Raw genomic sequence first — 55,755 nt, 5'->3', positions numbered from 1 at the left:
CCATGCCGGAATCGGATGGGAAGGCCACGAACTTGCACAAGCAGCCAGACTGTTCAACATTCCGGTCATCCGCACCGAACATCTCCCTTATGTTCTCACCGATGCTGAGCAGCAGGAGCGGTATCGGCTGAAAACGCAATATGTCGCGCACCATATTGTCGTTTCAGAGGCCTCACGCGAAAGCTTCCGCGACCACATTTCACCGGAGCGAATGACCGTCGTCCGCAACGGCATATTTGAGCCGGACCCACCAATTATGGCAGCCGCTCTGCGTATGGAGCTTGGACTGCAAGATGAGATCGTGCTTGTGACAGTGGCACGGTTCACCGCGCAGAAGGGTCACGAGTGCCTCGTGCGGGCCATGCCCGAAATTCTGCGGGTACATCCGCGATTGCGGCTGTTGCTCGTCGGGTCGGGCGAGGAATACGTCAGAGTCGAGACCCTTGTTCGTGAACTCGAACTTTCCAGCAGTGTGCTCTTTACCGGCCAACGGCCCGATGTCGCAGATATATTAGCTCTCAGCGACCTCTTCGTTCTGCCATCGGTGTTCGAGGGCTTGCCCCTTGCCGTCCTGGAAGCGATGTCTTTAGGCTGTCCGGTTGTGGCGACCCGCATCGGCGGCACGGTGGAAGCGCTTGGCGAAGATCATCCATTCTTCGCAGAGCCGAAAAACCCCGCCTCGCTGGCCGCCACCATCATGCATGCTCTAGCCGATCGGGGAAAGCTGGCGAATGTCGCCATGGCTGCGCGCGACCGCTTTCAAAGGCAGTTTTCCGCTGATCGAATGGCTAATGCAACAATGGCGGTTTACGACCGTTTTCTGCCGAAGACTGCATCTATCATGCATAAGGAACGACCAATGCAAAAGACGCGGCTCGCATTCATCGGCGTGGGAGGTATCGCTCGCCGCCATCTAGATGTCATTGCCACTTTCGATGAGGTGGAGTTGGTGGGGTTTGCAGATCCAGACCTTGGGCGGGCCGACGAAGCGGCGGCGCGCTTCGGCGCAAAGTCTTTCGCCCATCACCGCGAGATGTTGGACGTTGTTCGGCCGGATGCAGTCTATGTCTGTGTGCCGCCATTCGCGCATGGTGAGCCGGAACAGGATCTAGTCGAGCGAGGAATTCCATTTTTTGTTGAAAAGCCTGTATCTCTCGACTTGGAGACGGCTAAGAAGATTGAAAAAGCCGTGACGGAGTCGGGGCTCGTCACTGGGGTCGGATACCATTGGCGCTACCTCGACATTGTCGATGTGGCGCGAGAGCTCCTCAAGGACAATCCGGCTCAACTGCTGTCCGGCTATTGGCTCGACTCAACGCCGCCCCCGCAATGGTGGTGGAAAAAAGACAAATCTGGCGGTCAAATAGTCGAGCAGACAACTCATCTTCTCGACCTGGTTCGGTTCATCGTCGGCGAGGTGACGGAAGTTTATGGACGTGCCGCCCACACTGATCGGCCCGATTTCCCCGGCCTAGACGTGCCGACCGTCACGACCGCAAGCCTAACCTTCGAGACCGGCGTTGTTGCAAATATTGCTTCCACCTGTCTGCTCGGGTGGAATCACCGTGTAGGCCTCCACATCTTCGCCGACAAGCTGGCGATCGAGCTAACCGATCGCGAGATCATGGTGGATGTTGGACGTGGCCGTCCGGTGCGCGGAGCAGACGGCGATCCCGTCTGGCGTGAGGATCGCGATTTCATAGACGCCGTACGGGGCGGAGAAAACCGTATCCGATGCCCTTACAGTGAGGCGCTGGCAACCCACCGGCTTGCGCTTGCCGTCACGGCTTCCGCACAAGTGGGGGAGCCGGTTCGCCTTGATCCGCCGCGGACCCGGCAGGTAGCACCGGCACCCTTGCAGTTTCAACCGCGATCAGAAGCGCCGCCTCCGGGAGTAGCGCCCGGCCACCGCATCATTCGTTCGCTTGGCGTCGAGGCGCCGGGCCGCCCCTATTTCCTAGAATACGAAGAAGGACCTCCCGGAGACGGTCAAGTTCGGCTCGATACGCTATACACTGGGCTGTCGGCTGGTACGGAACTGACATTTCTCAAAAACACCAATCCCTATTTTCGGTCGCGCTTCGACGGCGAACGCAGCGTCTTCATAGAGAACGAACCGGATCTCCATTATCCGGTGCCATTTCTCGGATACATGGAGGTTGCCCGGGTATCGGAAACGCGCGCCCGCGGGTTTGCGGAAGGCGACATTGTCGCTACCACGTATGCTCACAAATCCGGTCATACGGCCAACCCGCTCCACGATCTGCTCATTCCCCTTCCGTCCGGTATCGACCCGATCCTGGGCATTCTCGTTGCGCAGATGGGACCGATCGCCGCCAACGGCATTCTTCACGCAGACGCAGAAGCCTTTGGCGCTCACGTGCCTTTTCTCGGAGCCGGTGTGAAGAATCGTCCGATTGTCGTCATCGGTGCCGGCACTGTGGGTTTGATGACCGCCCTCTTCGCACAATCGCTTGGTGCATCCGAGGTCGTCATTACCGACCCATCGGAATTCCGGCGCGGCAAAGCCGAGGCAATGGGCCTGACCGCTATGTCCGAGGAAGACGCCTGGCAGTATGCCAAGGCGCGATGGCATGACGGCGCGATGGGCCGCGGCGCCGACTTCGTTTTTCAAACCCGTGCACATTCCGGAAGCCTGCATACAGCTCTCAAGGCGCTGCGGCAGCAGGGAACCGCCATTGATCTCGCTTTCTACCAAGGCGGAGCCGACAAGCTAAGGCTTGGCGAGGAGTTCCATCACAACGGACTCAATATTCGCTGCGCTCAGATCAATCGGGTACCGCGTGGTCTGGCACCCCTTTGGAACCGCCGCCGGCTCGCTCTCGCAACGGTCGACCTCCTTCGGTCTCACGGGGACATAATCCGCGAGCACGTGATCACCCATATTGTGCCAATGGACGATGCGCCGGCCTTCCTTACCGACCTAATCGAGAACCGACCGGAATTCTTGCAGGTCGTCTTTCAGGTGAACGCATGACAACTGAACAGGCTCCGGTCCGCATCTTGTTCGTGTTTGCCTGGTTGGTAGTGGGCGGCGAGGAGACCGAAGTGCGGCTCCTGACTACAAACCTTGATCCTAGCCTCTACCGAATTGATGTCGTCGCCTGTTTCCGGAAGCCCGGAATGCCGGAACAGACGCACGAGCAGCTTCGTGCCCTCGGTGTCGATGTCGATACGACCCCTTACAACCTCTCCTTCGCAGACACAGTCGGCTATCTGGCTGGCAAGATACCTTGCTATGACATCGTGGTTTCTTGCCAGAATGTCGCGGATATTTATCCCGCGCTTGAACGGCTTCATCTCCGCCCGCCGCTGATTGAGCATGGTGGGCTGGTTTCAGAGGCGTTGGCAGGCCCCAAGCACTTTACCACCCGCTATGTAGGCGTGTGTCGCTCGATCCGGGACGCTGCCGCGTCCCATATGCCAGGTCGCGAAAGCCACGCATTGGAAATCCCTTCCATGGTGGATCTTGCCGCTTTCGATCTATCTACACGCTCCGCAATGCGGACGCGCCTTGGAATAAAGGATGATCACGTCCTTATCGGCTGGGTCGGCCGGCTCGATCCGAAGAAGAATGTCGAGGACTTTATCGAGGCCGCCGCTCTCGTGGTGACAGACAATGAACACGCTCGTTTTATTGTCATTGGAGGCCCTGATGCTTTCATACCAGAATACGCTCTCCGCCTTCGGGACCTGACACATCGGCTGGGCCTGGAAACTAGATTACAGTTCCTGGGCGATCGCAAGGACATTCCCGATCTGCTGTCGGCCGTCGATATCTTCGTCTGGCTCTCGCACGGGGAAGGCATGCCGCACGTTATTGCAGAAGCCGGTGCCGCGTCCTTGCCTGTCATCGCGACGCCCGACAACGGCGCCATCGAACAGATTGACGACCAAGTATCGGGCCTTTTTGTGCCTTATAACGATCCGGCGTCTGTTGCTCGGAAAATCCGACTGCTAATCGGCGACGCTGGTCTGCGCCGCTCGCTCGGTGGTGAACTGCGCCGTAAGGTTGAAACCACCTACTCGATCGAAGCTGTTCTGCCGCAGTGGAAGCAGCTTTTTTCAGAGGTCCTCGCGGAACGGCAATCCGCCGGGCCAACCGGCATCTTCCGATCCTTCCTGATGGGCGGGTTCGAATGCTCTACCCATCGACTGCGGCCGCGCGATGGTGAAACTAGTGGCCGTCGCCTCGATATGATTGACGCGATCCAACACGATCGCTTTTCCGCGCGGGATTACCGTCAGCTCGCAGGATTTGGCATCCGTACCGTCCGCGACGGCTTTCGCTGGCACCTGATTGACAGAGCCGGAGGATATGATTGGTCGAGTATACGGCCCATGCTCCGCGCCGCGAACGAGACCGGAACGCAAGTTGTCTGGGACCTTCTGCACTATGGCTGGCCGGACGATCTCAACATCTGGTCGCCGCGCTTTGTTGATCGATTTGAACGCTACGCCGCGGCATCTGCACGCATCGTCCGTGAGGAGAGTGACGACATTCCTTTTTATTGCCCGATCAATGAAATATCCTTTTTCTCGTGGGGCGGCGGGGATGCCGGCTATCTCAATCCCTTCGCACACGGCCGGGGTTTCGAACTCAAGGTACAGCTCGCCCGGGCAGCTATTGCAGCCATGGATGCGATCATTTCGGTCGATGCTCGTGCCCGCTTCGTCCATTGCGACCCCATCATCAACGTGGTCGCCGATCCATCCCGGCCATGGGAAGCTGGTGTTGCGGAGGGTCACCGTCAATCACAGTTTCAGGGATGGGACCTGATCGCTGGCCGCATGTGGCCGCAGATCGGTGGACAGGAGCGCTACCTCGATATCATCGGCATCAACTATTATTTCACCAATCAATGGATCCACGGGGGTCCGCCCATCGATATCTCCCACCCGCTCTACAAGCCGCTCAGCAAGATCCTGACCGAAACCTATTCTCGCTATGGCAAACCGATGCTGATCGCCGAGACGGGCATCGAAGACGAGCGACGGGGGCCATGGTTTCGCTACGTGTCTGAGCAGGCGCGCATGGCAATGCAAATAGGCGTGCCATTAGAGGGAATATGCCTTTACCCCATCGTCAATCATCCTGGCTGGGACGATAATCGCCATTGCCAGAACGGATTATTGTCCACCGACGTATCGGTCGCTGGCCGCTTGGTTGACTCCGGTTTGTCTTCCGCGATTTTAATTTAGGTTTTTTGAATGAGGCTTATTCTAATTCCCCAGCGCAGATCCTTCTCGACATGACGGGGGTCGGAGTCAAAAGCCGCCTCGTCAATTTCCGGTGGGCGCAGCAACGTTGAACATCACCTCCGCGCCCTCGCCGTTCGGCACGATGCGCAATGCGCTCAGCGACTAAGCCATCTTCCATCGTCACAGTATGGTCGATCACACCGAGCTCATTGGCCGGCGCGAAGCACACGCGCACCCGGCGGATCGGTCCGCCATCAGCGATCCAATCCTCGCCATCCCGCGTCAGCCCCGAGGTGAGACCCGAAGCCCATGCGGCATTTTCTGCGGCCTCGAGGCTATAGCATAGACGTCCTTCCAGCTTCGTTCGATGCTGATGTGGACAATACGCGCGGGTAAAGTGGTCATGGTCGCCTTTGCTTCCCCAATTATTGCAGCGCTACGCGGAGGCTCTTGAACAAAACGGACAATCGCGCGTTTCGCAGGAAGATCTGAAAACGCAGAATGCGTTCCAAAGTCTTGGGACCATAGCCGAAATGCTCCCGAATACGTCGCCTCAATGTCCGCTCCCCAACCGCGATAACATCAGCAACGCCGCGCACATTAGCTCTGCGCCAGTCAGCGCGGCTCAACCAACCGAGGAGAGCTTGAATATCCTCGGGCGGGTCATCGGCGTCATGCATTTCGAGCATCTGCAGCAGGCGCGCGAAGCGCTCCCGCATGAGGACTTCCAATAGTCTTGCCTGGATTGCCTCCCCCAGAAATGCGATAGTGGCATCGTCCCGCCGACCAACTCGGACGGGGCGTACCGAGCCATGCCAGGGCGGCGCCCGGGCGGAAGCGCAGGCCCAGGATGTGGGCGCCGGATTTGAGCTCGGGGAAGGCCGAGGTCCGGTCCGACAACCACGGAAATATCGCGCCAGAGGTCTCGTTGTGGCCTAAATGCCGGCCGTCGCGAGGTCGTCGACGCTTCGATACCCTTCGTTGTAGAGATTGATCGCCGCGTTGCAGAGAACCTGCGAGGACAGCTCGTGCCGCGGGACTTCATAGAAGCGGTACCAGTTCTGCGCGGCTTCGCACATCGCTCGGAAATCAGGCTGTTTGCTCATCGCTCCTCCATTCATCGGAAGCTAGGAGACCGCCGTCGTTCTTCAACGGCGGCGACGGAGTGTCGCAACTAACGACGCCTGAGAAGCCCCTCTGTCGTAAGCACTTCTACCTTCACGGAGAACCGGTCTGGGAGGAGGTGAAGGATCGCGTCGTAGGCGCTGCAGACGCCGTCGCTGAGAAGCTTTCACCGCGTAGCCGAGATCAATGGCTCCGAGCACAGCGGCCAGAACGCAGACGTTCCGTCTCGCCACCAGTGATGGCGACTGAGCCTACCTAACCCTTCAGCCTGAAGAATTACATCCAGGGATGAATCACGAAAGTTACGGAACGACGCCGACAAGCCGGCGATCCATCTAATCAAGCACAATGGAATCTCATTTCAGATAGTACTCCTTCCACATGCCTGTCGCTTCGTCTGCTGGGCGGCGGCAGGGAGCGAGTGAAAAGTCAGGGTGGCAAGCGGCAACCTCGACAAGGGCGGACGATATGCTTGGACATTCATGGCACGTGCCAAGGCGTGTCCTCGGCAAACATGGCCTGCATGTCGATGCAGAGACGGACACAATTACGCGTCATCGGTTTCAGGGGGCTGAGAGGGCGCGTCGTCGTAGGACGAGACGACCGGACGCTCGGGCTTCGCTCCGGAAGATCCCGAACCAGATTTTTCGCCGTCGTCACTAGACTTGCTCAATGCGCCTTGCGAGGCATCGCGATCCTCCGCAAAGGCGGTGAGCTGGACCATCATCGCCTTGGCGCGATTGATGGCTGCATCGCCTCGGAGATCGTCGCCCGCGGTCATCGTCACCGAAACGAGCTCTCCTCCCTCCCCCAGAAATTCGACCTTGACCATGCCCTCGTCCGCGCCGCCGATCCGTGTGTCTATGAGCTGCATTGAAGCCTCCTTTTCCATACCTTTCAAAGCTTCCCGGAGCATTTAAGTTCCAGCTCGCCAGCCGACCGGAACAAAAGCCCTTTGGCCGCATTGCTTGAGTGGTCTCTGCAACCGGCGATGACGTCACTTTCGGGGCAGAGAAACGAAGGCCAGCAGGCCAGCCACACCACAGGAGGACATGATGGCAACCAATTCACTGAAGACGCTCGACGACCTGTTCCTTGATACCCTCAAGGACATTTATTTTGCTGAGAAACAGATTCTGAAGGCGCTGCCGAAGTTGGCGCGCGCCGCTCAATCGGAAGAAGGCAAAGCAGGGTTCCTTCAGCACCGTGACGAGACCCAGGGCCAGATCGAACGCCTTGAGCAGGTGTTCGAGATCCTCGACAAGCCGGCTCGGGGCAAGACCTGCGAAGCCATCCAAGGAATCCTTTCCGAAGGCGAGGAAATCATGGAAGAATTCAAGGGATCTCCCGCTCTCGACGCCGGCCTCATCTCTTCGGCGCAGGCCGTCGAGCACTATGAGATCGCCCGCTACGGCACTTTGATCGCCTGGGCCAACCAGCTCGGCCTGACCGATGCCGTTCCGCTGCTACAGGCGACCCTCGAAGAGGAAAAGGCGACCGACGCCAAGCTAACCCAGCTTGCGGATGCTCAGGCGAACGCCAAGGGCAAGGGCGCGAAGGCGGCCTGACCGCTCGGCAAAGAGCTTGACCGACCGCGGCACGGCCGTCAAAGGCGCGCGTGCCGCTTGTGCATTTGAGAGGAGATTTCAGACATGATGAGCGGACCATTGAAAGCCCTGCTGGGCGTGCTCGCCGTCGCTGGCTATCAGAATCGGGACAAGATCGGCGAACTTCTTCGCGGACTCCAGAATCCGCAGCGGGACGGTGCCCCAGCCCCTCAGGGCAATTCCAGCGGCCAGCAGCCCGGTGGGCTCGGCGGCATCTTCGGCGGCCCTGGCGGGTTCGGCGATTTGCTGGGTGGCCTCTCGACTGGCGGCATCCTCAGCGGCGGCCTCGGCGACCTGCTGAAGACCTTCCAGCAGAACGGACATGCGGAGAAGGCCGAGTCCTGGGTGAAGACCGGACCGAATACCGAGATCGGCGGCGGCGAGCTCTCAGAGGCCCTCGGCCCCGACGTCCTCAACGAATTGGCGGCGAAGACCGGATTGTCCCATCAGGAGATCGTTGACCGTTTGAGCCGCGATCTGCCGAAAGCAGTGGATGACCTCACGCCGGAGGGCAGGATCCCAAACCCCGAAGAAGAGGTCCTGAACTCCGCGGGCAGCGCGATGGGCGCAGGTCCGACCTCAACGATCGTCTAACCGGAGGCCGGCAGAGAAGCGTGCGGCAAAGCCGGCCCGGAAACCGGCACTTCCGGAAGGCGTCGAAGATCATGGCGCCTTCCAGAGGAAGTTCTGGGATGTACAACGCGCGGCATGGGTCGGGTTCTCGCTGATCTTGCTCGCGTGTCTGCTAGGGCTGCTCGGCGGCGGGCGGAATGTAATCGACGAAGATTGTCGAATCCTCAGGTGGATCGAGTGAGATGCCTGCAATTTCGCGCTGGAACGCCCCGGACGAAATGCGTGTGAGTCTTCCTCCGAAAGACGGGGATCAGAGGTATTCGTTGATCCCCGTTTTCTTGAGGCCTTCTCGATCGTGGCGTTGATCCGTCTCAGAATGCCACGGTCCGACGCGATGGTCGCAAAGGATACATTTTCGGTTCGGATCCCACTGCTCCAGCGAAAATCGTCTTCCGTCTTCAGATGCAGCGGCCCGGTCTTTGCTCATTCCTCCTTCGCATCGAGGATGACGTCGCCGAGCATTCGACCTTCATCCTGCTCTAGTAGACATCATGGACGCCGTCGTTCGCGGGCTCGCAATCTATTTCGTGCTCCTGATCATCATCCGACTATCCCGTCGACGGACACTCGCTCAGATGACCCCGTTCGATCTGGTCATAAGAGCGACCAGGGTCCTGACCGCGCTGGCGGCTGAGGTCCGTTTTGCGGATGCGGTTAGAGACCGGCTGCTCGCCAAGCCCGCAATGGCGGCGATGCCCCGAAATGCGAGTGGCTGCTTGCGTCTGAACTCTTCGGCCATGCCTGCAATTTCACCAAGGTCGCGACCTTCGATATTCTTCGCGATAGCCTGGACGCTTTCACCGATCTGCTTTGCAAAGCGGCCAACGGGCTGCTGATCTCCATTTTGCATTGCGGCGCCAACTTTCTGGAACACCGTGGCAATGCCGCCAACCTGGTGCGCCATGAAGTTTGTCTGTTCCGCGACAGTTTCGTTGACCTTTTCGAGAGCAGTGTTTGCCGGTCTTTTGACCGCATCGGTGGCCGCGCTGAGATCTTCCTGGACCTTGTCCTTGAGATCGCTGAGATCTGCTATGTCGCGACTGTTGCTGGCTCTGATCGTTGTCGGCATCGGGCTTGTGATTTGGCTCGAACTTTCCGTCCGTTCTTCCCGCCTTGGTACTTCCTCCTGGTCGAATTCGCGGGAGCGATATTCCTGTCCGTTCAACCGAGCGACGGCATTGATTGTTCCGCTTCGCCGGAGTGAAGGTGATTGACGCAAGTGAATTCCAGGAGCTGGAAGCAGTTTTAAGACCAATCCGTCGAGCCAATCTATGCGCCGGTCGCGGGTGAGCACCGCGATCGTCCCATGAAAAGCGCCACGTAGGCACTGGCCTCGGTCGAGAGCATCCGCTACCGAGAAACTGAAAACCGTGAGCGGCGGCGGCCGGATCTGGGTCAGAGACGTCCGCCGCCGAAGAGAAGGACGTTCACCGCACGACAACTGCCGTCGAGCTGGCAACGCCCGATAGAAGCTCAACAATCTCCACACTGCCTGCGTGGCCGTCTTATATTTCGGCCGAGCGTCTATCTCGCGTGCCTTACGACAACAATCAATACGGGGAATGTGAATGCATCCAATCCGCAAGCCTTGGTTTTCTAACATCTAATCGGTCAGTGGATGCGTTGGATTTTTTTGTCGATAGCCATCGTCTCTCCACGAAAATGACGGGCGTAGTTCGCCTGCCCATCTCGCCAAACACAACGATTCACTGGCCAATCTGGCGGAAGTCACATTGAGACGGACTTTTGTCCGGCCGCCACCGCAAGAGCTTGGTGCCATGACGGAAACGATGTCCCGTCACCTGGTCAAAGCGCACTTCGACGACAAGCTCCGGTTTCAGCGGCTGCCAGTCGGAAGAACGCTCGGTGCTCCATCGACTGGGTCCGCCGGGTGCCTTACCCGTAAATCCGGGCTGTTCGCGCATCGCCTCTAGCCGTCTTGTCAGGTCTAGCTTCTCTGCGTCGGAAATGGCTGATGTGAAGCCCACGTGGTCAAGCTTGCCATTATCATTGTAAAGTCCGAGCAGAAGCGAACCCACCAGATTACTATCGCTTCCGTAGCGAAATCCACCGACCACGCAGTCGGCGGTACGCATTCGCTTGACCTTTATCATTGCCCGTTCACCAGGGCGATAGGGCTCATCCAGCCGTTTGCAAACAACGCCATCGGTGTCGCCGCCGGACCCTGAAAGCCAGGCCGCAGCTTCCTCACGATGACGCGTGAACGGTGACACCACGAACTGTCGGGGATCAGCGCAGACTATTTTGCCAAACTCTTCCAGCTGAGCTCGGCGATCGGCGAGGTGCTGATCGAGAAGCAGTGTGCCGTCTTCACCCATGAGTATATCGAAGGCAACAAGCCGCGCCGGCGTCTCGCTGGACAGCTTGCGAATTCTGCTCTCGGCTGGATGAAGTCGCGCCTGGAGAGCGTCAAAGGCCAGCATCCCGTCGATTTCCACCACTACCTCGCCGTCTATGACGAACCGGTCAACCGGAAGACTGGCCAGGAAGGCGATCAGTTCCGGAAAATAGCGACCCAACGGTTTGCCGGACTTTGCTCGTAGGTCGACATTGCCGCCACTCTTGAACGCGATGCACCTGAAACCGTCCCACTTCGGCTCGTACTGCCAGCCCGTGCCAGTTGGCAAGGCCTCCGCAGACTTGGCCTCCATCGGTTCGACCTCGACCGACATGCCGAAATTGGCCTGGTTTTCCATCGCCTGTCGGGCCATCACGCTACGACTTTCATTGCATCACCGTTTGTTTCATCAGAATGTCAAGCATACTGGGCAAGACTGAGCAGCTCTGCCAGTCTCCTGGCGTTCTTGATGGAATGACCGTCACGGTCGTTGTTAAAATACGCCCATACCGTTTTCGCCCCGCTGCGGCTTATCCGCTCGGTCCAAACCATAAGCTCATCGTCGGAATAGTCGTGGCGATACCATTGTTCGATCCCGTGGAACCGAAGGTAGATGTCATCGGCAGTGCGCACAAGTTCGTCGGGCAACCGGGGACCGCTGCAAGAACAAAAGATTGCCCCCGCAGCTTTGAAGGCGTCGAAAACCTCCTCGTTCCACCAGCTCTTGTGACGAAACTCGACGACGTTCCTGTGGCGTGGATCGAGCTGCGCTAGAATGGACTGCAGCATGTCCGGATTGTAGTGGACGCTCGGTGGCAGCTGAAACAGAAAGCATCCCATCTGTGGGCCGAGAAGATCGGCGATATAGCCGAAATCCTCAATCAGAATCCTGGTGTCCTCAAACCGCTTGATATGGGTGATCAGTTCACAGACCTTGATGGTGTAAACAAAGCCCGGTTCGGCTTGGCGGATCCAGGTCTTGACGGCACCGATCGTCGGCCAGGAGTAGAACGGCGCATTGAGTTCGACCGTCTCGAAGTGATCCTGATAAATCGAGAAATATTGGCCCGACGGAACATCCGTGGGATAGAATTTCCCTCTCCAATGCCAGTAGTACCAACCGGAGCAGCCGATATGGATGCGACCCGCCAGACGATCCTCGAGCATTGTTTTGCTGGTCTGCGGGGTGGCTAGTCGCGCCTGATGCATCTTGGCGGCACGATCGACATTTGCCTCTCGCTGCTTCTGCCGCCGTTCGGCGCGTCGCACGCGTCGTGCCTCGATTTCTTCGGCAGTTCGATCCGCCACTCTAGGCGTCCCCGCGGTTGGGTCTCAGGCAGGCGTCACGCCGCTGGTTTGCTTAATCGCGGCACACCGTCCTGTACTTGGTTATCTCATGGTTGTTGCTGCGAACCTGATACGGCTGTTTCCAGCAACGTTGCCTCTGATCTCGGGAGCCATAGTAGCGATCGCGATCACGCTCTCGATAGTATCGAGGCGGTGTACGATATAGGCGGGGGGACTCGTCGTAATAGCGAGGGCTGTCGCCGCCAAAGTCCAAATACACTTGTGCAGAAGCTTGCTCCGCAGTGAGAAGAGTTGTCACCGCTATTGCGGCTGCCAATAGAATTTTCATCGGTGTTCTCCGGTTCATCATGCAAAGCAAACGTCGGGGGAGCTTCATTGTTCAATGGCCGCCGGAGCAAAGACTTTGGCAAGAAGCACAAGCAGTGACGTTCCTTGCGGAAAGACAACGATCATGCCGACGACAAAACCGCCCAACGACAATCGGCGTGACGACGACCTCGAATGCCAGCAGGCCCTGGAGGCTTTGTTCCTGGCAATCATCGATGAAGCTGTCGCTGCGGGCTGGCCTCGTCGTCTCGGGTCCCTCGGTGATCTCGCCGACAACCTCTGGGATCGATCAAGATCAACTGCCATTTCGATCCTTAGGCGCTGCGCCCTCTTACTTTTTGGGGCGTCAGATGCTGGCGACGTTCTCGCGGTCGTTGCGGAGCGGTTTCGTGGTTAAGGAAATATTCTCCCGGCAGCCCGCTCGTCAGGGAACTTTCGCAGCCAACAGCGGTTTGCGCGCTGCCAACCGAGGAGATTGTGATGAAACACCTAACAGTCCTGACACTTGCCGTATTGATCGCAGGGCCTGCCTGCGCGCAATCCGCCGCCGAAAAGACTGGCGTCAATTCGCTAGTCGGCGTTGCTCCGAAAACCGAAGACTTTGTTCAAGAAGCCGCGACCAGCGATATGTTCGAGATCGCCTCCAGCAAGCTTGCGTTGGAGCGTGGGGACGGTGCGACGAAAGCCTTCGCGCAGCAAATGGTTACCGATCACCAGAAGACCACGGACGAACTGAAGACATTGGTCGCGAGCAGCAAGGTCAAGGCGGCTCTTCCGACGGCCATGACCTCAAGTCAGCGAAGCATGCTCGACACGCTGAACGGTCTACAGGGTGCAGATTTCGGCAAGCAATACCACTCGGACCAGCAGTCTGTTCACGAAGACGCCGTCGACCTGTTCAAGCGTTACGGCGACGAAGGCGACAATGCCGATCTGAAGACATGGGCCGCAACTACGCTCCCTGCCCTGGAACACCACCTCCGGATGGCCGAAGACCTCAACAAATAACGCCGCGATACGCCGGGAGGCGAATTATGAATGACGAAGATGCAAGAAGGCTACGAGCCTATCTGATTTGGGAAAGCGAAGGACGGCGCGAAGGCGAGGATCTCGCGCACTGGTACCGGGCGGGCGGTGATAAATTGAGCGGGGACGCGACTGGCCTGCGCTACATGGAATATGTCTCGGGTGGGGCGCCGGCTGGATCGTTGGTCATCAAGTTTTATCAATCCGGCGAACAGATACGAGGATTTGTGCGCAAGATTGCTGACCCAGGCGAAGACGACACGATATTTCCGGGAGAGGAAATCGCGCCCGAAGCCGCTTTTAAGCGGGCCAAGTCGCACGGCGGCGATAACGGCAAGCCTGTGTTTATCGAACTTGTCGGGGGCGTTGAGTGGGATCCCTCGTGGGGCGATCTCGGTAATTACAACGGGGAAACCAGTCCGGCCGAGACAGACGACGCTCGCTCCCCGGATGGCCCTGCCGCATCGCGCCGTCGCAACCATCTTGCTCGGGAGGCTAAAAAAGGCATGGATCGGGCCGTGGCCGAGATCGAAAATGATGAAACGACCGAAACCGTAACCGCTCCAACCCGGGAGGGCAAACGTGGCAAAAGATGAAAAGCCATCCAAGACGCAGATTGAGCGGGACGCCAGAGGGCAGTCCGAAAGCAATCATGCTGGTGGATCCAATAACGGGGTCAGCAGCGCGAAGCCGCGTGTCATTACCCATTCCGACGATGCGACCGTGAATAAGAAGACGCCCGGGAAGGACAAAGACGCAAAGGACTGGGACATCAATTACGACGAGCGCGATATGAACGACGGCGAGTTTCGCTCGCTGCAGCCGTGAGAAATCCATGCGACGCGCTCTCCGAAAATCAAACGTTACGCTGGACCCGCCGGCGGATGGGGCTCTGCAAAATCCGTCGACGAGATCACCCTGAAAGAGCACGTGCGCTGCGTGGACCCCAGCTCTGTCGACGCAAAAGAAGCCGGCTATATGTGCGTGAGTTACGCCTGGGCAAAATCTGCGAAAACCCATCCGCTCAAATTTTGCGAGAACGACGCGAAGGCCGCCTGGGAAGTGACGTCTCGCCGCGCCGACCGCGCCTTCTTCGACAAACATCCTCTTCGCGAGGTGGAGCTTTGGGCATGGACCTCGAGGAGCAGGGTCGCTTGACGCATCCGATGCGCTGGGGCCCCGCCACGGACAAATATGTTCCGGTTTCCTGGGCGGCGGCTTTCGAAGACATCGGCCGGGAATTGTGCCCCTCGATCCGCACGGGGTCGATTTCTATACGTCTGGCCGTGCATCGCTTGAAACCAGCTATATGTATCAGCTGCTCGCGCGCGTGTACGGCAGCAACAATATGCCCGATAGCTCGAACATGTGCCACTAAAGCTCCTTGGTGGCGCTGCCCGAAAACATCCGCGCTTCGGTCGGCACCGCCGTTCTGTCGGATTTTCAAAATACCGACTGCATCTTCTACATCGCTAAGAATGTCGGAACCTCGTCGCCGCGCCCGCTCCACGATCTGCAGGACGCCGTCAATCGCGGCGTCAAGATCGTCACCTTCAATCTGTTGCCGGAAAGGGGCTAGAACGCTTCGTCAATCCGCAATCGCCATCGCAGATCCTCACCGGCAAGGAAACCAAGATCTCGTCCCAGACGGCGTCTTTTAGGACAATGACACGATAGCCCAGATCAATGGCGCCTAGCGCCGTCGCAAGGAGGCAGACCTCTGTTTCGCCGCCTGTAATTACCAGGGAAGTCACCTACTCCCACCGGAGAGCGACATGAAGGCGGCCATCAATCCAAGGCGAATAGGGTCCGGTTATCGAACGTTTTTGCCGGGGGGATCAGCGATTCCAACGGCTGGACAAGATCGATCAATTCGCGCGGAAGGTGTTTTCCGGTCATCATCCACCATTTTTGATAGTAGTCCCGCCATTTTCCCCGGCATCTGGTCTTCATGTTCGGGAGGCATAAAACGGATGAAGATCGCGCGGGAGCGGTATCTGCCGGCCAGTTCTTCCATCTGCGTAGAAACCCGTCGCATCCATGGGACCTGTCACATCCTCGGCAAAAATTCGCTGCATATCAACGCAGAGGTGCCGCCATTCGCCGAACGCAGTCATCCGTTCCTCCCATACCCGATTGCATAACCATCCGCTCATCGTAAATCCCGACGTTAAGATGTGGTTCGGTCCCTACCACTGACGAGAGGCGCCGCCATGAGACCGAGACCTCTCTTGAAATGATGCTATGCTACCTCGGCAAATCGTCTCATGAGCGCCGAGTCCTCGACAATCGCTAACTCCATAGTATCCCATGTATGACAAGGGCGAAGTAGCCTGCCAACGAGCAGGCAAAGACCGTTGCAAGAGCGATTACGACGCTGCGGCCGGACCATGAACAGCCACCCCCGGCGGCTTTCGAAGGATAGGGCGGCGGGATGTAGACCTCGCTCTCACGGTACAACAGCGCTCTCCTGCTGGCTTGCGTTACCGACTTTTGCTAGGCTTCAGTGCAGACACACCGCAAATCGGTATCGCCCTTTTTGAACCAAGAACACCATCATTTGTTCCGCGGTTCTGGCTCGAAAAGCCCTTGGTGAGCGGGTAGCCAAGACAAGCCGGAAAGGCACACACTTGCCTTCGAGCGAGACGTCATCTCATGTTCCCGCCATCCATTCCGGCCGTTGTTGGTCAACAGCGGACTTGCAGTAGTCGTGCGGAGCAACCGGAAGTGGCGCTTGGACTTGACAGATGAGCAAACCCTCTCGATCGCGGACGGGAACCACGTCACCCCCAGGTTCGTTGCGTCCTCTTCGTTTCCGCAGCGTAATGTTTGCATCGATGTTGTTTAATTTCAGCCGGGCAGACAGCGTGGATCAAAATCGCGATGCTCTCGTACGAGGCTGGACCGAACGGCCGATGCGGCTGGCGGCGTTCCGGCGCCGCCCCGCTGGTTAATCGACTATGCGATGAGCTGTAAAAGCTCCAGCTTTGACGCCGGTTTTGGAATAAAGGAAACGCCCGTTTCGAGATCATGATGTGACAGGCCAATCAGGCCCGACGTAATGATCACTCTGGTCGACGGCCAATTTCTTCGGACAGTCCTTACCAACTCCATGCCGTCCATGGACCCAGGCATGTTTATGTCGGTGAAAACCGTGCCGACATCGTTTCGCTTCAGGTAGATCAACGCCTCGTCGGCGTTTGCCGCTTCCAGAACTCGGTGGCCGGCCTGCTCGAGGAAATCAACAGTTTCGTATCGGAGTTGATGCTCGTCCTCCACGACAAGGATACTGGAAGCGATACTGGCCACCTGCCTCTCGCCCGTCTTGCGATTCGTAACTTCCTGACCATCGATTGAGGCTTTTGTGTTTTCCAAAAGCATGCGCTCGATGCTTGCCTGTTGCCAGTGGACTTGGTCCTCCCCAAATGGTCGGCCGGCCATTTCCCACAGGGCGTAAGCGCGAACTGATATCCATTCATTAGCATTGTCTGTCATCTTCCTGTCTCCGATCACGTTTGGCTGTCGAATCGGCTAGAAAACACTAGGACCGCGACGCTCTTTGACGCCTAGTTTGCGCGACGTCCCCTAACGCCGTCAGCGTTCAAGGGTTCCTCGCAACCGGCTGAAATTGTGGGGAATGGCAAGGTGACGGACCAAACAGGGCGTACCACTTGCCTCGGCTGCGCGGCGGGTCGGCGCCTCGTATTGCCTGTTTCCTGAGAGCAAAGGGCGAGACTCCTTCGGAAGAAACGCGGGGTCGACTTTGCACCATGGTTGAAACGAGCGTTTGGGCACCGGCGAGGCGATCAGTGTGGTTGTCACAACCCCCTGGGCGCAGGCGAACGCATGGCATAACGGCGCCATCTCGACCAACCAGCAGCAGGGGTCGCAGATCGTCACTTGATTCGATTTCAATTGTGGTTTTGGAAAACTCTCAAGGGGTCGGAATTGCTTCTCGTCGAAATCTGCGCACCCGAGGTAGACGATGCGACAACGATCGCGCTTGTAACACGTCTGCCTCCTGGGCCAGGCCGCAAACTGGCTTTCCCATCTTTGTGCGATCCAGTCCATCCTGTGGTGCGGGAGGACATCTGATTGCGACACACTCGCGGGATGGCCCTCCGCCGTCAGCCAGGTTTACGACCCGCGCACCCATATACATTTCTTTGGAACAACACGCCATGGTCAAAGTTCGCTGCTTTCCACCAACCAAAGGAACTGAACCATGTTCATGCGCGTCGATCAGTTACAAGCCGAATTGCCATCACCGAAGGCGGCGGATCCGAATGCTGCAGCAGCGCTCCAGGAGTTGCTTGGCGGCAAGTATGGAGAGATGTCCACGCTCGGAAACTACATGTTCCAGAGCTTCAATTTTCGCTCAAAGTCCAAGCTCCGACCATTCTACAGCCTAGTTGCCAGCATCACGGCGGAAGAATTGGGCCATGTTGAACTCGTCAGTGCAGGCGTCGGGATGCTCAATAACGGTCCGGACATGCCAGATGGTGATACAGGGTCGGGGGGAGATATCTCAACTGCACCTTTTGAGGCAATGAAGGAAATCCGCCTTGCCGCAAGCTTCCTGTCCGGCGGCGGGGGCGCAATGCCCGTCAACAGCAATGGACACTCCTGGAACAACGACTTCATCACCACTACGGGCAACGTCGTACTCGACCTCCTTCACAATTTCCATCTGGAATGCGGCGCCCGTCTTCACAAATTGCGCGTCTACGAAACGGTGACCGATCCAACAGGGCGGGAAGTGTGCGGATACCTTCTAGTTAGAGGCTCGGTACACGCCCATGCTTACGCGCTGGCGCTCGAAAAAATTACCGGTGTAGAAGTCAAGAGGTTCCTACCCACGCCGAACATTCCACTCGCCAATATCCCGGAATGCCAGAAATACCTGGACGAAGGCTCGCATCGTCGGCTCTACACATGGAGTCCTAACGACTACAAGGAGATAGCAGGCATTTGGAGCAACGACGAAGTAGCGTTGCCCGGCGACCCCCCCGGCGAACTCGAGGTTGTCGATGGTATCCCTGAAGGCGGCAAGATCCAGCAGTTCGTCGGCGTCCCTTCCGCCTTCACACCCGACTATGCGCCGGAAGAAATGTTCGAGATCGCCGAGAAGCTCTATCAGAAGTCTCGCTGACAGCTTTAACAGATCCTGAGCTACCTTCGTCTCTCCTGGTAGCTCAGGGCCTTTTGCTCGAGAACACCTCGGGAACCGGAAAGCGACCAGAACGGATAAAAAGCAGATACAGTGGCGGTTTCCCATTGGACCTGTCCAAGTCGCCAGCCAGCGCCGACTAGGATCATTCCGTCGACGACGATGTCGGCCTCCGCGGTATTCCGACCGACAAGGCTTGCCCGCCGTTCAAAACCGGGGCTGCAGGAAAGCGCTCGGCAGCAGCAGTACCGTATCTCGCTACCGAATATACACGTCCGACTTCAACCTACGACTTTGTTCGGTCTTACGGTAAGCGAGTTCGTACGTCGGGGAACGTCATCTCTGTGACGGAGTTTCCCCGATCTATGGGAGAGATTGACATGAGAGATGACTGCAGGACCGGCTTCACCGAAAGGGAGCTGTTGGAGATTTTGCCAGCGCTGAGATGCTTTGCTCGGCGGTTTTATATGTCCCCGAACGACGTCGACGACCTCGTTCAGGAGACAGTGGCTAAGGCGATCGCTCATTCCGATAATTTCCGTCGGGGCACGAAGCTTCGCTCTTGGCTCTTCACCATCATGCGCAACTCCTTCTGCACGAAGTTCAGCGCCTCCAAGCGGGAACAGGTGGGGGGAGTCGACGATACCGCAAACTGGGCATCGTCGCCGCCGTCGCAAGACTGGGAAGTGCGAGGGCACGAGCTTGAGAGGGCTATCAGCGCGCTTCCGAAGAATTATCGTATCGTCGTGGACCTTGTGTTAATTCAGGGCCTGAGCTACGAGGCGGCCGCGGAGCGATGCAACGTGGCTGTCGGCACGATCAAAAGCCGGGTCAACCGTGCCCGACACTGTCTGGCCGAGGTTCTAGATTGAGAACAGTCAGTGTAAGCCGTTGGGCCCCTTGCCAAACAAGGCTTCGGCAATCTCTGCGAGTTCTGCCGGCTTCTCGCACAATGCAAAACCGGCGAATTTCGCAGGTAGGACCGACGTACCCTGTGGCGAACACGAATGGGATGTCGCGGGGCCCCTATCAAGTCTCTAGTGAACTGCGGTCAATGTGGATCCGTGGATCCAACGATACGGTCGGCCAGCAGCGTCCCCCCTGAACCAAACGAGATGCAGTTGGCGACCATGGCGCTTCTGGCGGTCCAGGACCAGCCCCTGCAAATCGCCCTGCGATACCGCTGCGCCAATTTTGAATGCCCACGTCACATAAAAAATCCGGCGGGTTCGCACGGCCGTAATCTGGTGCGCCTGCACCTTCAGCGGCGGTGCATCAGCGCCGATTGATTCGATGATTTATTCGTCGTGGCATCCTGCGACCTGCGTGCGGCTCGCAATTACTGCGCGCTCGCTGTTGGGATCTGTCTGGGTGCTTTATCGGGCGTGGGTGGTCATCTGCGCGCTCCTAGTTGCTTTTGTGTCGCTGTATTTGTACAGTGTCCTATATGGATTCGGCTTCGTGTCAACACGTATTTGTACAGGGTACACAAATGAGGGGCATTCAAGTGAAGATGGCGCGAGCTGCGCTTGGTTGGGGAGTTCGTGATCTTGCCGCAAAGTCGGGGGTTACCGCGAATACCGTCAACCGAATTGAGAACGGATCCGACGCTAAGCAGTCGACTATGGATGCTCTACAGCGCGCCCTACGAGCAGCCGGCATCACCTTCGTAGACGGAAACTATTCCGGCTCTGGTGGTCCTGGCGTGCGCCTCACGTCGCCTTCTCAGGCATCGATCGACGTAAATGAAAACGAGACAGTCCAGTACAAAGAGTTTCTCGAGAACGATGCCCCTCCCGGTGCTGGCGGTTGACGGATCGCCGCATCGATACCACCGTCATCAATTCGGTCCTCAAAGCCTTGAGCCGAGAGAATGGGATCGAAAGAGAGCGAAAATCGGTGATGCAGGTCGCCACGCTCCTACTGGCGCTTTGGAATCAGGGCATACACGATCGGGCGGAACTCGAAACAGCGGCTCGCGAAAAGTGGGCGGAGGCGAAGGATCTGGGCATTACATCCAACTGAAGGAGCGGATGCCGCGATCGGACGTGGAAATGTCGGTAATTGGCAATCATGTGGTAAAGCGAAAGCTAATGTGCGCCCAACGAAATAAAACGCAAGCAAAACGCGCTGGGAACCAATCAAATGACCCCGTCCGAATACCGGGCGACGCTGGCTGTCATCGGGTTGACGGCAAGCGTCGTTGAAGACCTTTTTGCTGTAGATCAACTGACTAGCCGCAGATGGGCGACTGGTGACTTACCAGTGCCCCCGTCTGTCGCGTTAAGTCTATGGCTTATGGCAGCCCACCGCGTTTCGGTCGGCCAGGCGCAGATTCTCGCGGGGACTTCGCGGCTGAAGTCCGCGTAAGGCCAAGCACAGCGCTGAGTGGCTAGTTAGTCTTCTTCATCTCAGATGTGTCATCGGGAAGCACATGCATACCCGCCGCGTGAGATGCGTCGACGAAGGCGGTACGCGCTGCGCTCGCATCGACATACTGCTCCATGGCTTTCAGTGACGCGATCAGAGCTTTATGAAACGCCACCGACGACTTATCAGATCGAGGCCAATACTCGCCAAGAAGAAACGCTGCGAGATCTTCGACAGACCGAGCGCTCCGGTATCGGCCAACGCCTCCGATTTCAACACGAAGCGGAAGGATTGGAACTTGGGTACTAGCGGTTTCCATTGAGATTATTCTCCAGGCTGGATCCATCTCAACTGACGATTAGGCGATTCGTTCCCGCGAGTTCGTATGTTCGGCCAGGATCGCTTGACCACCCTCACCCGCAAGCATACCGCTTCGTCCGCGGACTACCAAACCGCAAGCCGCCGTTACAGCGGACGTCACCACCACGGAGAGGAGACCTCATCAAGCTTTCGGCATTTCGTGCCGGCGGCATTTGTTGTTTCTTTGAGAGGTGGTCGTTGTGCCCCTAAAGCTAGTCAGGCGTCGCGGATCACCCAACTGGATCCTTCAAGGAACCGTGCGGGGCTTGAAGGTCAGGGAAAGCACCAAGACCTCGGACAAAGACACCACCGACGCCATCCGCATTATCAGGGAGCGGGATCTCCTCGAGGAAAGTATCTTCGGCAAGAAGGTGACCGTGACATTTCAAGAGGCCGCCGATGCGTATCTGCAAAGCGGTGGATCCGCGCGCTATCTTTCGCGGTGTCGGCCGCGCTTGGAGAGATCAACCAGCGTGACGTCGATGCGCTTGCGTTCAAAATCTACCAGGACGCACCGCCAGAAACCCGCGACCAACACTGCTACACGCCTTTCATAGCTGTTGGAACTACGCCGTAGAAAATGGGTGGGCGGACCTTCGGAAGTGGCAACGACCGCGCAAGCCAAAAGGAACCGCGAGGCGGCGAGCGAGACCAAGGAGCGGCGATCATCCGGTTGACTACGATCACGCATCAAGGTTCGTCAGCAACCTGTCGCCAGCGCCAGCCATGGTCATGACAGCGTTGTTCTACACGGGAATGCGGCCGATAGAGCTCTTCACGCTCGAGGTAACCGATGTGGACGTTGCCAACCGCTGGATCGTTGTCGGCAGTTCGAAGACCGGCGAACCCCGCGGCGTGCCCATGCACGATTTCCTCGTGCTCCTGTTTGAGTCACTGCTAAAACGCAAAGACAAGAAGCGTCAGGTATTCAGGACATTTAAGAGGCACCCCTACACCATATTCGAAGCGGGAGGCGGCCAGTTGAAAGGGGCGATTGATGGCGCACGGAAGCGCCTAGCGAAGGCCAAGCAGCCCATCGACGACGTAAGCCCGTATACAGCCCGGCACCGCGTTTCGACGCAACTGGTTACTAACGGCGTCCACCCGCATATCAAAGACCAGATCCTTGGTCACGCCGCCGACGATATGAGCCGGCACTACACCAACGTGCCGCGCGACCCATTGCTGGAGGCAATCAATACCTTGCCGGTATACGCTGGGCATCACCCATCTAGCGGCGCTTCACCAAGCCATTGAGCACGCGGCCACCGCTTTGTTGAATGCGGTCTGCGCTCGCAGGCTTCCCGGTACTTCTTGGTTCGAGCCAACTTGGCAGCCGTCGAATTGAACATCGCGCCAACACCGAAGTTGTAAGCGCCCGACGTCATCGACGCCTGAAGGTTCACGGGCTTCTTGTCGAAGTCCGCAATGCATTCGGTCAGCGGCTCGTAGTAATCGCGCTGGACGCGCTCCGCGAGCGTGGCGTCGCACCGTGCTTTGGTGAAAGACATGCCAGACGTTACAGGCTTGCCGTTGATGCGCGTCTCGCCGTGGCAGATGTCCCAGATCTTCGCGAAAGGATCCCAGTGCGATTTCAGCACCAGACCTTCCCCACGGCTTGATGAGGGAGTCGGTCGCGAGGATGACCGCAGGCGGCGTGCTCCCTGTGAACAAAGCAGAAGTGCCAGACAGCACCGCGGCTAGCATGGCAGCAGAGATCGCCGCCTTGCCTCGCTTGCTGGACGTGATTTTATTGATTGGCATCTTTGTCTCTAGTCTGTTCGGCGGAGGGCTGCGCCGTCAACCGTGCCGCCCACGCGCCGCCAGGTAGCGCCAGCGTCAGCCACCCACGGGAGGTAATCGGACACGACAGGGACGGCGTTCAGGATGATGTCTGCTAGCGCCGCGAGCTCGATAAGTCGCAGCGACCAGGCACGGTCAGCACCCGGCGAAAGTCGGGAAGGAGTTTCATGGGGGTGTCCAAATTTGGTAGATGGTTTAACGAAAGGCGAACGTGCGATCCGGGACGGGATGGGTAGACTCAGGCAGTCCCGAATGATCGGGGCGACCCTGTAGAAGGCCCGCTTTCAACCTAACCCTAGCGGGCCTTCATTCTGGAGGGCGCGGAAAACGGCTCTGCCGATCGGTAGTGTACGTTCGCTGGTTTCCAGATTTTCGCTTAATGGTTGGCCTCTCTACGCCTTTCGGGTACGTGCCAACTATGACTGGTTGTGATTTTATGAGGCCGACCGAGATGCGGTCAGTTCCACCTGTATTGCGTTAGAAAGCTCGCCACCGGCGAGCTTTTTGCTGCCTCAATCCAGAACGTAGGCGTCGCGCCAGAGCTGATCGAGGCGACGGATGTGGTCCCACGCATCGCGCCAAAGAAGTCCACATACCCATGCGACCGGTTGAACGTCTGGGCACCGGCGAAAAGCGCGCCTGACGTGACCGCCGCCAAGCCTTCTGCCTTTGTGATCATGTCGCGGTTCGCGAGCACCTGAAAGAACTGACGACGGCTGATTTCAGGTGGCATGGGAGGCGGCGGATTGAGTATTGCCCAAAACTCTTCCAACTGGCTATCGATCGTTTCCCAATGATCGCCAAACTGCTCGACTTCCGACCACCGACCGAGAGTGCCAGCCTCATCGCGTTGAATCCAAACCGTCGTTACCAATTCTGACCTCGCATATCAGTCCAACCAAGGCATTCGAGCCCGTACGAGAACGCTGTCCCGCTGATTGCGCTGGAGAAATACAACTCACCGTTCGTGTTTGCCGTGAAGAAGTCGACGATAAAAACCAGCAGAGGAGAGTGGGATGGCGACGACAACACGAAGATGGGCCAAGAGGACCGCAGCAGGGTTTCCAGCAGCGGAGGGTACGAGGCTGATATTTTGCGAAGAAGCACGGTCCCTCAGCCGAAGAAGCGAGACGTATCGTTAAAACCCACGGGCCGGACCGAGACGCGTGCGACAGGGCGGCCAATCGTCTGAAGGCCTGATGCTATCTCTTCGCGCCAGCCGACAAAATCCTCCCGGTCGCGTCGTCCAGCGCGTGGCTAGTCGCCACCCCGTCACGTTTCAGTCCGTACGCAGTATTGGCGCACCCTGAAAGAGCGAGCAAAGCAATGCAGGCTGCGATGGTCACTTCATCCTTATCTCCAGTTTGGTACGGGAGATAGATGACGCAGTGAATTAGGAAATCAATTCGTGAACGGGATCAAGAAAGTCAAACGCCGAACAGCGGGAGATCAAGAACCCCGGACAGCACAATCAACAGGTAAAGCAGAAACGCCACGCCCCCAACTATCGCAATTAAAGCGATACCGACGCGACCTGCTTTCAGGCTGTTCTTCTTCCCTTCGGCCGTGTTGGCCTGGGCCTGGATTGGGTCTTCGCTCTGTTTCATGGTGATCTAACCGACAAACGAGCGGATAGTTCCCCTCGTAAGCGGCAGCAATTGTATCTCTGCGCATAGAGGAAGAGGGCTCAGGCGCGCCTTCGCGACGCCAACTTCATTGCCGCTATCCCATGTAGCAAATTATGTCTGAACACAAAGACGCTTCTGCGTCCGCACCCTACGATGCCCAGACTTTAGCGAAGAAGCACCGCATCTCAATCGAGGAAGCCCAGAAGATCATTGCCGAGCATGGTGCGGATCGCAAGGCATCTGATAAGGCTGCGCGTCGTATCGCAGCCTGAACAAGACAGCAAGGAGGCATCATGGGTGCCTCCCATCGCGCCGTGTTAGTTGCCGACGGTTCGATTGCGATCACGAGGTCCGAATCTCGGCACGCTCTCGATCTCGACAAGCAAACCGGCTCTTTTTGCGAATAGTTCGAAGTTCCTACGAATGGCCTCGAGCGGAAATGAACCATTGGCCGCTTTGCGGCATGCTGCGTGGAGCGTGTCGTATGCTAAGTCCCGGCGCTCTTCCGGCCATTCATCCAGAAAATCGAAAACCTCTTCAAGGCAGGCGATTTCTTCGATGGAGCTCGTTCGCCGCACATAGGCAGCGCGATCAAAAAATAAAGGAGCCATATCCACCTCCGTTATTCAGCCGTTGATAGGCAAAAATTACGAAAGAGGTCGCTAATGTTCAAGGCAAAAATACGATGCGCCGCAGCAATTCGGAGACGAAAGCGGCTGCTCACCTCGCATCGCAAGGGAGCAGCCGCATGACTACCACGCAGCGGAGGAGGCGCGCCAGGTAATTGCAAATCCAAAAAAGTTTTGGCGCATGTGTCTTATGTTATTTACAGCTAATTTAGACTTTAGTACTACCCCGCCCGGAGAAGCGAACAGGGAGGAATACACAAGGAATGACCAAGCACTTTGAAAATGCCACCGCCGAAACTGCAACGCGCGTTTGGGAGGTGACGACTTTCTGCAAAGATCATCGCATTGAGAAAGACGAAGAAGCCCAACTGCGGAGGCTTTTCGGCGCATTCGCTACTGAGTCCGAGTTATTTCACAATACACAGCGCAGTCCGCGTTGGCGGGACTAATTGGTACCCGGCGCGGAGCCGGGCTGAGGCTGGCATGGCGGTCTCGCGAGTTTAATCGTCCGCGTCCCTACATCGCCGCAAGCGGAAACGGCGCCCGAAGACGCCGTTGTGTTCTATTCCTTCAATAGAATACGGGGTAATGCGCGTTAGACCGGACATTAGACCGCTATTTTCTTTTCATCCCGCAAGAAAACTCCGCGTGCAGCTCGTCTGCATCGATAAGCGCGTCGATGGCTGCATCGATCAGCGATGGGCCGCGCTTTTCGCCGTATGCAGGGGCCAACCCCAGCGCAATGCCGATATCCTTTGCAGAGGTGTCTGTGGTTGCCAAGTCCAGCACCTTGGCATGCTTGCCAAGGATCCGACGCAGATGGTCGACGCGGCATAGTTTAAACCTGGCGAAACGATTTCAGGTTCTGGCAGGCGGTTCTGACGATGTTGGGTTAGGGTGGTGCACACCGCCGCACCACTGACGGCCAGGGCAAGACCGTCAGTGCAGAGCGAGGCTCTGAATGGCAACTTGTCAAAAGGCACGTAACCCGGCCACACCAAGGTCAGTTAGCAGCTGGCGAGCCTCCTTGACGCCGTAGCGCCCGTGTTTATCGTTCTCGCTTGGCTCTACCCCTGGCAAGGGGTCATAACACTCACCAATCGCTCGCTCTGTGGATAGCGGCTTCGCGTAGCCCTGCCTGCTACTCGACGCAATGCCTTCGCGGATTGAGGCCGTGCCTCGCCCTTCTCGCTAGCACGCGACCCACCGACAGACGCTATTGTTCCGCTGAATAGGCGGCGAGATAATTATCTAGCAGCCGTCGGCTCCTGGCGGATGACCGGATCGCCGCGCGGTCGGTCATTTCTCCCAGCCGAACACGCTTCGGCCACCAAACGCAGCACTATCGCGGAATTCGCCTGCGATGATCTCTTTGAGATCGGGTCCGGTGACGTATCGCTCAAGCTGCCGCGCCTGGATATCCAAACGTTGCAAAGCGGCAAGCTCTTCGTTCCGCCCGAGACGCCCTTTCGTAACCGCGGACTTCATGACGTTGATGGTTTCGTCGTAAACTTTCAGCGGCACCGGGAACGGGTGACGGTCCTTGCCACCATGAGCGATCGAAAACCTCGCCGGGTCTGAAAAGCGACACGGCGCGCCGTGAACCACTTCGGCGACCATTGCAAGCGCGCGAACCGTTCGTGCCCCTACGCCTGGGACCATCAACAAGTCCTGGAAATCGACGGGGCCGCGGTCAGCAGCCGCGGCCAAACTGCTGTGCAGGCGCTTCATGATCACGTCCGTCTGACGTACATCGTGATGCGCTGGCATGATGAGGTGCGGCAGAGATAGCTGCGCTTCTTCCGGAACCGACGCCAGGTCGACTTTGCGCGCGAGAGCGGAGGCCTCCCGGGCGATGCGATCCGGTCCAAGCGAAGCGAGTATATCCAGCTGGCTGCCTCGAGACCGCTCGGCGCGCTTGTCGGCGAGGTTTATGATATCGCCCTGCGATCGCCCCTCGATCGCGCTGTGCGGGGAATCGACGAAGCTTTCAAGCCCCTCCGACAGCCAGTGATAGCGCCTGGCTTGCCGCGTCGCATCATTCATCCCCTGCTGTACGACTACCCATTTGCCATCGTCGGCGACGATGAACCCGTGGAGGTATAGATCGAAACCATCCTGGACCGCGGCACTGTCGACCTTCGCCACAAGGCGGCTCACATTTGCAAGCCCCACGCCATCAATACCCACACGATCTCCGATATCCACGAGCTCAGCGGGCGTCTTACGTGATTGAGCACCCCGCCCACCGCAGACATGAAGCCCGAGTTCGCGCGCTCGTGGCTTCAAACCGCGTTTCAAAGATCCCAGCACGCTGGTGGTGATACCGGAGGAGTGCCAATCCATACCCATGACGGAGCCGAACGACTGGAACCAGAAAGGATGAGAGAGCCTCCGCAGGAACTCATCGCGGCCGTAGTTATGAATGATTGCTTCCGCGATGAGGACGCCGAGCTTTGTCATACGGTCGCCCAGCTAAGGCGGAACCCGTCCGCCGTGGACATATGGATGATATCTAGGCTTCGACGAGTGCGAGCGCAACTGGCCCGTCTGTTGTCCGACCGTCACCCAGTTGTCGACGGGAACTTGGGAATCACTTCGAAGGTCAGTCGTAGTTCCGTAATCGGCTGCTTGTGTTCGTTAAAGACCTCAACCGACATCATGTTGACCGGCTCTTTCGGAAGGCCGTCCCTAGCCATCTCCGCCAAGGCCACATGGGCTTGGCGAATTGCCTCCTCTTGGTCTGCAAAATCCAACGACATGTTCACTGGCCCGTCTCCCGAACCGTCCATGACCTGAAGAAAGTACCGCATCTAACTCTCCAATTGAGCTCTGCCCGTGGACTTAGTTCACGTTCCTCTTAGTGGCGAGTAAATGCTGGCAGCGACCGAACGTTCCATTCGCAGCAATCGCTGAAAGTTGGTTCCGCCTGTCGCATTGGCGTACGTAATAAACCGAAACCGTTCCGTTCCCTCTGCGTTGCCGGAGAGGAGATAATTAACACTTCTCACTCCCAACGAAATCGCCGAGTGCGTACGTGTGATGGTGTTGCGCTTCCCACCATGGGCGGGCTTCGGCAACGGCATCGACCGTCTCCTGCCTGGCCTACGATCGTCGCGCGCATCCCTGCCTCCTCATCTCTTGATCGACGTTTGAAAGCTCCTAGTTTCCCAAATAGGCTTCGCAATTATGACGATCGCAAAGGAACTGATCCGCAAAGGAGTTCGACCATCCATCTCGCTCCATTCAGCGCACTCAATTCAGTCATCAGCGAGCGCGTCGTTTCACCTCCCTCGCTCCATTGGACGTGCCAGAGAGGATATTCACCCATTGTGGCCACGGCGATTCATGAGGGCCATACGGTCCGAGAAAAACTTGCCGATCTGTATGCCTTAGCACCCGACGAACGGCTGCGCGAGGAAGATCCGTTTACGGCCTTTCTGATCGCCGACATAACCAATCAAGTGATCTTTCACCGATCACGCTTCGAGATTGATCTGAACAGAGCGCGTGCAGCCGCAGTCTATACGGGCCCGGATGAGGCGTGGGGACTAAACGTATGGAAAGCGCCCCTATCGTCAGCGGAGCTGGAAACCTCGCTGGCATCCCATGACGATTACTACGAGTTCATGCTATCGATGCTACAAGGCATTGAACGGCGGCATGGACGTTTCATTTTGCTGGATGTCCACAGTTACAACCATCGACGGGGCGGAGCCGATGAGGAGCCGACCGATCAGAAAGACGCCCCCGATATTAACATAGGCACATCGTCTATGAATCGCGATCGGTGGGCCGACGTAGTTGACGGGCTGATCCAACACTTTTCCGGTTTCGATATTAACGGCCAAGCCGTCGATGTCCGTGAGAACGTTGCCTTTCAGGGCAGGGGCGAACAGACCCGCTTTATCCACGAGCACTTTGCCGAGACGGGTTGCGCCATAGCGGTTGAATTCAAAAAGATATTTATGGACGAGTGGACTGGGGAACCCAACTTGGATGTTCTCACGCAGCTCCGCGCGATCGTGGCCACTGCCGAACCGGTGCTGGAACATCTGTTGAGAAACCGCCGATGACGAGTGTGGCGGCAGTTGCTCAGCAGACTGAGGCAGAATGGCTCGATGATGTTGTCAAAACTATCCGCGCGGGAAAGCCTGTGAGGCGGGAGTTGACGGCAGGTGGCACGCTGCACATGGATCGTCCTCTTCCCTTCCTCTGCCTCCATATCGGCAGCCCGGACAAAGAGCCCGTCGCATTGGCGATTGCACAAGCCAATGCATCTTATCTCATTGCAGATAGTGCCCAAGCGGCGGGGGTCGTGATCAACGCACTCGCACCTGTGATGCGTGAGCTGTTCGGCGGCTTTATAGTGGTAGATATTGGTGAACTAGAAGACGACCGGCCGCTTCCCGATGACGCGCCTTTCCTTAGATCCTTCGAGGTGTGCATCTGGGAAACGCCCGGTGCAGGCGCAAATGACGCTGCCAACAGCTTTTCCAAAGCCGTCCTTGAGAGCGAAGCCCGGTTTCGCCGTCCCCGTGTGCAGAAGCAGGCAGCGCCGATCTCGACCAACCTCGCGACAATTGCAGAGGAAACGGGTTGCTCCGCAATCGTTGTGCGCTTCGCCCCGGTATACCGCCAGGCCGATGGCGCAATCTATCCGGAACTCCGCGATCGACTCATCGCCATGATATTCGACGCCAGTCTTCGCGCCTGTGCCTCTTTCATCCAACAACTCCACGTTTTCACGGTACCGACGCATCGTTCCCTCGGCCGCAAGGCCTTTGTCGATGCCGTCTCGCGTGTCGATCGAGCAATCGACGACGTCGCCTCGTCCTTCGATTTTCTGCTGGCCATCACACCAATCAATGCCGACGCGGCTTTCGAGGTGTTCCGAGACGGCAACTGCAGAACTGAGCCGACCTTGCTGTACCGGCCGCTGACCATGCAGGTCGAAACGGCCAAGAAGAAGCTGTTCTCGATTTCGTTCGATCATATGGAAGACCCACTTCTCTACGACCTTTATCGGGAAAAGCAGAGAGAGCTCGATCTGCAATTATCGCTTATCGGTGCGCGGGAGACGGCTCGGTTCATCGAATTGGGACGCGCACTGTATGGCCCCGTAGAGCCTGCTTTGCTCAAAGAGGCAAACACCATTCTGCGGGCGCTCGTCGACGAGCACGCGCAAGGCACCGGCCGGCAAATGCCACTCGCTGACGGCCTGTCTGTTGCAAGAAGCGCCGCCACCATGATCGAGTCTTACCAGCAGCGCCATGTAGATTTCGAAGCAAGCGTGGAACTGCGCGATGACCTGCCCTCCGGGTTGATGGTGACCGGCCCCCGACTTCTTGTCTCGACCCATACGTTGATGGATCAGGCCCGCGTCGAACCCCTGCTCTCGCATGAGATCGGCGTGCATTTGCTGACCTATTTCAACGGATCTTCACAAGGCCTGCGACTTTTTCGGTCTGGCCTGTCGGGTTACGAAGGCATGCAGGAAGGTTTGGCGGTGTTTGCGGAATATCTGGCGGGGGGAATGACATCGGAGCGACTGAAACTGATCGCCGCTCGAGTCGTGGGCTGCGCCCATATGCTGGAGGGGGCGAGTTTTGCGGAAACCTTCTCCCTGCTTCAAAACGACCACGGCTTTACCACTGATGTGGCGTTCAATATCACCCTGCGCCTTTACAGGGGCGGCGGCCTTGCCAAGGACGCAATCTATCTGCGTGGCCTGCTAGAGCTTCTGGGCCACCTTTCGGCAGACGGGGCACTGGATCCGTTCTGGATGGGAAAAATCGCATCTCTTCATTTTGACGTCATGCAGGAATTGGCGTCTCGCGGGCTGCTCCGCCACCCGTCCGTTCGTCCGATATTCCTGGAGATGCCGAGCGGACAAATCGGGCTTGAGCGTGCACGGCTGGGTATGCGTCCACTCGACATGATTCAACAAAGGGAGCCATGAATGCGGATTGCATTTCTAGTAAATTCTATTGCAGGTGAAGCGTCATATTACACCACGACGTCGCTGGCATTGGCAGCAATCGCAAGGGGCCATGACATTTTCTATGTGACTCCCGGCGATTTTGTCCTGCGCCCGGACGATAGCCTCCATGTTCGTGCCGTTATGCCCCCAATTGCAAAACAGAAGAAGGCTGATGCTTTCATTGCCGGTCTCAATGATGCCGGTTTGCCGATAGAAACTATCAACGTCGGCGAGCTGGACGTCCTCTTTCTCCGAAACGATCCTTCGGAGGACGCGGACGACCGACCATGGGCAGCGCATGTCGGCGCCATGTTCGGCAGACTGGCCGTGGAGCGTGGCGTTATCACCGTCAACGATCCCCACGGACTAGCGCGGGCACAGAACAAACTCTATTTTCAGGACTTTCCCGAGGCTATCAGACCGGCGACGCTTATTTCCAGGAGCATTGACGAAATCAGGGCGTTTGTGGCGGATCATAAGCGAGGCGTGATCCTGAAGCCGCTCCAGGGCTCAGGCGGGCGACATGTCTTCAAGGTCGCCTCCAACAAGGAATCGAATCTTAATCAAATCTTCGAGGCAGTCAGCGGCGAAGGCTATTTGATCGCGCAGGGGTACCTTCCCGAGGCGGTCGAGGGCGATATCCGCCTGTTTCTGATGAATGGCCACCCGCTGGAACGTGACGGTGCCTATGCCGCATTCCGCCGGGTGCCGGCGAAAGGTGAGTTGCGATCGAACATGAACGCGGCAGGCACCGCTGCTGCGGTCAAGATCACACCCGAAATTCTTCGCGTTGCCGACATGGTCAGGCCGAAGCTGATTGCCGATGGTATGTTCCTAGTCGGCTTGGATATCGTCGGCGACAAGATCCTCGAAATCAACGTGTTTACGCCTGGAGGCCTGCCAAATATGCTGGAACTCTACGGTGTCGATTTTTCGGCAGACGTGATCGGTGATCTGGAGCGCAAGGTTGCGATCCGCAAGAACTATGGAAACCGGATGGCGAACAATGTGCTGGCAACGTTGTGAAGCCAGCGGATGGCGCGCGACATTGCAACGCCGCACAGTGCCTTCTGCCGCATTACTATTGCAATCGATCGCAGACATCGCGGCGCTGAGTGTGTGCGGCTTCCAACACAAGCCTCCAGGAACCGCGATATAATAGGGGCATTTTCGCGGATTCGGGTCTGCGCAACATCACCGTGAACATCGAGCAGCCCAGCATCCTTCCCTACCGTAGCGCGATGCTGAACATGCATCCATCCGGCGTGCACGACCCCGGACGAGGTGGCGGAACCACCGGCTTCTTCGCCGCCCGCACGAGGCTACATCAACGGCAAGGCGATCAACAGCGCGGAAACCATGATCCTATCCAACTAATTGCGATGATCCTTAATTGCAGGGCGGGTTAGATCATTCGTCTGCGAAAACAGGCGACGGTAGTAACCAGATACTGCGTCATTCCTCTGGTTTCGTCGCGCAGATGGCGAAGCGATCCTGCACCATCCGATCCAGCCCCCGCAGGAACGGCATTTTGCGGGCCTGCGCCCAATGAATGTAGGATAGCTTGCGATCCACGACGATGGTGTCGAAGCCGGCCTTCGTCAGCAGATCGACTACGGCTGCCGCCGGCATGTGGTCGGAGAAATAGACGCGCGGGCGGATATTCTTGACGGGCTGCCATGGCTGGGCTCATGTGGCTGACGGCTTGCTTGCCGGTCACCGTGGACCAGAGCTTCTGCAGGCCCTTGACCCAAGTCTCCTTCCCCATGTTGCCGTCGACGATCAGCACCTTGCCGCCAGGTTTCAGCACGGAAAACCATTCGCGGAAGCCGAGGCCGGGTCGACCCACGTCCAGACGAGGGGTCGGTTGGTAATGGCGTCGTAGCTGTCCTTAGGCTCCATTGTGTTTTCCGCGTCGCCCGAACGCAGCCGACAGTGTCCGTCGAAACCGCGGCAACGGAGGCTCCACAACCACTGCTCATCCTGTTGGTCGCGGATGAGGATCTTATCCTGATGAACACAACCGACATGTTCGAAACGATGGGTCACGTGGTCCTTGAAGCGACCAGCGCGGAGGAGGCACTCACGCTGTTCGACCGGGAACGGGTCGATGTGCTCCTGACGCACCATGGCTTGCCTGGGATGTCGGGCGCGATCTTGCGGTCGCATGTCGCCGCCAGCGGCCAGAATTGGGGATCGTGTTTTGCTCTGGCGCGACTGGTATTCCCGAGGTAGAGGGCGGCGATCTGATCGCTGACGCTGGGCTGCTCGGCAAGCCATATGACGAAGCTGGCTTGGGACGAGCTTTGGAGCAGTTCCGAAAGCTAGCTCGGCGCGAATGCCAGCGAAGGTGTCAAGCTCGATGCGGCTGAGTTCCCTCGGGCTTGGCGGGGCGCGTCCTCCAGCGGTTTGGCGTCGTCCTTCCGATCGATCTCCTCGACTTTCTGACTGGACTGCCAGAAAAACAGGTACGGACTGATCGTTGTTCGGAGGATCGCGACGATGACGGTGAAACTGTTGCCATCGAGCCGAGAACGTAGCCAGACGAACCCTTTCAATGCCGCGATCCAGTCGATCTTCGCCACGAACAGGACGGCCACGTAGGCGAAGAGCACCAGCGTCAGCCACTTCAGCAAGTTGGCGTAGCGCTCGCAGGGCACGAACATCTGCACGACCAGAGACAGCATCGCAACCGAAATGGCGATCGGCAGGCTCGGACTTCCGATGGCAAGCTCCCCAGATGCGCCCATCGCCGCGAGGTTGGCGCCGATATTGATGCGGTTGGCGATGAAGAGCAGGCAGACGAGAGACGTGACCAGCGCCTTTGGCCCGATCGCTCCCACGTTGACCGCAAGGTTTGAAGCCTGTGACCCGGCCGATCCTGGCGCTGACCAGCTGGATGGCAGACATCAGCGGATAGGTCAGGAGCATCGTCCAGAGCATATTGAAACCGACCTTGGCGCCCGCCTGCGAACGTCGCAATACCGCTTGGATCGTTATCGGCCGCATCCGTGATCAGGCCGGGGCCAAGCTTTTTCAGAACCGATCCTGACGTCGGCGTCGCCGATGACGGGAACCCCCGGACCAGGCGGTGGAGCGTCGACCGGTGTGCTCATTTCCGCTCCGTCCTTAGCGTGTGGCGCCAAGGATCCAGGCGATCGCGGCCGTCGCGGCCACTGCCGTCAAAGGGTTCGCCTTGATCCAGCCGCGAATGCTGTCGCCGGCACTCCCCGCAGGGCGGCTCTCGCCGGGAGCTGCTTTTACCCGCTCGGCTTCCTCCACGCTGGTGCGCCCCGTGGGAACGGAAGTGATGGTGTGCGAGACAGGATCGGAGGCGGGGAAGGTGTCCTCCAATCCCTTGTCAAGATCGCCTTTTTCTTCGCGGTCCCGCTGGCGAGCTTTATCCAATTCGTATGACTGCACTGCTGGCGATGATTTGGGGTCGATGGGCATGGAGCTCTCCAGGAAATCGAGCCGGAGAGGGATCCTCCCTCTCCGGGGCGAATTGGTTGAAGTCAGCCTTCGGCTTTCTGGTTTACCACCGATGTGGCGATGCCGGTCAGCGCGATGTCGGTCGCCTGTTCTTCGTCCAAGGTCGTCTGCAGCAACTTCGCTGCGTCCTTGAGGCCAAGCTCCAGCGCCCAGGTGCGCAAGGTACCATAGCGGGACATCTCGTAGTGCTCGACGGCCTGGGCCGCGGCAAGCAGACCAGCGTCGAGAGCCGGCGAGCCTTCGTACTCTTCCCGGATTTCGTCGCCTTCGTCAGTGATGCCGAGAATGGCGTCGCAGGTTTTGGCTTCGGGCTTCTTGCCGATGATCTTAAAAACCTGTTCGAGACGTTCGACATGGACCTTGGTCTGGCCAAGATGCTTTTCGAAGGCGGTCTTCAGCTCTTTGCTGTTGGCAGCCTTGTGCAGCTTGGGAAGGGTTTCGACAATCTTGTTCTCTGCGAAGTAGACGTCCTTCAGCGTGTCGTGAAACAGCTCGTCAAGAGTTTTGATAGCTTTGGCCATGGTGGCGCTCCGATGTTGCGAGGGAAAAAAGAAACCCGCCCTCTTGGGGCAGGCGGAGAGTCAATTGAGGTGGCGGACGGAAGTTTCCGTGGCACGGAGATTGTGCTTGGTGCCGAAGACCCCGCCGAACCATGCGGCGATCGCACCGATCACCAAAGCGATGAAGCCGAGTATGGCCCCGGCGGAGACGGCTTTCGTCGCGGTCTGGGCCGCTTCAAGCGCCTGAGCCTGGGCCGCTGCCACCTTGTCGTTATAGGACTTGATATATTGATCGACCTGCGTGCGCGCCTGATCGACCGGGATGTTCTGAGCTTTGGCGATCGCATCGGCAGCACGATTACGAGCATCGTCGGCTTTCGCCCTGTCCCCGGTGACCGCGGCCTTGACAGCGGAAACCGCAGCGTTGCGCAGTGCCTCCGGATCGTTGCCGCCCGAAGCGTCGCGGATCTGCTGTTCGATGCCGGCAAACGGATTGGTGGAATTGGCAACGGCAGGCGCCGCCGCTGTGACAGCCGTAGCTGCCGTGCTGCCGACGCCGCCAACGATGCTCGACAGACCACTGAATGCGCCGCCAACGAGAGCACCGACCGAGGTGGTCAGCAGGTAAAGAATGACGAGCGTCGTTACGGCCCATGTGGTAAGGCCCTGATAGCCGCCGGTGGAGTTGCTCGGACGGCCGGACAGGCGGCTGGCGATATAACCGCCGACGAAGGATGCGATCAAACCGGCGACGACGAACCACAAACCCCCAGCAATCGAAAAGGTGCTGGCATCGGGATTATCGTATTTGGCCGGATCGATGACCGCAGCACCGATGCCGACGCCGAGGAGATTCAGAAGAAACTGAGCGGCAAGTCCGACAAAGACGCCGGCGAAGATCGCTCCCCATGAGACTTTGTAAAGCGATGCGGTCGACCCCGCGTCGATGCCGTATGCGACATCGCGCGAGAAATGAGTGGAGACAGGTTCGGTCATGGTCGGCCCCTAGGTTCACGAGATGGCTGTTCACGGGTTCGTGAATGTGCCGATAACGCCAAATACGCCTCCGAGTTCCCTGCCCTACTCATCAGGCCGAAAATAGAAGCGCTCAGTCCATATCCTTTCCGGAAGGCGTTGCGGATCACGGCCCATTTCAACAAAGGTTCTGGTGTGCACAACGCTGCGCCTGGTTGTTCTTCGCTCTCATCCTGCTGGCAGGAATTTCGGACGCGACGTTTTTCACTGGCGCAAGAAATACGCCCGCCTGAGCTTCGGAGACGAGGCGTCTTCGCGCGCTCGAATCCTTTCGCCGGTCGCCAACTCGTCGTGCGTCGGCGTCGAGGTTAGCTCGGCCACCTCAGCGAGCTGTTCCTCACGGCACCGTTTGAACGGCAGCATGGTCTCAAAGGCTTACGAATGCCGGGCGACTCTTTCGCGCCCTCTTGCCGTGCGGCCACCTCCTGATAGTATGGGAGGAGGCTTGGAGGTGATGTCTAAGTTCACGAACGTGTGCGCAGTCGCGTCGAGGCCGTGACCCGCCAAAGGCACTCATCGCCCATTCAGGTCTGGAGGCAAATCCATGAAGCAGGGTGCGGGGATCGGGCGTCGGGCGCTGGTCGGGGCGATGGCCGGTGCACTTCTTGTCCTCCCATTCCAGGATGCGCTGCCGGCCGGCACCGCCAATCTGCCGGTGATCGCGTTCTTCAGAAGTTCGCCTGCTGGACCGTTCGCTTCCCTTGTAGAGGCCTTCCGGAAGGGGGTGGCCGAAGAGGGGCTGGCCGAGGGCGAGACTGTCGTGATCGAATATCGCTGGGCCAACAACAAGCCGGAACTGCTGCCGCAGATCGCTGCGGAACTGGTGTCTGCCCGAGTCTCCGTGATCGTGGGCAACAGCGTCGCAGTCGAAGCGGCGCGGGCGGCTACATCCGACATTCCCATCGTTTTCGTGTCGGCCGACGATCCGGTCAAAGCGGGCCTCGTCGATAATCTTGCCCGGCCGAGCGCCAATTTGACGGGTGTCACGTTCTTCGGCGGCGGCGAACTTGCGGGTAAGCGAACCGAAATTCTGATGGAACTGGCGCCTGCCGCCGTCGATGTCGCCTTGCTGATCGATACGAAATATCCCGGGTTCGAAGCAAATCGCGCCAAGGCCGAGTCGGCAATAACCTCGATTGGACGGCGGCTGATTGTTGCAGAAGTCAGTGGCGTCGAGGAACTTGAAGCCGCCTTCGACCGGATGTCCGCCGCCGGAGCCGATGCCGTCGTTGTCGGCGGTAGCCCCTTCCTGACGAGCCAGCGATCTACGATCGTCGAACTCGCGGCCAAGCACAAGCTTCCCACCATCTATGATCAGAAGGACTATGTGATCGACGGCGGTCTAGTCAGCTACGCCTCAAGTTTCTCAGAGGCCTATCGTCAGGCGGGGGTCTATGCCGCGCGCATGGTCAAAGGTGCGGCTGCGTCTGAATTACCGGTCATCCAGCCGACCGTCTTTGAACTTGCGGTCAACCTTTCCACAGCCAAAGCGCTCGGAATAGAAGTGCCCCGCTCCATTTTATTGCGGGCGGACGAAGTGATTGAATAAGTCGACCTATTGGCACACCCGTCCTTCTTTCATCTTAATGGCAAATACGCGGGTGTCTGCCTCGAACCCCTTCAACAGGCGCTTTCCAAGGTCATCCAGTGGAGTTGCAGGTCCGATCTGCCGTGCGGTGGCAGCGTCGATGAGGATTTGCCCGTCTTTCGCCGCGGAGCAAAGGCGTGACGCCAGATTGACCACGGGTCCGATAGCCGTGTATTCGAGCCGCCCTTCATAGCCGATCCGCCCTACCGTCGCGGCACCGGCTGCCATCCCCATCCCGAACCCAATGCTATAGCCCACAGAAGTCCAGCGGAAGACGAGTTCCTGAACCGCCTCCTGCATATCCATCGCCATGCGTGCTGCACGCCCCACCGGATCGTCGCACGGTACCGGCGCATTTAGCAGCAACATGAAACCATCGCCAGAAAAGCCGGTTTGCGTAGCTTCGTGCTTCTGCACCAGCCGACCGAGCACGGTGAAGAACTCTTCCAGCACCGCCATGATTTCGCCCGGCTCCGTTTTCTCCGAGAAGGCTGTAAAATTGCGCAGGTCCCCGAACACAACCACGACATCAGCCTGCTTGCTTTCCAGCAGTTTCTCGGATCCCTCGATCTCGATCAACTCCGCCACTTGCGGCGCAAGAAACTGCCTCAGCCGGGCGATACGCTCCGAACGCTCTTTCGAAAGCGCGATTTCGTCGGCCATTGTGTTAAATCGTTCCGCCAGTTCCTCAAGTTCATCGCCGCTGTCGATGCGAACGCGATGATCGAACTGTCCCGCACCGATCTTCGTGGCGCCCTGCTCCAAAAGGCGGATGGGACCGGTGATTCTGCCCGCAAGCACGTATGCGAGTCCCGCCGACACCCCGATCCCTGCGATCAGGAGGATGCCGGTCCGCCACAACGCGGCGTATATGGGAGCGAACGCCTCCGATAGGGGTTGCTCGACATACACGGTCCAATTCGGTCCGGGAACGATGGCGCTGCCGGCGATCACCCACGCCCCACTATCGCCGCGCCGTACAATTACCGGGTCCGATCGGACCGGCGCCTGTGCTAGATCGTCGGCCACAGCCTGCCGCGCGGGGGCTGCCATAAGGTCTCCCGGGTCCTCGCCACGAAGCACCCGAACAATTTCGGGGTGGGCGATCAGCCGCCCCATGCTGTCGCGGACATGGGCGTGGCCCTTCTGGCCGACCCTGATGTTGGCGATCACGCTCCAGATCAGCTTCAGGTTGACTTCCGCGAGCGCCACGCCGGTGTTATGCTTCTCGCCGCCAATCGCGATAGCCATATAGGGCTCCGATCCTCGCGAAAAATGGACCGGCCCGAACCGGCTGCCGTTCTCCATTAACGCCTGAAAGCTGGCTTCACTCGACAGATCGCGCCCGCTGTCAACGACATCCGGCACGACACGGGAGACGCGCAGAAGCTCTTTGCCCTGGCGGTCCGCCTGCGCGAACTCCGTGATGGCGGGCGCTTGGCGCAACAAGCGCAAGGCGTCGAACCGCCGTTCTTCAGGGCTCACAGAGGCGACGGGCAACTGGACGGCCCATCCCATCTGGTCAATGATTGAGTTCAGGAAGCTGCTTATGCGTTCCGACGATGCGCGCGCCTCCGACAAGAGCCTCGAATCAATGGAGGCGCGCTGGTCGCGATACCCAAGCCAGGCCTCGATCGTTCCACCGACAATGATGGGCAACAGGACTGCAGCAAAAATCGTCGTGAAGTATTTCGTGAATAAGCTACGCCTCAATGGTCCGGTAGCTGGTGTCACTGCGGATCGCCCATGCCTGGTGGCTTTCTGAAACGCGGTTCCCGGACGATCCGGATTGAATATGTGAGGCTTTCAGCCGCTGCAGGACGGGAGCAATTAATTGTGACCCTGTCCGTTCGACAGAAAGCATCGCTACCGCCTCCGCGCCACGGCCGCTGCGTATCTCTGCACTTTCAAGTTGATCCAGAATTGCGCGACGGTCAATGCGTACAATTCGACAGGCAGACGTATTGGAGCGGCAGCCCGCCATGACCTGGCGCGGTGGCTCCGCAGAGTTCGACTAGACGTCATGCTCGCAGCCGGGACTAGAAGCACCGCGCTCGCTGGAGGCTTGGCCGTTGTCACCGGCCGCAACTGCCGCATTGAGCGTCGATCCGCTTGGGCGGAGCACGGGCTTGTCTTTCGTTCGCTATCAGGCTGTGTCGAAAGCATCCCCAGTGACCGATGAGACGGCGCGAAGCTATTCTTGAACGGTGCCAAACCGCAGAACTGGGCAAGCCCCTACACCTTGAAGGGATATGAACCTAGCCTCGGCAATTATTTAGACGCCCGCTGGGGCGTATTCAGATTTATGGAACCATCCGCCATTCGTGTCGCGTCCAACCTTCTAATCCAACCCTTCTTCCTAAAATCGAAGATCAAACTAGAACAAAGTAAACGCGGTCCGGAAGGCCTGAAGTGCGGCATCGGGATCGCCCTTGGCGTAGGCCTCCATTCCGACTGGGCCGCGATATCCCATTTCATAAAGCGCGCTAGCAATTGCCGGGTAGTTGATTTCGCCCGTGCCCGGCTCGCAGCGCCCGGGCACGTCAGCCACCTGCACTTCGCCGATCCATGGTAAGCAGGCGCGGCAGGTTTCAATGAGGTTACCTTCGCCAATCTGCACATGATAAAGGTCCAGATTAAGCTTCAGGTGGGGAAGGTTGACGGATGAAACCAGCGCCAACGTGTCTGCCGCGCGGCCGAACGGCGTGCCCGGATGGTCGACCGGCAGGTTCAGGTTTTCCAGCGTGAAGACGACATCCTCCTCCTCTGCCATTTCCGCAATACGGGCAAGAGTGTCGCGAGCTTTCAACCACATGCTGCCGGTAACTACTTCAGCAGGCCGTGCCGGCAGGCCGCCCTCACCCAGCCCCGTACCGTGCAGATTCAACCGAGCAACCCCGAGGCGCTTTCCGACATGGGCGGTCTCGCGAGCGGAACGCAGAAGTTCTTCGGCGCCTTCGTCATCTGCCAGTCGCCCTGTGAGATAGCCGTTCATGATAGAGAAAGTCGCTCCCGACCGTTCAAGAGCGCCGAGGTCATGATCAGGCCAGTTCCAGAGACCTACCTGAAACCCCATTTCGGCAAGGCGGGCGGCGCGCCACTCGATCGGGCGATCCTGCCAGAGCATTTCCGCGCAGGCGGCAAGGATGAGGGGCTGTTCCATTTTAGTCCCTGTATGGATTAACGTTGGTGTTGATGAAGTCTGACCCGGGCGGGCCAGGTGATGCGGTAATTCAGAGTTCAATCCGCATGCCGTTCGACATCGCCATGGTGTGAATGATCCTCTCGATCTCTAGCCCTTGAGCAATCAGGTCCGGTGTTCGGCCCCCCCGCAATGGGCGATAAAAGATCGCGCGCCTCGATCGTTAGCCGAACGGCAGCACAACAGCCACTTGGGAACATGTCCACCTTGTTCGGACATCTGGATGCGAGGCCATCTACGGCAGCGTCAACAATCATTGGCGGCAATAGGCCTGCAGATTGCGTGTTGCTCTCGTATCGCGCGAGGCACTTCGCCTGCCATAGACTCCCGGACCGGAGCTTTAGCCTCCCCTTATCGATCCTCGCCAGACAAGATTGGCATGCAGTTGTATTCGAGTGGGCTGCTGCGGTCGGTTATCCTCTAGCCATCTGACAGCTTCGTTGGCGATAACGTCAACGGGTTGGGCAAAGGTCGTCAAATCATACGATGTCCAGGATGCCTGCTCAATATCGTCAAATCCGGCCACGCACAGTTGATCCGGAATTGAGATGGAGAACTGACGCCTTGCAGCGTCCATAAAACCACAGGCTAGGAGATCGGTGGCACAGAACACGGCATCAGGCCGGTCCTGGCGTGTCAAAAGGCGCTGTGCAAGGACCTGCCCGGCTCCATAGCCGGTCCATCCATACCGCTCGACGATCGCCTCAAGTCCCAAACGTTTCGCGGCATCGACAAACCCATGCTCACGGGCCATCAGACTTGGCGTTCCAGCCTGCGAGTTCGCAAATGCGAGTCTACGGCAGCCGGCACGTGCAAAGGCGGTCACGACCCGAGCTGCTGCCTCATAGTCGTCAAGATTGATCCGAAGCGGCCCTGCCTGATCGTCGTCGCGATTGATAAGCACCAGCCGTTGGCCGTTTTTCAGACATAGCTGCGTGATGGATTTGTCCGGTAGTCCTGACATGATGATCGAAGCATCCGCACGGTATCGAATGGCTTGCTTCAGCGCACGATCGACACTGCCATCGGAGCGATCCGTATTCACGAGCATCGCCACTTTGCCAACATTTTGAAGCTTCTGCGTGAGCATGCTCAAAAGCGCCGATCGGTACGGCGTCGCCACCTCGGATACGATCAGGCAGACAATTCCGCTCTCGTTGCGCATCAGGCCGCGAGCCAGGTGATTGACTTGATACCCAAGTGCTTCCGCGGCTTCCATCACGCGTCGCCTGGTTTCAGGTGCCACACTGGCGCCAGGCGTGAACGTTCGTGACACGGCCGAGCGAGACACCCCTGCCCTCTCGGCCACTTCCTGCGCACTGATATAAAGTTTGCTTGTCACAGCCCATCCTCCCGCACGGAATACTGCACACAATTGCAATCGCGTGCAACAGAGATTGTTTGGCTGACTAGAGAAGTCAGGTTGACAGCGCAAAGGTCTTGATGCAGCATTTGCACACGCTTGCAAAAGCGATCAGCGTGGAGGCGCTGCTACACATAGGAGGATGTCAATGCGTTTTGGAACAGTTACTGCGGCTGCGCTCGCGGCTGGCGTTTCGTTTGTCGCCTACTCGGCCCATGCGGCCGGCGACCTCAACATGATTTGTTCGGCAGACTCGCAGGTATGCGATCTGATGAAGGGCCTGTTCGAAAAGCAGTCCGACATCAAGGTCAACATGGTGCGCCTGTCTGCCGGCGAGACCTATGCGAAGATCAGAGCCGAGGCACGCAACCCGAAGACCGACATCTGGTGGGCGGGAACCGGTGACCCCCATCTACAGGCCGCTGCCGAGAACCTCACACAGGAGTACAAGTCTCCGCTGTTCGACCAGCTGCAGGACTGGGCCCAGAAACAGGCCGAGAGCTCCGGATACAAGACTGTTGGCGTCTACGCCGGGGCGCTTGGCTGGGGTTACAATACCGATCTCTTGAAGAGCAAGGGCCTGAAGGAGCCGAAATGCTGGGCCGACCTTCTGGACACGTCCTACAAGGGTGAGATCCAGATCGCCAATCCGAACTCGTCGGGCACCTCCTACAACACGCTCGCGACGCTGGTGCAGATCATGGGAGAGGACAAAGCTTTCGATTACCTCGGCAAGCTCAACGCTAATATCTCCCAGTACACCAAATCCGGCTCGGCACCGGTGAAGGCCGCCGCGCGCGGCGAGGCAACGATCGGTGTCGTCTTCATGCATGATGCCGTTGCCCAGACGGTCGAGGGCTTCCCGATCAAGGCTGTCGCACCGTGCGAGGGAACCGGCTACGAGATCGGCTCGATGTCGATCGTCAAGGGCGCCAAGAACCTCGACAATGCCAAGAAGTGGTACGACTGGGCACTCAGTGCCGACGCGCAATCGCACATGAAGGATGCCAAGTCCTTCCAGCTGCCATCGAACAAATCGGCCGCCATTCCCAAGGAAGCGCCGAAGTTCGAGGACATCAAGCTGATCGACTATGACTTCAAGAAGTTTGGTGACCCTGACGTGCGCAAGTCGCTGCTCAGCCACTGGGACAAGGAAATCGGCGCCAAGGCGAACTGATCGCCTGGCTTGCGACCTCATGCAGCCGGCTGGACACTGCCGGCTGCAGGATTCCACGCAGATATAACGGATGCTGATCGCCATGCCCAATCGCAACCGCCGACTGGACCTTGCTCTATTGGTAGGCTTGGTCGCCCTGCTCGTCCTGCCCTGGTACCGGATCGACGGCGGCTTTTATGGCTTCGGCTGGCTGTCAGGCTTTCCATCCGATCCGGCAAGCGCTCCCGCCATTCTGGAAATCCTGCAGCATGGCAAGTGGTGGCTGTCGCTAAGCTTCATCTTCGTGGCCCTTGCCGTGATCGCGCGCTTCATCTCAAGCCCGATGGCACGCGGCGGCCTGCTTGCCTTTGCCGGCGCGGTCGGTTTCCTGTTTCTGTGCCTTCAGGGATTGGCGATTACCTTCAGCGGCTGGAGCTGGACGATCAGCGAGACCATGTTCGGTGCGCTTCCGGACGGCCAGCCGTCGATGGGAGCCGGGGCCATCCTGCTCGGCATCGTCTTCGTGCTGATGTTCGCCTTCGGGCTGGCCGAGCGCGGGGCGATGAAGGGCGATGCATTCGTGGTTGCGTCGATCACCCTGCTTGTCGTTCTGGTCTCGATCTTCGTCTTCTATCCCGTCGCCAGCATGTTTGTCGGTGCCTTTCAGAGTTTTGATGGTTCGTTCAGTCCGGACGGTTTCCTGACCAACATTCAGGACCCATCCGTCTGGAGCCTGAGTTGCCTCGCCGGCGGTGAGCGCTGCGGCGTCGCCTGGCGCACCCTGTTTCTCGCGATTATGACGGCGGGTGGCTCAACATTGCTCGGCTTATGCTTTGCGCTTGTCGCAACCAGAACCCGCTTCCCGTTCAAGAAGGGTCTGCGCCTTCTGACCATCCTGCCGATCATTACCCCGCCTTTTGTCGTCGGACTGGCGCTGACCCTGCTGTTCGGGCGTGCTGGCGTTGTCACCCAGGGATTGTCGTCGCTGTTTGGCATCGAGCCTGGACGCTGGCTCTATGGCCTGACCGGTATCTGGATTGCGCAGGTGCTTTCGTTTACCCCGATCTCCTTTCTGGTGCTGATCGGTGTTGTCGAGGGCGTCAGCCCGTCGATGGAGGAAGCATCGCAGACCCTGCGCGCAGACCGCTGGCGGACGTTTTGGCGCGTGTCTCTGCCGCTGATGAAGCCCGGCCTCGCCAACGCCTTTCTGATCGGCTTCATCGAGAGCATGGCGGATTTCGGTAATCCAATGGTGTTGGGTGGAAGTCATGGCGTGCTCTCGACCGAGATCTTCTTTGCCGTCGTCGGCTCGCAGAACGACCCGTCACGCGCAGCAACACTCGCGATGATCTTGCTGGCCTTCACGCTCTCGGCCTTCATCGCACAACGCTTCTGGCTATCTGGCAAGAGCTTTGCCACAGTGACCGGAAAGGGCGACTCCGGCGCGCATATCGCCCTGCCACGCGGCCTATCGATCGCCGTCCATGCACTTGTCATTCCGTGGATGGTCTTCACCGTCGTTGTGTACGCGATGATCCTGTTCGGCGGCTTCGTTCGGACCTGGGGTCTCGACAACACTTTGACGCTCGAACACTACATCAGCGCGTTCTCGGTGGGTTGGCGCGATGACGGCGGTATCGCCTGGACGGGCGTCGCCTGGAACTCCTTCTGGACAACGATGGAAATCGCGCTGATCTCGGCACCCCTAACCGCAGCCGTTGGCCTTCTGACCGCCTACCTCATCGTCCGCCAGCGGTTTGCCGGCCGCAACCTGTTCGAATTCGCGCTGATGATGAGCTTTGCCATTCCTGGCACGGTAATCGGCATCAGCTACATCATGGCCTTCAATCTGCCGCCGCTGGAAATGACCGGCACGGCCCTCATTCTGGTTGCCTGCTTCGTCTTCCGCAACATGCCGGTTGGTGTCAGAGGGGGCGTGGCGGCGATGAGCCAGCTGGACAAGAGCCTTGACGAAGCCTCGCTGACACTGCGGGCCGACAGCTTCCGCACGCTGCGCAAGGTGATCCTGCCGCTCCTGCGACCGGCGATCACCGCGGCGCTGGTTTATTCCTTCGTGCGCGCCATCACCTCGATCAGCGCCGTGATCTTCCTGGTCAGCGCCCAGTATAACATGTCGACGGCCTATATCGTCGGCCTCGTCGAAAACGGCGAGTACGGCGTGGCCATTGCCTACTCCTCTGTCCTCATCGTGGTGATGATCGCGGTCATCGCCGGCTTCCAGCTGCTGGTCGGCGAGCGCCGTCTGCGCCGCGAAAACCGCGTCGCCATTCCCACCACGCTTAACGCAGCGCCTATCGCCCAGGAGAAAACCGCATGAGCAAGAAGCTTTCCGGCTCTGTCGTCTTTGAAAGCGTCTCCAAGACCTTTGGCGCCTTCACGGCCATTCCCGACCTGTCGCTGACGATCGAGCCCGGCACCTTGGTCACCCTGCTCGGCCCGTCCGGATGCGGTAAGACCACGACGCTGCGCATGCTGGCCGGGCTGGAGCATCCTACCTCCGGGCGCATCCTGATCGGCGGCAAGGACGTTACCATGCTGCCGGCCAACGAGCGTGATGTCTCGATGGTGTTTCAGTCCTATGCGCTGTTCCCGCATATGACCGCGCTGGACAATGTTGCCTACGGTTTGGAATCCTCAGGGCTGAAGAAGAGGGAAGCCCGCGAGCGAGCTGAAGAGGGCCTGACGCTGGTCGGCTTGTCCGGGATGGGAAAGCGGCTGCCGGCCGAAATGTCGGGCGGCCAGCAGCAGCGCGTCGCCGTGGCTCGCGCCTTGGTGCTCGAGCCGCAAGTTCTGTTGCTCGACGAGCCCCTGTCCAATCTGGATGCTCGCCTTCGCCGGCGTGTGCGCACCGAAATCCGCGAATTGCAGCAGCGGCTCGGCTTCACCGCCGTTTACGTCACCCATGACCAGGACGAGGCGCTCGCCGTCTCGGACCGCATCATCGTGATGAAGGACGGCGAGATCGCCCAGGCCGGCGCACCGCGCGACCTCTACGATCTGCCGGCGTCTGCCTTCATCGCCGACTTCATGGGCGAGGCCAATGTTGTCAACTGCGATGTGACCGAGGTTGCCGACGGCACGGCGCTGGTGAACGTTCAGGGGCTGGTGCACCGGGTGAAAGGGCTCGATCTTCGTCTCGGCTCCGCCCAACTGGCAGTCCGCCCCAACGCCATCACCCTGGATCCTCAAGGCCATGAAAGTGCCTTCACCGGTCAAATCACCCACTCGGCCTATCTCGGCGATCACGTCGAATATGAAGTCAAGACGAGCCAAGGGACGCTGTTTGTCATAGATCCTTCGGTGGATCATGCGCTGGCACCGGCAACTGAAGTCGGCATCGGCTTCAAGGAACGTGGCGTCGCCGTTATTCGCAGCTGACCGGCATCGACCTAGAACGACAATTGAAGGATATAATCTATGGAATTGCAGCTGCGCTCCGGCATTGAGTCACGCCATAAGATCGCCGAGGAAGTTGCCCGGGAAGCCGGTGCGCTTGCCCTCGACTACTACAACAAGCGTGAAGCCCTCGTCATCGAGACCAAGAGAGATGCGCAGGATGTCGTCTCGATCGCTGACCGGGAGGTGGAGCAGCTGATCCGCGGCCGCTTCCATGCAACCTTCCCTAAGGACGGTGTTCTCGGGGAGGAATATGGTCTCGAGCCCGGCACCTCTGGCTTCACCTGGGTGGTCGATCCGATCGACGGGACCAGCCCGTTTGTCAACGGCATGCCCAACTGGTGCGTCTCGATCGGTCTGCTGTACGACGGCCAGCCCGTTGTTGGTGTGATCGCAGCCCCCTGCCACGATGAGCTCTACTCGGCAGCATCCGGCTACGGCGCGACATTGAACGGCAAGCCGCTTGTCATCGACCCGGCGCGGACGATCCGCGACGCCGTGACGGGCATCGGCGCCAACAACTATGTCACGCCCGCCTTTGTCGGCAAGATGGTCGAGGAGCTGTTGCAGGCAGGTGGGAATTTTATCCGCAACGGCTCCGGCGCGCTGATGCTGGCTTACGTGGCGGCAGGCCGGCTCGTCGGCTATTACGAGCCCTATATGCACGCCTGGGACTGCATGGCAGGATACTGCCTGGTCAGAGAGGCTGGCGGCTGGCATCACCCGTTCCCCACAGAAGGTGAGCGTTTGACCAAGGGATCGCCAGTGCTGGCTGCAGCGCCCGGCGCGATCGACGATCTCAGAAAAATTGCCGGTGTATAGCCGGCGTACCAACAGTGCCAATCTGACCTCGACAGACGGGCTGAAGGCGCTATCTTGAATTGAACACGTTTGCAGCCGCGTCACTTTCGTTTGCGTCTGCTGATGTCTTTCGAACAACCCGCTCGTGATCGAGGAGGATCGCAAGCGGGGGATTGAGACCGGTTCATCCGGCTTAACACCGCTCAGGGAGGAGCAATCTATGTCCGTCCGCAGTCTTTCTGTATCCGCACTCGCGGCTGTTGCCTCGTTCACCATGGCCTCGCACGCGCTTGCAGCCACGGAACTTCAATGGTGGCACGCCATGGCTGGCGCCAACAACGAGGTGGTCAACCAGCTTGCCAAGGAGTTCAACGAGAGCCAGAGCGACTACACCATCGTTCCTGTTTTCAAGGGCACCTACCCCGAAGCTCTAAACGCGGGCATTGCCGCCTTTCGCGCCAAACAGCCACCGGCCATTTTGCAGGTGTTCGACGCCGGCAGCGGCGTGATGATGGGCGCCGAAGGCGCGATCATGCCGGCAGCTGAGGTTCTGAAGAAGGGCGGCTTCACCTTCGACAAGTCGGAATATCTCGCCGGCATCGTCGCCTACTATTCCAAGCCGGACGGCACGATGTTATCGTTCCCTTACAACTCCTCGTCGCCGATCCTCTACTACAACAAGGACATCTTCAAAAAGGCGGGTCTGGATGCTGACAAGCCCCCGAAAACCTGGCCCGAAGTTTTTGATGCCGCCAAGAAGATCAAGGCGAGCGGCGCTGCGCCCTGCGGACTGACGTCCACCTGGCTGACCTGGATCCAGACCGAGAATCTGGCGGCCTGGAACAACGTGTCATATGGCTCCAACGAGAACGGACTCGGCGGCAGCGATGTGACGCTGGCTTTTAACTCACCGCTGTTCGTCCAGCATTTCCAGTCGATTGCCGATCTCGCCAAGGATGGGACCTTCCGCTATGGCGGCCGCACCTCCGAGGCGAAACAGTTGTTCACCTCCGGCGAATGCGCGATCATGACAGAATCCTCAGGCGGCCTCGGCGATATCGTCAAGTCGGGGATGAATTATGGCATTGGCCAGCTGCCTTACTATGAGGGTCATGGTCCGCAGAATACCATTCCGGGCGGTGCAAGCCTTTGGGTCTTCGCCGGTAAGAGCGATGAAGAATACAAGGGCATCGCGCAATTCTACCATTTCCTGTCGCAGACCAAAATCCAGTCCCGGCTGCATCAAGTCTCCGGCTACATGCCGGTCACGATGGCGGCTTACGAAGAGACCAAGAAATCTGGTTTTTACGACAAGAACCCGGGTCGCGAGACGCCAATTCTCCAAATGATGGGCAAGGCACCGACAGAAAATTCCAAGGGCGTGCGCCTCGTTAACCTACCGCAGGTTCGTGACATCATGAATGAGGAATTCGAAGCGATGCTGGCCGGCAAGCAGGATGCTAAGGCAGCGCTTGATAAGGCGGTGGAGCGCGGCAACGAAGCTATTAAGCAAGCTCTCGGTCAGTGATGCAATGACGCAGTCCCGCCCGCGGCCCGATCGCCGCGGGCGTTACCTCCTCTTGCAAGGACCTTGCCGTGCAACAAGCAGCCTTTCCAAACAAGATCCTCCCGTATTGCCTGGTCGCCCCGCAACTGATTCTGACTGTGGTGTTCTTCTTCTGGCCGGCCAGCCAGGCGCTGTTTCAATCGACGCAGCGCCAAGATCCGTTCGGGCTAAAGAGCGGGTTTGTCGGTCTTGCCAATTTCAAGCAGGTGCTATCGGACCCGAACTATCTGAATTCGCTTCAGGTCACAGCGGTCTTCAGTGCGTCAACCGCCCTGCTTTCCATGGCGGTGGCGCTGGCGCTGGCGACAGCCGCCGATAAGGTGGTGCGCGGACAGACTTTTTACCGCACATTGCTGATATGGCCCTATGCTGTGGCGCCGGCGGTAGCCGGCATGCTGTGGCTCTTCATGTTCAATCCGGCCATGGGTACATTCGCCTACATTCTGCGTCGGAACGGCCTTATGTGGGATCCGTTGCTGAATGGAAACCAGGCCATGGGCCTGATCATCATCGCGGCCGCCTGGAAGCAGATCAGCTACAATTTCCTGTTCTTCGTGGCCGGCCTGCAGGCTATCCCGAAATCACTGATCGAAGCGGCAGCGATCGACGGCGCTCGCGGCAGCCGTCGATTCTGGACGATCGTCTTTCCGTTGCTAGCGCCGACCACGTTCTTCCTGTTGGTCGTCAACACGGTCTACGCCTTCTTCGACACATTCGGCATCATCCATTCCGTCACAGGCGGCGGCCCCGCGAAGGCAACGGAAACTCTGGTCTACAAGGTCTACAATGACGGCTTCGTCAATCTCGACCTCGGCTCTTCTGCCGCGCAATCGGTCATCCTGATGATCATCGTGATTGCGCTCACCGCGTTCCAGTTCCGCTTCGTCGAGAAGCGCGTGCACTATGGTTGAGGTCAGCCATGATTGAGAAACGTCCCGTCGCCGGGCTCATCGGCCATTTGATGCTGATCATAGGCATCATCATCGTCGCCTTCCCGATCTACTATACGTTCGTGGCCTCGACCATGACGTCGGCGCAGATCATTCGGCCGCCAATCTCTTTGCTGCCCGGCGGGCATTTCGCCGAGAACTACGGCGATGCGCTATCGGGCGGCGTCGAGCGCGTGGTCGGCGTCAGCCTCGAGCGCCTGCTGTTCAACACCCTCGTCGTGGCAGTCGTCATCGCCGTCGGCAAGATCGTCATCTCGTTTCTGTCGGCCTTTGCGATCGTCTTCTTCCGCTTTCCGCTTCGCATGGTGTTCTTCTGGATGATCTTCGTGACGTTGATGCTGCCGGTCGAAGTGCGCATCCTGCCGACTTACAAGGTGATCGTCGATCTCGGCCTGATCGATACCTATGCCGGGCTGACGCTGCCGCTAATGGCCTCTGCGACCGCTACCTTCTTGTTCCGGCAATTCTTCCTGACAATCCCGGGTGAACTCGTAGAAGCGGCACGCATCGACAATGCCGGGCCGTTCCGCTTCATGCGCGATATCCTTCTGCCGCTATCGCGCACCAATATCGCCGCGCTTTTCGTGATCCTCTTTATCTACGGCTGGACGCAATATCTGTGGCCGCTCCTCGTTACCAACGACGCCAAGATGAACACCATCATTATCGGCCTGCGCAAGATGGTGGATTTCGCCGATGCGGCAACGCCGTGGAATTTCGTCATGGTGACGGCGATACTCGCCATCATCCCCCCCATCGTCGTCGTGGTGCTGATGCAGCGCTGGTTTGTCAAAGGTCTCGTGGAGACGGAGAAGTAATGGCCAGAATCAATCTCAAGGACGTTCGAAAGACTTATGGCGGCGGTTTGGAAGTCATCAAGGGCGTCTCGCTCGATATCGCCGATGGCGAACTCGTAGTGCTTGTCGGCCCATCTGGCTGCGGCAAGTCCACGTTGTTGCGGATGATCGCTGGACTGGAGAGCATTTCGTCCGGGCAGATTTCCATTGCCGAGCGCGTTGTTAATGATCTGGAGCCATCCGAGCGCGACATTGCCATGGTGTTCCAGAATTATGCGCTCTACCCGCATATGACGGTGCGGCAAAACCTCTCTTACGGCCTGAAGAATCGCAACACGCCTGCTGACGAAATCGAGCGGCGGATTCATAAGGCCGCCAATGCGCTCGAAATCGAGCCGTTTCTGGAGCGAAAGCCGAGACAGCTCTCGGGTGGACAGCGCCAGCGCGTTGCCATGGGTCGCGCCATCGTCCGTGAACCCGCCGCCTTTCTGTTCGATGAACCACTTTCAAATCTGGATGCGAAGCTGCGCGTACAGATGCGCGTCGAGATCAAACGCCTGCAGCGTGCATTGAACACGACGAGCGTCTACGTCACCCACGACCAGATGGAGGCGATGACATTGGCCGACCGGCTCGTGGTTTTGAACGGCGGCCGGATCGAGCAAATCGGTACACCAATCGAGCTTTACGAAAAGCCCGCGACAACCTTTGTGGCCACGTTCATTGGGTCTCCCTCCATGAACCTTTTCTCCTTCGAGAAAGATGGTTTTATCGACAGGGACAGCTCCGTGATCCCGCCGGGCACCAAAACGATTGGCATCCGGCCCGAAGACCTGCAAATCGCTGACAGAGGTGATGGAGGTGCTGTTCGAATGGAGGTCCGCGTAAGTGCAGTCGAATTGGTCGGTGCTGAAAGCTATGTTCATGCGCTTCGTGCCGATGGAACACCACTGATCTTTCGCGTGCCTGGCCGATCACAAATCCGCCTTGACGAATTGTTGGTCGTCGTGGCGGACCCGCGAGCCCTTCACCACTTCGATGAAAGCAACCAACGCATTGCGGACCAAGGAGCGTCGGCAACGACACGACGTGTGTGACGGATAACCAGTCAAATTGGGCGTAGGCTCGGCAAGTAGCTCGTTCTTTCGTGGCATTCGACGACCAACGTGAGCGCCGTCTGGTCGCGAAAATTGGTCTTTGCGCCGCGCTCCCGATACCAGCCCCGGTCGCGATGACGTGATCCACCGGGCGGTGCTGAGGAAGGGAAGTTCGTCGAACGGAACATTATATCAACCGCCCTGGCAACCTGTCTCACAACAGGATTTTGGCAGCCTGCTCCCACTCGGCTGACGAGGCGAGAAAGGTTTAGGACGTCGGCCATAACGGAGGCAGCTCTGCGTCATTGCCTACTACATTAGAGGTGCTCTGAGTTTCACCAGAGAAAGAGACAGCCCTATTGAACACGGAAGCGAGATCGGCCTTTGGCGAATGCCTGCCAAGACTGCGGTGGACCCGAAGGACGATCAGACCACAGCGCGTTGTTCATTTTGAAGGTACCGGGCTGCTCATGTCGCCCTCTTCGCATGACAGATAGCCCTTGAAATCTTTGATGCGGTCTTGCGTAAGGCCTTCGAGACACGAATTCTGAACGAAAGGATACACACTCCCCTGTGCAACCATCGAGCTTGAAAAGCTGCACTTGCCATCTCTGAACGCGACCCAGGCATGCTGCAGTCACAAGCTTTGTGGTGTCTGCATCATCCTGTAGTCTCGAAAAATCGAGATAGCTGCCGGGTTCGATCAGAGCCAGATACATTCCAGGCGCTTCGGGATCTGGAATGACTCTTACCAGCGCGAAATATCCGCGCGTCGCCGCCACTTTTCGCGGCTCGTAATAAATGATCCAGTCCCCCAACGCAGGCTTGGACGCGACCGAGATACTGGCTCGGAAACTGATATTGCTCAGCCGGGCTGTCGTCGTAGATCGAATCTGTGCGGTGAATGAAAACCCCGAATCCCATACTCGATCTCTACCATGGTGACCGCGTTTCAAACCAGCGAGAACGGTCACTATGCATGCCCTCAAGCTCGTCGTGTTACGCGCGTTATTCGACTGATCAACAAAACACCGCCTCGATCGAAACCCAACTCGACTGGAAAACTGGAAAACTTCGCTTGATAAGCTGGATTCGAGTAAAATCGGTGGTGCCATTCTCGCGACCCAACCAATCTGCGATCAAGTCGTGCAGCATCCAAGGAGATGGTGCACTTAGAGCGATCTCATTCTCGTCGATTTGGATGAAGTGGCACCACTCTTCTTCATCGGATGACCACTCGCCGATTATTTCGCCGTCGACAAGTTACACATCTCCGCTGAACGCTCGGTTGTGATAGCCCAACATAATTACTCCATGACGAACCATTCCTCCTGCATCAGTCATGTCGCATATGGCTCGAAACTGCGCGCTCACAGCTTCAACGCTGGGACCGGCAATCATGCCAATCTCGAAGATCTTGTATAACAAGGTCCCGTTGTATTGATCTATTTTTTCGCTGGCCGCGATTTGGCAAGACATCTCGCCGTGCCTTTCAGTTTCAATAGGCATTGCCACTAAGGACCCCTCCGCTTGGTCGAACACATAATCAAACCAACTCGCAGCATGAACACGTGCCGGGAGGAGACAACGTCTTCCTCATTCAGCTACCGTTGAGACACCTTGCGATATCTCAGGTCTTTATGAAGAGCGAACTTTTGGCCAATTTATTTCTCACGAACTGAGGGGCAAGGGATCGGTGCCTTCGCTCAGAATTGCAAGATATCGTCGGTAGCTGAACACGCGGCCACGCTTGCGGCCGGTCACCTCGTCAACTATGCCCAAACGCTCCAGATCAGCAAGTGCGGCATTAACCGTTGGCGCGGACAGACCTGTGATCTGAACAATCTGGTTCGCCGTGTGAAAAGGGTTCTGCTGGAAAAATTCGTGAATGCGAAGGGCCGACCCCGCTCTATCACTCTCCATCGTGATCCGTTCCCGATCTTCCTTGAAAAGATCGGCGATCTGGGTCGCAGCCTCAAACGCTTGATTGGCGGTATCGGCGACGCCGGTCAGGAAAAAGTCCAGCCAAGCTTCCCAGTTCCCATTTTCGCGAACCTCTTGCAACAACCGATAATATTCTCTTCGATGGGACTTCAGATAGAGGCTGAGGTATAGCAGCGGCTTTCGCAAAACGCCGTTCATGCAAAGATATAGGGTTACAAGCAGGCGGCCGATACGGCCATTGCCATCGAGAAACGGATGGATCGTTTCAAACTGCACATGCAGCAGGCCAGCTTTGATGAGTGCCGGCAACCGAGATTGGTCGTCATGCATGAAGCGCTCGAACGCATCTAGACAAGCGGCCATTTCAGTGACGGGTGGCGGCACGAAAAGTGCGTTGCCGGGGCGCGTGCCGCCAATCCAATTTTGCGAGCGGCGAAACTTTCCGGGATCCTTGGTGCCTCCTCGCCCACTGTGCAGGAGCCTGGCGTGCATCTCACGAATTAGACGCAACGACATGGGGAGCGTTTCCAGCCGCTCCAAACCATACATCATGGCGTCAACATAGTTGGAGACTTCACGGATATCATCAACCGGCTGCCCCTTCCGAGCTTCGGTCTCAAACCGCAAGAGATCGGAAAGCGTCGACTGCGTGCCTTCAATCTGCGAGGAAAGAACAGCCTCCTTCCTCACATACATATAAAGAAACAGCTCTTGTTGCGGCAGCAGAATTGTGATGCCATCCAAGCGTCCCAGCGCGCGCTCTGCTAGGCTGAGGCGCTCCAGCAATGAAAGTACATCAATCGCCGGCTCGGGCGGCAATGGTGGAGGCACGAACGCCCGCACTGTTTCACTGGCAGCGATCGTCTCGACGAAACGACCCAAGCGATGTTTGGATTGGGAATCAGACATAACCCAGTATCAATCCCGCCCCTTATTTAAGCAAGGAGCGTTTCATTTAATTAAACCCCGGACTTAGATAAGCGCGCTTAATTAACGCGCGGACATTGAACTCCTGAGCACCGAACCAGGATGATTTGCGTAAGGGCACAAACGCGATGACCAGGCAGCATTCAAAGTGCTACGCCGGATACATCCTTTCTTAAAGCTCGCCTCATATTCCCGCTCGCCCTCAGCATTAACGCTGAGAGAAACGGAATGAGCATGACCCAAGACAACGTTTCATCGCGTCATTTTCAGCGTAACCGCCCGATTGCTACCGCGTAGATTTGGCTTTGATGCGAGCGACGAGCAGCTCGTTGTCAACAAAGCTGTCTAGGAAGTCGTTCCATTCTTGG

Annotated in this window: 55 protein-coding genes and 7 pseudogenes (1 of these 62 only partly in view); 31 read left to right on the top strand and 31 right to left on the bottom strand. The window is 58.2% G+C overall.

The features are described 5' to 3' along the window. Together ASC90_RS09320 and ASC90_RS09315 are read left to right on the top strand one after the other, a co-directional pair. Positions 1-2,998, top strand: the 3' portion of a protein-coding gene (locus ASC90_RS09320; protein ID WP_162246965.1) for a glycosyltransferase. The gene continues 242 nt to the left of window position 1, outside the view; only the last 2,998 of its 3,240 coding nucleotides appear in the window; the start codon falls outside the window, past its left edge; it ends in the stop codon at positions 2,996-2,998. Further along, positions 2,995-5,223 carry a glycosyltransferase family 4 protein gene (locus tag ASC90_RS09315; protein WP_056538704.1) on the top strand — a complete coding sequence of 743 codons (2,229 nt, stop codon included), beginning with the start codon at positions 2,995-2,997 and terminating at the stop codon, positions 5,221-5,223. Before ASC90_RS09320 ends, ASC90_RS09315 begins: the two co-directional genes overlap by 4 nt. On the opposite strand, the pseudogene ASC90_RS29785 reads toward ASC90_RS09315, so the two are convergent. The 4 genes and pseudogenes from ASC90_RS29785 to ASC90_RS09305 all read right to left on the bottom strand — a co-directional run bounded on the left by ASC90_RS29785 (position 5,220) and on the right by ASC90_RS09305 (position 7,222). Beyond that, positions 5,220-5,628 (bottom strand): annotated as a pseudogene (locus tag ASC90_RS29785) (SRPBCC family protein). The gene ASC90_RS09315 and the pseudogene ASC90_RS29785 sit on opposite strands and share 4 nt — an antisense overlap. Before the next feature lie 20 nt (positions 5,629-5,648). Beyond that, positions 5,649-5,942 carry a hypothetical protein gene (locus tag ASC90_RS29780; protein ID WP_056538700.1) on the bottom strand — a complete coding sequence of 98 codons (294 nt, stop codon included), beginning with the start codon at positions 5,940-5,942 and terminating at the stop codon, positions 5,649-5,651. 216 nt (positions 5,943-6,158) lie between these two features. After that, a complete protein-coding gene (locus ASC90_RS28725) occupies positions 6,159-6,329 on the bottom strand; it encodes a hypothetical protein (protein ID WP_156392892.1) in 171 nt (56 codons plus the stop codon). Positions 6,330-6,895: 566 nt separating this feature from the next. Continuing rightward, positions 6,896-7,222: a hypothetical protein gene (locus ASC90_RS09305; protein WP_200950872.1), complete on the bottom strand. Its 327-nt coding sequence runs from the start codon at positions 7,220-7,222 to the stop codon at positions 6,896-6,898. Positions 7,223-7,403: 181 nt separating this feature from the next. On the opposite strand from ASC90_RS09305, the gene ASC90_RS09300 reads away from it, so the two are divergent. Together ASC90_RS09300 and ASC90_RS09295 are read left to right on the top strand one after the other, a co-directional pair. After that, positions 7,404-7,916, top strand: a complete 513-nt coding sequence (locus ASC90_RS09300) for a ferritin-like domain-containing protein (protein ID WP_056538692.1) — start codon at positions 7,404-7,406, stop codon at positions 7,914-7,916. A gap of 84 nt (positions 7,917-8,000) precedes the next feature. Next, positions 8,001-8,549 carry a YidB family protein gene (locus ASC90_RS09295; protein ID WP_056538689.1) on the top strand — a complete coding sequence of 183 codons (549 nt, stop codon included), beginning with the start codon at positions 8,001-8,003 and terminating at the stop codon, positions 8,547-8,549. 610 nt (positions 8,550-9,159) lie between these two features. Here ASC90_RS09295 and ASC90_RS09290 read toward each other — a convergent pair. From ASC90_RS09290 to ASC90_RS09280, 3 genes are all read right to left on the bottom strand, one after another. Beyond that, complete coding sequence (locus ASC90_RS09290) at positions 9,160-9,657, bottom strand: hypothetical protein (RefSeq protein WP_056538686.1); 498 nt, start codon at positions 9,655-9,657, stop codon at positions 9,160-9,162. A 637-nt stretch (positions 9,658-10,294) separates the two neighbouring features. Then, a complete protein-coding gene (locus tag ASC90_RS09285; protein WP_056538683.1) occupies positions 10,295-11,320 on the bottom strand; it encodes an ATP-dependent DNA ligase in 1,026 nt (341 codons plus the stop codon). Between the two features lie 44 nt (positions 11,321-11,364). After that, complete coding sequence (locus ASC90_RS09280; protein ID WP_056538681.1) at positions 11,365-12,255, bottom strand: DUF72 domain-containing protein; 891 nt, start codon at positions 12,253-12,255, stop codon at positions 11,365-11,367. 451 nt (positions 12,256-12,706) lie between these two features. On the opposite strand from ASC90_RS09280, the gene ASC90_RS09275 reads away from it, so the two are divergent. The 5 genes and pseudogenes from ASC90_RS09275 to ASC90_RS29770 form a co-directional block, all read left to right on the top strand. Continuing rightward, positions 12,707-12,979, top strand: a complete 273-nt coding sequence (locus ASC90_RS09275; RefSeq protein ID WP_056538678.1) for a hypothetical protein — start codon at positions 12,707-12,709, stop codon at positions 12,977-12,979. An 83-nt stretch (positions 12,980-13,062) separates the two neighbouring features. Next, a complete protein-coding gene (locus ASC90_RS09270) occupies positions 13,063-13,590 on the top strand; it encodes a DUF4142 domain-containing protein (protein WP_056538672.1) in 528 nt (175 codons plus the stop codon). 26 nt (positions 13,591-13,616) lie between these two features. Then, complete coding sequence (locus tag ASC90_RS30385) at positions 13,617-14,204, top strand: DUF2934 domain-containing protein (RefSeq protein ID WP_082519860.1); 588 nt, start codon at positions 13,617-13,619, stop codon at positions 14,202-14,204. Then, positions 14,191-14,436, top strand: a complete 246-nt coding sequence (locus ASC90_RS09260; RefSeq protein ID WP_082519859.1) for a hypothetical protein — start codon at positions 14,191-14,193, stop codon at positions 14,434-14,436. The genes ASC90_RS30385 and ASC90_RS09260 overlap by 14 nt, the downstream gene beginning before the upstream one ends. 150 nt (positions 14,437-14,586) lie before the next feature. After that, a pseudogene (locus ASC90_RS29770) lies at positions 14,587-15,255 on the top strand (molybdopterin-dependent oxidoreductase); the annotation flags it as partial. Here the strand turns inward: ASC90_RS29770 and ASC90_RS09245 are convergent. Together ASC90_RS09245 and ASC90_RS09240 are read right to left on the bottom strand one after the other, a co-directional pair. Then, positions 15,255-15,725, bottom strand: a pseudogene (locus ASC90_RS09245) (cysteine hydrolase); the annotation flags it as partial. The pseudogenes ASC90_RS29770 and ASC90_RS09245 overlap by 1 nt on opposite strands. 841 nt (positions 15,726-16,566) lie before the next feature. After that, positions 16,567-17,121, bottom strand: coding sequence for a response regulator (locus tag ASC90_RS09240; RefSeq protein ID WP_244480356.1), 555 nt, complete (start codon positions 17,119-17,121; stop codon positions 16,567-16,569). 712 nt (positions 17,122-17,833) lie between these two features. Here ASC90_RS09240 and ASC90_RS09235 point away from each other — a divergent pair. Continuing rightward, complete coding sequence (locus ASC90_RS09235) at positions 17,834-18,760, top strand: manganese catalase family protein (RefSeq protein ID WP_056538662.1); 927 nt, start codon at positions 17,834-17,836, stop codon at positions 18,758-18,760. A gap of 383 nt (positions 18,761-19,143) precedes the next feature. Next, positions 19,144-19,650, top strand: coding sequence for a sigma-70 family RNA polymerase sigma factor (locus ASC90_RS09230; RefSeq protein WP_348270865.1), 507 nt, complete (start codon positions 19,144-19,146; stop codon positions 19,648-19,650). Positions 19,651-19,656: 6 nt separating this feature from the next. On the opposite strand, the pseudogene ASC90_RS29765 reads toward ASC90_RS09230, so the two are convergent. After that, a pseudogene (locus ASC90_RS29765) lies at positions 19,657-19,798 on the bottom strand (response regulator); the annotation flags it as partial. 472 nt (positions 19,799-20,270) lie between these two features. Here ASC90_RS29765 and ASC90_RS09225 point away from each other — a divergent pair. Together ASC90_RS09225 and ASC90_RS29540 are read left to right on the top strand one after the other, a co-directional pair. Continuing rightward, on the top strand, positions 20,271-20,591 hold the full coding sequence (locus ASC90_RS09225) for a helix-turn-helix transcriptional regulator (protein ID WP_082519857.1): 321 nt from the start codon (positions 20,271-20,273) through the stop codon (positions 20,589-20,591). After that, positions 20,588-20,803 carry a hypothetical protein gene (locus ASC90_RS29540; protein ID WP_056538656.1) on the top strand — a complete coding sequence of 72 codons (216 nt, stop codon included), beginning with the start codon at positions 20,588-20,590 and terminating at the stop codon, positions 20,801-20,803. The genes ASC90_RS09225 and ASC90_RS29540 overlap by 4 nt, the downstream gene beginning before the upstream one ends. A 367-nt stretch (positions 20,804-21,170) precedes the next feature. On the opposite strand, the gene ASC90_RS09210 is transcribed toward ASC90_RS29540, so the two are convergent. Then, positions 21,171-21,467, bottom strand: a complete 297-nt coding sequence (locus tag ASC90_RS09210; RefSeq protein WP_056538650.1) for a DUF982 domain-containing protein — start codon at positions 21,465-21,467, stop codon at positions 21,171-21,173. 307 nt (positions 21,468-21,774) lie between these two features. On the opposite strand from ASC90_RS09210, the gene ASC90_RS29760 reads away from it, so the two are divergent. After that, a complete protein-coding gene (locus ASC90_RS29760; RefSeq protein ID WP_056538646.1) occupies positions 21,775-22,065 on the top strand; it encodes a hypothetical protein in 291 nt (96 codons plus the stop codon). 169 nt (positions 22,066-22,234) lie between these two features. Continuing rightward, positions 22,235-22,765 carry a tyrosine-type recombinase/integrase gene (locus tag ASC90_RS29755; protein ID WP_056538644.1) on the top strand — a complete coding sequence of 177 codons (531 nt, stop codon included), beginning with the start codon at positions 22,235-22,237 and terminating at the stop codon, positions 22,763-22,765. Here ASC90_RS29755 and ASC90_RS09195 read toward each other — a convergent pair. Together ASC90_RS09195 and ASC90_RS09190 are read right to left on the bottom strand one after the other, a co-directional pair. Then, complete coding sequence (locus ASC90_RS09195; protein ID WP_244480355.1) at positions 22,732-23,109, bottom strand: glycoside hydrolase family protein; 378 nt, start codon at positions 23,107-23,109, stop codon at positions 22,732-22,734. The genes ASC90_RS29755 and ASC90_RS09195 overlap by 34 nt on opposite strands. A 659-nt stretch (positions 23,110-23,768) precedes the next feature. Then, positions 23,769-24,185 carry a hypothetical protein gene (locus ASC90_RS09190; RefSeq protein ID WP_056538640.1) on the bottom strand — a complete coding sequence of 139 codons (417 nt, stop codon included), beginning with the start codon at positions 24,183-24,185 and terminating at the stop codon, positions 23,769-23,771. 162 nt (positions 24,186-24,347) lie between these two features. On the opposite strand from ASC90_RS09190, the pseudogene ASC90_RS29750 reads away from it, so the two are divergent. Further along, positions 24,348-24,511: pseudogene (locus ASC90_RS29750) on the top strand (DUF3606 domain-containing protein). Positions 24,512-24,513: 2 nt separating this feature from the next. Here ASC90_RS29750 and ASC90_RS29745 read toward each other — a convergent pair. Both ASC90_RS29745 and ASC90_RS09180 read right to left on the bottom strand, forming a co-directional pair. Continuing rightward, complete coding sequence (locus tag ASC90_RS29745) at positions 24,514-24,657, bottom strand: entericidin (RefSeq protein ID WP_082519856.1); 144 nt, start codon at positions 24,655-24,657, stop codon at positions 24,514-24,516. Positions 24,658-24,738: 81 nt separating this feature from the next. After that, a complete protein-coding gene (locus ASC90_RS09180) occupies positions 24,739-24,918 on the bottom strand; it encodes a hypothetical protein (RefSeq protein ID WP_056538634.1) in 180 nt (59 codons plus the stop codon). 134 nt (positions 24,919-25,052) lie between these two features. Between ASC90_RS09180 and ASC90_RS29295 the strand changes: the two genes are divergently transcribed. Then, entirely contained in the window at positions 25,053-25,211 is a 159-nt protein-coding gene (locus ASC90_RS29295) for a hypothetical protein (RefSeq protein WP_200950871.1), read from the top strand. 45 nt (positions 25,212-25,256) lie between these two features. Here the strand turns inward: ASC90_RS29295 and ASC90_RS09175 are convergent, their stop codons facing one another. Then, positions 25,257-25,550 carry a DUF982 domain-containing protein gene (locus tag ASC90_RS09175; RefSeq protein ID WP_056538631.1) on the bottom strand — a complete coding sequence of 98 codons (294 nt, stop codon included), beginning with the start codon at positions 25,548-25,550 and terminating at the stop codon, positions 25,257-25,259. 281 nt (positions 25,551-25,831) lie between these two features. Here ASC90_RS09175 and ASC90_RS29740 point away from each other — a divergent pair, with 281 nt between their 5' ends. Continuing rightward, a complete protein-coding gene (locus ASC90_RS29740; RefSeq protein WP_056538628.1) occupies positions 25,832-26,017 on the top strand; it encodes a hypothetical protein in 186 nt (61 codons plus the stop codon). A gap of 166 nt (positions 26,018-26,183) precedes the next feature. Here ASC90_RS29740 and ASC90_RS28720 read toward each other — a convergent pair whose 3' ends face one another. The 3 genes from ASC90_RS28720 to ASC90_RS09160 form a co-directional block, all read right to left on the bottom strand. Then, on the bottom strand, positions 26,184-26,348 hold the full coding sequence (locus tag ASC90_RS28720) for a hypothetical protein (RefSeq protein ID WP_156392889.1): 165 nt from the start codon (positions 26,346-26,348) through the stop codon (positions 26,184-26,186). Positions 26,349-26,867: 519 nt separating this feature from the next. After that, positions 26,868-28,031 carry a DUF763 domain-containing protein gene (locus ASC90_RS09165; RefSeq protein WP_082519855.1) on the bottom strand — a complete coding sequence of 388 codons (1,164 nt, stop codon included), beginning with the start codon at positions 28,029-28,031 and terminating at the stop codon, positions 26,868-26,870. 101 nt (positions 28,032-28,132) lie between these two features. Next, positions 28,133-28,330, bottom strand: coding sequence for a hypothetical protein (locus tag ASC90_RS09160; RefSeq protein WP_348270866.1), 198 nt, complete (start codon positions 28,328-28,330; stop codon positions 28,133-28,135). Positions 28,331-28,900: 570 nt separating this feature from the next. Here ASC90_RS09160 and ASC90_RS09155 point away from each other — a divergent pair. The 3 genes from ASC90_RS09155 to ASC90_RS09145 are packed head-to-tail and all read left to right on the top strand — an operon-like array spanning position 28,901 to position 32,577. Beyond that, positions 28,901-29,644 (top strand): N-formylglutamate amidohydrolase, encoded by a 744-nt coding sequence (locus ASC90_RS09155; protein WP_348270864.1) that lies wholly within the window; start codon positions 28,901-28,903, stop codon positions 29,642-29,644. Next, entirely contained in the window at positions 29,641-31,530 is a 1,890-nt protein-coding gene (locus tag ASC90_RS09150; RefSeq protein ID WP_056538622.1) for a flavohemoglobin expression-modulating QEGLA motif protein, read from the top strand. Before ASC90_RS09155 ends, ASC90_RS09150 begins: the two co-directional genes overlap by 4 nt. After that, the gene (locus ASC90_RS09145; protein ID WP_056538619.1) at positions 31,531-32,577 is read left to right on the top strand and encodes a glutathione synthetase; all 1,047 of its coding nucleotides are present in this window, start codon (positions 31,531-31,533) and stop codon (positions 32,575-32,577) included. It begins immediately after the preceding gene. Between the two features lie 429 nt (positions 32,578-33,006). Here the strand turns inward: ASC90_RS09145 and ASC90_RS09140 are convergent. Beyond that, a pseudogene (locus ASC90_RS09140) lies at positions 33,007-33,474 on the bottom strand (methyltransferase domain-containing protein); the annotation flags it as partial. A gap of 12 nt (positions 33,475-33,486) precedes the next feature. Between ASC90_RS09140 and ASC90_RS27920 the strand changes: the two are divergent. Further along, a complete protein-coding gene (locus ASC90_RS27920) occupies positions 33,487-33,786 on the top strand; it encodes a response regulator (protein ID WP_244480354.1) in 300 nt (99 codons plus the stop codon). 89 nt (positions 33,787-33,875) lie between these two features. On the opposite strand, the gene ASC90_RS09135 is transcribed toward ASC90_RS27920, so the two are convergent. The 4 genes from ASC90_RS09135 to ASC90_RS09120 form a co-directional block, all read right to left on the bottom strand. Then, the gene (locus ASC90_RS09135; RefSeq protein WP_280138317.1) at positions 33,876-34,394 is read right to left on the bottom strand and encodes a divalent metal cation transporter; all 519 of its coding nucleotides are present in this window, start codon (positions 34,392-34,394) and stop codon (positions 33,876-33,878) included. Between the two features lie 286 nt (positions 34,395-34,680). Further along, positions 34,681-35,004: a hypothetical protein gene (locus ASC90_RS09130; protein WP_056538618.1), complete on the bottom strand. Its 324-nt coding sequence runs from the start codon at positions 35,002-35,004 to the stop codon at positions 34,681-34,683. 62 nt (positions 35,005-35,066) lie between these two features. Beyond that, positions 35,067-35,564, bottom strand: a complete 498-nt coding sequence (locus tag ASC90_RS09125) for a DUF892 family protein (protein ID WP_056538616.1) — start codon at positions 35,562-35,564, stop codon at positions 35,067-35,069. 60 nt (positions 35,565-35,624) lie between these two features. Further along, a complete protein-coding gene (locus tag ASC90_RS09120; RefSeq protein ID WP_056538614.1) occupies positions 35,625-36,539 on the bottom strand; it encodes a hypothetical protein in 915 nt (304 codons plus the stop codon). Between the two features lie 583 nt (positions 36,540-37,122). Between ASC90_RS09120 and ASC90_RS09115 the strand changes: the two genes are divergently transcribed. Further along, positions 37,123-38,127, top strand: coding sequence for an ABC transporter substrate-binding protein (locus ASC90_RS09115; protein WP_056538610.1), 1,005 nt, complete (start codon positions 37,123-37,125; stop codon positions 38,125-38,127). 6 nt (positions 38,128-38,133) lie between these two features. Here the strand turns inward: ASC90_RS09115 and ASC90_RS09110 are convergent, their stop codons facing one another. From ASC90_RS09110 to ASC90_RS09100, 3 genes are all read right to left on the bottom strand, one after another. Then, the gene (locus ASC90_RS09110; protein WP_056538607.1) at positions 38,134-39,900 is read right to left on the bottom strand and encodes an adenylate/guanylate cyclase domain-containing protein; all 1,767 of its coding nucleotides are present in this window, start codon (positions 39,898-39,900) and stop codon (positions 38,134-38,136) included. A gap of 643 nt (positions 39,901-40,543) precedes the next feature. After that, positions 40,544-41,329: a TIM barrel protein gene (locus ASC90_RS09105; protein WP_056538604.1), complete on the bottom strand. Its 786-nt coding sequence runs from the start codon at positions 41,327-41,329 to the stop codon at positions 40,544-40,546. A gap of 379 nt (positions 41,330-41,708) precedes the next feature. Then, positions 41,709-42,710 (bottom strand): substrate-binding domain-containing protein, encoded by a 1,002-nt coding sequence (locus tag ASC90_RS09100; protein ID WP_056538600.1) that lies wholly within the window; start codon positions 42,708-42,710, stop codon positions 41,709-41,711. Positions 42,711-42,879: 169 nt separating this feature from the next. On the opposite strand from ASC90_RS09100, the gene ASC90_RS09095 reads away from it, so the two are divergent. The 8 genes from ASC90_RS09095 (at position 42,880) to ASC90_RS09060 (ending at position 52,516) form a co-directional block, all read left to right on the top strand. Continuing rightward, positions 42,880-43,908, top strand: coding sequence for an ABC transporter substrate-binding protein (locus tag ASC90_RS09095; protein ID WP_056538598.1), 1,029 nt, complete (start codon positions 42,880-42,882; stop codon positions 43,906-43,908). Between the two features lie 82 nt (positions 43,909-43,990). Then, a complete protein-coding gene (locus ASC90_RS09090) occupies positions 43,991-46,225 on the top strand; it encodes an iron ABC transporter permease (RefSeq protein ID WP_056538730.1) in 2,235 nt (744 codons plus the stop codon). Continuing rightward, on the top strand, positions 46,222-47,286 hold the full coding sequence (locus ASC90_RS09085; RefSeq protein WP_056538596.1) for an ABC transporter ATP-binding protein: 1,065 nt from the start codon (positions 46,222-46,224) through the stop codon (positions 47,284-47,286). Before ASC90_RS09090 ends, ASC90_RS09085 begins: the two co-directional genes overlap by 4 nt. Positions 47,287-47,325: 39 nt before the next feature. Beyond that, the gene (locus ASC90_RS09080) at positions 47,326-48,126 is read left to right on the top strand and encodes an inositol monophosphatase family protein (protein ID WP_056538592.1); all 801 of its coding nucleotides are present in this window, start codon (positions 47,326-47,328) and stop codon (positions 48,124-48,126) included. A gap of 199 nt (positions 48,127-48,325) precedes the next feature. Further along, positions 48,326-49,633, top strand: a complete 1,308-nt coding sequence (gene ugpB / locus ASC90_RS09075) for a sn-glycerol-3-phosphate ABC transporter substrate-binding protein UgpB (protein ID WP_056538589.1) — start codon at positions 48,326-48,328, stop codon at positions 49,631-49,633. A 68-nt stretch (positions 49,634-49,701) separates the two neighbouring features. Further along, entirely contained in the window at positions 49,702-50,583 is an 882-nt protein-coding gene (gene ugpA, locus ASC90_RS09070; protein WP_056538585.1) for a sn-glycerol-3-phosphate ABC transporter permease UgpA, read from the top strand. A gap of 8 nt (positions 50,584-50,591) precedes the next feature. Continuing rightward, positions 50,592-51,440, top strand: a complete 849-nt coding sequence (gene ugpE / locus ASC90_RS09065; RefSeq protein WP_056538583.1) for a sn-glycerol-3-phosphate ABC transporter permease UgpE — start codon at positions 50,592-50,594, stop codon at positions 51,438-51,440. Continuing rightward, on the top strand, positions 51,440-52,516 hold the full coding sequence (locus ASC90_RS09060) for a sn-glycerol-3-phosphate import ATP-binding protein UgpC (RefSeq protein WP_056538580.1): 1,077 nt from the start codon (positions 51,440-51,442) through the stop codon (positions 52,514-52,516). The genes ugpE and ASC90_RS09060 overlap by 1 nt, the downstream gene beginning before the upstream one ends. A gap of 445 nt (positions 52,517-52,961) precedes the next feature. Here ASC90_RS09060 and ASC90_RS29735 read toward each other — a convergent pair whose 3' ends face one another. The 4 genes and pseudogenes from ASC90_RS29735 to ASC90_RS09050 all read right to left on the bottom strand — a co-directional run bounded on the left by ASC90_RS29735 (position 52,962) and on the right by ASC90_RS09050 (position 55,369). Then, complete coding sequence (locus ASC90_RS29735) at positions 52,962-53,099, bottom strand: hypothetical protein (protein ID WP_244480358.1); 138 nt, start codon at positions 53,097-53,099, stop codon at positions 52,962-52,964. Between the two features lie 94 nt (positions 53,100-53,193). Continuing rightward, positions 53,194-53,440 (bottom strand): annotated as a pseudogene (locus ASC90_RS29730) (restriction endonuclease); the annotation flags it as partial. A gap of 339 nt (positions 53,441-53,779) precedes the next feature. Beyond that, positions 53,780-54,031: a hypothetical protein gene (locus tag ASC90_RS29290; RefSeq protein WP_200950870.1), complete on the bottom strand. Its 252-nt coding sequence runs from the start codon at positions 54,029-54,031 to the stop codon at positions 53,780-53,782. A gap of 156 nt (positions 54,032-54,187) precedes the next feature. After that, positions 54,188-55,369, bottom strand: coding sequence for a Fic family protein (locus ASC90_RS09050; protein WP_056538577.1), 1,182 nt, complete (start codon positions 55,367-55,369; stop codon positions 54,188-54,190). Positions 55,370-55,755 lie beyond the last annotated feature (386 nt).

It is taken from the genome of Rhizobium sp. Root1220 (assembly GCF_001426265.1).
Classification (GTDB): Bacteria; Pseudomonadota; Alphaproteobacteria; order Rhizobiales; family Rhizobiaceae; genus Rhizobium.
This window is presented reverse-complemented; position numbering and strand designations above follow the sequence as displayed.

What these genes read in the sequence shown, in the direction of transcription:
- ASC90_RS09315 (WP_056538704.1), top strand. Translation starts at nt 2,995, where the DNA reads ATGACAACTGAACAGGCTCCGGTCCGCATCTTGTTCGTGTTTGCCTGG.
- ASC90_RS29780 (WP_056538700.1), bottom strand. Translation starts at nt 5,942, where the DNA reads ATGCGGGAGCGCTTCGCGCGCCTGCTGCAGATGCTCGAAATGCATGAC.
- ASC90_RS28725 (WP_156392892.1), bottom strand. Translation starts at nt 6,329, where the DNA reads ATGAGCAAACAGCCTGATTTCCGAGCGATGTGCGAAGCCGCGCAGAAC.
- ASC90_RS09305 (WP_200950872.1), bottom strand. Translation starts at nt 7,222, where the DNA reads ATGCAGCTCATAGACACACGGATCGGCGGCGCGGACGAGGGCATGGTC.
- ASC90_RS09300 (WP_056538692.1), top strand. Translation starts at nt 7,404, where the DNA reads ATGGCAACCAATTCACTGAAGACGCTCGACGACCTGTTCCTTGATACC.
- ASC90_RS09295 (WP_056538689.1), top strand. Translation starts at nt 8,001, where the DNA reads ATGATGAGCGGACCATTGAAAGCCCTGCTGGGCGTGCTCGCCGTCGCT.
- ASC90_RS09290 (WP_056538686.1), bottom strand. Translation starts at nt 9,657, where the DNA reads ATGCCGACAACGATCAGAGCCAGCAACAGTCGCGACATAGCAGATCTC.
- ASC90_RS09285 (WP_056538683.1), bottom strand. Translation starts at nt 11,320, where the DNA reads ATGGCCCGACAGGCGATGGAAAACCAGGCCAATTTCGGCATGTCGGTC.
- ASC90_RS09275 (WP_056538678.1), top strand. Translation starts at nt 12,707, where the DNA reads ATGCCGACGACAAAACCGCCCAACGACAATCGGCGTGACGACGACCTC.
- ASC90_RS09270 (WP_056538672.1), top strand. Translation starts at nt 13,063, where the DNA reads ATGAAACACCTAACAGTCCTGACACTTGCCGTATTGATCGCAGGGCCT.
- ASC90_RS30385 (WP_082519860.1), top strand. Translation starts at nt 13,617, where the DNA reads ATGAATGACGAAGATGCAAGAAGGCTACGAGCCTATCTGATTTGGGAA.
- ASC90_RS09235 (WP_056538662.1), top strand. Translation starts at nt 17,834, where the DNA reads ATGTTCATGCGCGTCGATCAGTTACAAGCCGAATTGCCATCACCGAAG.
- ASC90_RS09230 (WP_348270865.1), top strand. Translation starts at nt 19,144, where the DNA reads ATGGGAGAGATTGACATGAGAGATGACTGCAGGACCGGCTTCACCGAA.
- ASC90_RS09225 (WP_082519857.1), top strand. Translation starts at nt 20,271, where the DNA reads ATGAGGGGCATTCAAGTGAAGATGGCGCGAGCTGCGCTTGGTTGGGGA.
- ASC90_RS09210 (WP_056538650.1), bottom strand. Translation starts at nt 21,467, where the DNA reads ATGGAAACCGCTAGTACCCAAGTTCCAATCCTTCCGCTTCGTGTTGAA.
- ASC90_RS29755 (WP_056538644.1), top strand. Translation starts at nt 22,235, where the DNA reads ATGGTCATGACAGCGTTGTTCTACACGGGAATGCGGCCGATAGAGCTC.
- ASC90_RS09180 (WP_056538634.1), bottom strand. Translation starts at nt 24,918, where the DNA reads ATGAAACAGAGCGAAGACCCAATCCAGGCCCAGGCCAACACGGCCGAA.
- ASC90_RS29295 (WP_200950871.1), top strand. Translation starts at nt 25,053, where the DNA reads ATGTCTGAACACAAAGACGCTTCTGCGTCCGCACCCTACGATGCCCAG.
- ASC90_RS09175 (WP_056538631.1), bottom strand. Translation starts at nt 25,550, where the DNA reads ATGGCTCCTTTATTTTTTGATCGCGCTGCCTATGTGCGGCGAACGAGC.
- ASC90_RS29740 (WP_056538628.1), top strand. Translation starts at nt 25,832, where the DNA reads ATGACCAAGCACTTTGAAAATGCCACCGCCGAAACTGCAACGCGCGTT.
- ASC90_RS09165 (WP_082519855.1), bottom strand. Translation starts at nt 28,031, where the DNA reads ATGACAAAGCTCGGCGTCCTCATCGCGGAAGCAATCATTCATAACTAC.
- ASC90_RS09160 (WP_348270866.1), bottom strand. Translation starts at nt 28,330, where the DNA reads ATGTCGTTGGATTTTGCAGACCAAGAGGAGGCAATTCGCCAAGCCCAT.
- ASC90_RS09150 (WP_056538622.1), top strand. Translation starts at nt 29,641, where the DNA reads ATGACGAGTGTGGCGGCAGTTGCTCAGCAGACTGAGGCAGAATGGCTC.
- ASC90_RS09145 (WP_056538619.1), top strand. Translation starts at nt 31,531, where the DNA reads ATGCGGATTGCATTTCTAGTAAATTCTATTGCAGGTGAAGCGTCATAT.
- ASC90_RS09130 (WP_056538618.1), bottom strand. Translation starts at nt 35,004, where the DNA reads ATGCCCATCGACCCCAAATCATCGCCAGCAGTGCAGTCATACGAATTG.
- ASC90_RS09125 (WP_056538616.1), bottom strand. Translation starts at nt 35,564, where the DNA reads ATGGCCAAAGCTATCAAAACTCTTGACGAGCTGTTTCACGACACGCTG.
- ASC90_RS09120 (WP_056538614.1), bottom strand. Translation starts at nt 36,539, where the DNA reads ATGACCGAACCTGTCTCCACTCATTTCTCGCGCGATGTCGCATACGGC.
- ASC90_RS09115 (WP_056538610.1), top strand. Translation starts at nt 37,123, where the DNA reads ATGAAGCAGGGTGCGGGGATCGGGCGTCGGGCGCTGGTCGGGGCGATG.
- ASC90_RS09105 (WP_056538604.1), bottom strand. Translation starts at nt 41,329, where the DNA reads ATGGAACAGCCCCTCATCCTTGCCGCCTGCGCGGAAATGCTCTGGCAG.
- ASC90_RS09095 (WP_056538598.1), top strand. Translation starts at nt 42,880, where the DNA reads ATGCGTTTTGGAACAGTTACTGCGGCTGCGCTCGCGGCTGGCGTTTCG.
- ASC90_RS09090 (WP_056538730.1), top strand. Translation starts at nt 43,991, where the DNA reads ATGCCCAATCGCAACCGCCGACTGGACCTTGCTCTATTGGTAGGCTTG.
- ASC90_RS09085 (WP_056538596.1), top strand. Translation starts at nt 46,222, where the DNA reads ATGAGCAAGAAGCTTTCCGGCTCTGTCGTCTTTGAAAGCGTCTCCAAG.
- ASC90_RS09080 (WP_056538592.1), top strand. Translation starts at nt 47,326, where the DNA reads ATGGAATTGCAGCTGCGCTCCGGCATTGAGTCACGCCATAAGATCGCC.
- ugpB (WP_056538589.1), top strand. Translation starts at nt 48,326, where the DNA reads ATGTCCGTCCGCAGTCTTTCTGTATCCGCACTCGCGGCTGTTGCCTCG.
- ugpE (WP_056538583.1), top strand. Translation starts at nt 50,592, where the DNA reads ATGATTGAGAAACGTCCCGTCGCCGGGCTCATCGGCCATTTGATGCTG.
- ASC90_RS09060 (WP_056538580.1), top strand. Translation starts at nt 51,440, where the DNA reads ATGGCCAGAATCAATCTCAAGGACGTTCGAAAGACTTATGGCGGCGGT.
- ASC90_RS29735 (WP_244480358.1), bottom strand. Translation starts at nt 53,099, where the DNA reads ATGGTTGCACAGGGGAGTGTGTATCCTTTCGTTCAGAATTCGTGTCTC.
- ASC90_RS09050 (WP_056538577.1), bottom strand. Translation starts at nt 55,369, where the DNA reads ATGTCTGATTCCCAATCCAAACATCGCTTGGGTCGTTTCGTCGAGACG.